The organism is Polynucleobacter sp. P1-05-14 (assembly GCF_018881675.1).
GTDB lineage: Bacteria > Pseudomonadota > Gammaproteobacteria > Burkholderiales > Burkholderiaceae > Polynucleobacter.
The window spans coordinates 111,593-168,003 of the sequence record NZ_JACVPV010000001.1; the positions used below are offsets into that span (position 1 = coordinate 111,593).

The window sequence follows — 56,411 nt, forward strand, 5'->3', positions numbered from 1 at the left end:
GGAGCTGACGGAACTGGTGGCACATTTGGCATAAATAGCGGTCCTCTTACCCCACACCCAACAAGGGATATTAGAAGGCTAAGGCAGAGGGTTCTATTAAGAATCGCTATCATGAATGTCTCTAAAACGAATGATTGAATATAGCATGCAGGACTCCGGTATGAATCCAAACGATCCAGGCGTAGAAACCATCGATGACAAGCAGTTTTACCAGCTGGGAAGCAATTTATTGCATTCCATAGAGGTGGCGTTGGAGACTGCTGATGAAGCATTAGATCTCGACTTGGATATTGAGCGCCAAGGCGGGAACGTTATTAATATTCGTTTTAAGGATAAAAGTGTCATTGTGATTAATACTCAACCACCTTTGCATGAGATTTGGGTCGCTGCCAAATCGGGTGGATATCACTATCGCTGGGCTGGCACTATGGCACAACCTTTGTGGCTTGATACCAAAACAGGAAAAGAGCTGTTAAGCGATTTGACTGAGTTTACGAGCGCTCAGGCTGGTCAAGCAGTTAATATGAGCTTGATTTAAGCTGCGCCAGTAGCACTTAAAGTTTCAATCACTTGGGCATCAGCTACGCTTTTAATCTGGGCTTTACCAATCTTTTCTAAAACAACATAACGGATTTGACCGCCCTCGGTTTTTTTATCAACCTGCATAAGTTCCATATAACGCCCTACACCAAACTTTGGCGGCGTAGTTGGTAAATTCATAGATTGGATGATTTTGGTGAGACGCTGGAAATCTGCGTCGCTAATGTAGTTGAGTCGACGTGACAGATCCGCACCCATCACCATGCCGCATCCAACAGCTTCACCATGTAACCATTCCCCGTAGCCCATGCCCGCTTCAATTGCGTGACCAAAGGTATGACCAAAATTGAGGGTTGCACGGATACCGCCCTCCCTTTCATCTGCAGAAACCACGGCAGATTTAATTTCACAAGAGCGTAAGACAGCGTGGCCCATTGCTCCTGTATCGCAGGCTAGCAGCGGCGTAGCATTGGATTCAATCCAGTCTAAGAATTGGGCATCTGCAATAGCACCATGCTTTACAACTTCAGCAAGACCGGCAGACAATTCTCTTGGGGGTAGAGTCTTTAGGGTATTGAGATCGGCAATCACGGCAACTGGCTGATGAAAGGCGCCAATCATATTTTTACCTAGCGGATGGTTGATGCCAGTTTTACCGCCAACGGAAGAGTCTACCTGTGCAAGCAAGGTAGTGGGTACTTGGATAAAGCGAATGCCGCGCATAAAGCTAGCCGCAGCAAATCCAGTCATATCGCCTATAACGCCACCACCCAGGGCAACCAACATGGTGTGGCGATCAGCGCCAAACTTTAAAAGGTCATCAAAAATCAACTGCAGATTTTTCCAGTCTTTATATGACTCACCATCAGGCAGAACAATTGTTCTAACGGGTTTCCCAAAAGTGCTCAGCGTTTTAGTAAGACGCTCGGCATACAGAGGAGCAACCGTAGTGTTGCTAACGATATAAATAGAGGTAGCTTTTTCACAGGCCTTAAATAAGCTTGCTTGGTCAATGAGATCTTTGCCAATATAAATTGGGTAACTGCGATTGCCAAGATCAACTTCAAGTGTTTTCATCGTAGTGCCAATGTATTTAAGCGGAAAGTTCAAGCTGCATGATTAAGGTGTTGACTAGTTGATTAACGCTGGGCTTGCCAGTCTCAATCACATGGTCAGCCATTTCACGATACAGAGGATCGCGAACGGCATATAAGTTTTCTAAAATCTTTTTGGCATCCCCATTTTTTAATAGAGGGCGACCCTCGCCACCTTTGGTGCGATGCCAAAGTTCAATTGGGTTTGCGTGAAGATAAATCACAGTGCCACCTTCACTTAATGCCTGCCGATTTTCTGTTGAGAGAACAGCGCCACCGCCGGTTGCCAAAATAATATTTTGCTCAGCGGTAATTTCACGAATGGCTTGTGCTTCTCTTTTACGAAATCCTTCTTCGCCTTCCATTTCAAAAATGACGGGGATTTTTACGCCACAGCGCTCTTCAATGACGTGGTCGGCATCTAGAAAGCGACGACCTAATTTTTTTGCCAAGACTTTACCGACGGTCGACTTCCCAGCGCCCATGAGGCCGATTAGAAAGATATTGTTTGTCGAGGAGTTCACCCTCCGATTTTATTAGGGTTTGTCGAGAACGGTCGGAGTTAAAAAGACAAGTAGCTCGGTTTTGTCTTGTAATTTGGATTTATGACGAAAAAAATGACCAATGAGGGGTATATCGCCTAAGAGCGGGATTTTGACTTCGTCTTCCCGTTCGGTAGTTTGGAAAATGCCGCCAATGATGGCTGTCCCGCCGTTTTCAACGGTGACCTCTGAGCTCAGGCTTTTGGTGTCAATGGCATATCCCTGTTCTGTTTTCATGCCTACGGTGTCCTTATTAATGCCCACCAGCATTGATATCTTTCCGTCTGGATGGATTTTTGGCAAAACCTCTAGGCGAAGGTTTGCCTTTCTAAATTGCAACTTGCTACCATTTTGATTCGAGGTTTGATAGGGTAGTTCTGTGCCTTGCTCAATGGTTGCCTTCACTTGGTCGCCAGTCATGATGCGTGGGTTGGAAAGAATCTTGCCCTGACCTTCAGATTCAAGCGCAGAAAGTTCTGCCTGCAAAATGCGGCTTCCATTTCTGGAGACTAAGGTTGCGGCCATGGTTGCTGGATTAAAACCACTCAAACCAGCGCCGCCCAGATCCATACTGCCAATCAATTTTTGATCTGCTTTATCCCCGACACCATTGGCTTGATATCCCAGCTTAACCCCTAGCTCACGGGCAAAGCGCTCATCAGCCTCAACTATTCGGGCTTCTATGAGGATTTGCCTTGGACTATTAATGTGGTCTCCACCAAAGGGGAGGGCGGCGTCTTCACGCCGGAATTTCTGAAAGGCTTGGATTTCTGCGTGAGGCCCAATCCAGTAGATTTCTCCATTGCGCACCAGTCGTAAGCCGCGGCTTGCCAGAATGGAGTGAAGGGCTGTTTGCCAGGGGGTATTTCTAAGGTCTATAGAGATCTTCCCTTTAATGGATTCGCTTAATAAAAAATTGGTATTACCCAATTTCGCCATAGTTTCTAAAAGTTCAGTTAATTCAATATCGGTAAATTGCAGGCTAATAGGGATCAGGAAATGATTTTGTGAGGGCGCATTACCCATTGCTGTATTGCTGGATAAAAGCATCAATACAGCTAACCAAGAGGTGAGCAGTTTGAAGTATTTCTGGGCGTTATTTAGGCTGAGCTTCATTCGCTTTTTGAAGCCTTCAGAAGCAGAGATTTGCCCTGGGAATGGGTCAGGGTCACAAGTCCTTTTTCTATAGAGCTTAGGCGCCATTCCCCTAAAACCTGCGCCCCCTTCTCAAAGGCAAGATGGCTTTTCCCTGTATGAAAATAGGCTTGCTGGGTATTGCCCATTTGGGAGGTGCCAAGGTAGCGCCAGCGGCGTAGCTCCGACTCATGGGTTGGTGCTTGCGGCCTGTTGGGGGATCTTATTTCAGGCTTTCTTTCCTTTAAAGAGTGAATACTCACTTCTATTTCATCAATTGCTAGATATAACTCATCCTGATCTTGATTAATTTGATCGCGTGTTAATAGTATCTCTTTTTTCAATTCCGAAAGCTGTTGTTGGGATGCCTCCAAGGCATCTTGGGATTGCTTATTTAGTGAGGTGTAGGCTACAAAAAATGCAATAGTCACTACCATCAAGATGCCAATCAAGGCGATTGGAAGTGCAATTCCTTGGAGTGAATTTTTGATCTGAACGGGACTTAAAGACTCTGTAAAGGGATTACTTTTACCTTGGTTTGTAGCTCTAGGCGGTGTACTTTGATGGGGAGGGGGCTTGCGTATTCCATGGGGGTCGGGGATGGCTGGGTCATCGCCGAGATCACTCAGAATTTCATCAAAAGATTGGCTGGAAATATGGCGTGCTGGCATACCCATATTCTTCTGTTTTGGGTGCTGAAAATCCATCAGCCTAGATTGAACCCACCGTCAGAAATTAGATCTTGTCTATGGGCCGGACGGGGGTTTTGGAGCTTTTAAGGAATTTGCCTAAGCGCCCTATAATTTGGACATATGGCCTTACCTCCAAAAGACAAGCCGCCGCTGAATCAGCGCCCCATTCGTCCATCCGATAGACGCCCTCGGAATTCACGAGTTGAGCCTGGCTTGCCAAGAAATTCATTAGGAAGTCCTCTAATAAAGGCTTTACTCATTGTTGCCGCTGTAGGCGCGATAGCCCTATCACTGCTCCTTGGTTATGCTTTTTTAATTGCCAAGCCGAATTTGCCAAAAATTTCCGCTTTAACTGATTACAACCCAAAAACACCTCTGCGGATTTACACCGCCGACAAGGTATTGATTGGTGAGTTTGGTGAAGAGCGTCGTAAAGTCATCCCGCTAAATGAAATTCCGATGGCAATGCGAAACGCCGTTATTGCTACAGAGGACGATCGTTTCTATTCCCATGGCGGGGTTGACTACGTTGGTGTTCTTAGAGCGGGGGTTGCCAATCTCCGCGGACATTTAGCTCAGGGCGCCTCGACCATCACAATGCAGGTGGCAAGAAATTTCTTCTTAAGTAACGAGAAGACATTTAGCCGCAAGATTTACGAAATTCTTTTGGCATGGGAGATTGAATCTCAACTGACTAAAGACAAGATTTTAGAAATCTATATGAACCAAATTTTCTTGGGTCAAAGAGCTTTTGGTTTCTCAAGCGCAGCGCAAATTTACTTTGGTATTGAATTGAAGGACATTAGCATTGCTCAAGCCGCAATGCTGGCTGGCCTGCCTAAGGCGCCTTCGGCTTATAACCCAGTGACCAACTACCGCCGTGCCAAGATTCGTCAAGAGTACATTCTTCAGCGCATGCGCGATCTGGGTTACATCACACCAGAGGAATACCAAAAAGCGATGATTGAAGAATTACATATTCGCGGCTTGGGTAATGAGTTTGCGGTTCGTGCTGACTTCCCCGCTGAAATGGTTCGTCAATTACTCTTCACGCAGTATGGAGAGGCAATCTATTCACAAGGGATCGACGTCTACACGACTATCTTAAAAGCCGATCAAGATGCCGCTTATAAAGCAGTCCGACGTGGAATTTTTGAATACGATTTACGGCATGCTTATCGTGGCCCAGAGGGTTTTATCGATCTTCCCGAAGACTCTGTGAAGCGCCAGCGCGCGATTGACGAGGCATTACTTGCTTATCCGCAGTTGGATGATTTGCAGTCTGGGATTGTGCTCGACGTTAAACCGAAAGAAATGCAAGTCATGATTTCGACTGGAGACACCATCACTATTAAAGGTGAGGGTATGAAATTGGCGGCTGCTTCTATTACTGATAGCACTCAGCCCAAAAAACGCTTGCGCCCTGGCGCTATAGTGCGACTTCTTTCAGATGGAGGGGTTTGGAAATTGGCCCAGCTGCCACAAGTTGAGGCTGCCTTTGTGTCCATGAATGCAGAGACCGGCGCAATTCTATCTTTAGTGGGCGGCTTTGATTTCCGTCGTAACCAATTCAATCACGTGACGCAAGCTTTACGTCAGCCTGGTTCCTCATTTAAACCATTTATCTATGCCGCCGCCATTGAAAAAGGCTTTACCCCAAGTACGATGGTGAACGATGCACCTTTATCTATTGGTGGCATGGAGACTGGCAGTCAGGCTTGGGAGCCAAAAAACTACGATGGTAAATACGACGGCATGATGCGCTTGCGCAATGCCTTGGCAAAATCAAAGAACTTAGTGTCGGTTCGCATCATTCGCGCCATCGGCCCCTCTTATGCGCAGGAATATATTCAGCGTTTTGGCTTTGAACCAGAAAAACATCCCCCTTACTTAACAATGGCTTTGGGCGCGGGTTCTGTAACTCCGTTGCAGATGGCCTCTGCTTATAGTGTGTTTGCCAATGGCGGCTATCGTGTGGATCCATTCTTGATTGACAAGATGGTGGACTCTAAAGGCACCGTCATGTTCGAAGCAAAGCCTACGCATGCGGGCGAAGATGCGCCTCGTGTGTTGGATGCGCGCACTGCATTTGTGATGGACAGCATGCTGCAAGAGGTAACCAAGACGGGTACTGCAGCCTCTGCGCGAGGTAAGTTGGGGCGAAGCGACATTGCAGGTAAAACAGGCACAACGAATGATTCGCACGATGCCTGGTTTGCTGGCTATAACCCTAAGGTAGTTGCGATTGCATGGATTGGCTTTGATAAGCCTGCGAGTTTGGGCGATCGAGAGACTGGTGGCGGACTTGCTTTGCCAATGTGGATTTCTTATATGGCGACTGCGTTAAAAGATAGCCCTCAGATCTCCCGCGAAGTGCCAAGCGGCGTAACGCAAGTTGATGGCGACTGGTTTATCCCGGACTTCTCTACTAACGGCGGTGTTCGCGAACTGCAATAGTTCGTTTTCAACATGGCACGGCAAGCGCGTACAGTAATACCAGGCCAAGCAATGCATGTGATGGTCCGCGGCAATAATCGTGAAACCATTTTCTTTGCCGATGAAGATCGTCGCACTTATCTAGAGTGGTTGCGTGAAGCTGCTAGGCAGTTTGGTTGCGCTGTGCATGCGTTTGCTTTAATGCCTAACCATGTGCATTTACTCATGACTCCCCAAAGCGAAGATTCGCTTGCGAAAACAATGCAGTCTCTTGGCCGTCGTTATGCGCAATACTTCAATCAACAGCACCGCCGCTCGGGAACTATTTGGGAGGGGCGCTATCGCTCGTCTTTGATTGACCCGGATTATTTTTTACGCTGCCAGCGTTATATAGAGCTCAATCCGGTGAGATCTGGTTATGAATCCAATCCCCAAAGCTCTACATGGACGAGTTTTGCAACCCACATTGGTGGCAATGCAGAGCCTTGGTTGGTAGACCATCAGCATTTTTGGAAGTTGGGTAACACCCCTTTTGAGAGGCAGATGAGCTGGTCAAACTTTGTAAAAGAGGGTGCGCCTCACTGGGAAGACCGCCAAATCACAGAATCTCTATTGCGATCCAAGCCTTGGGTCAGTGATATTTATGCTAAAAAGCTCTTTAAAGATACTCCGGAGCTTGCATTAATTCGCCATCGTGGGCGCCCTAGAAAAATTCACTCTTTAAATTCAATCACTTAGTTGATTAATGCTTTCCCTATATTTCAAATAGGGTATTGAGTATTTCGACTCTGTCCCCATATATAGAATTCATATTGGTGCGACATCTAAATAAATGGGACAGACTCATTTTATTTCTATTGCATCGGTGTGGGTATTCACCTATATTGGATCCTCCAAAAGTAATTAGGCCTTTGTCGCCCCTCGGAAATACTATGACTACAAAATTAAATACAGATCTTCGCCCTATCGCTCAAGGTTTATATGACCCTAGAAATGAGCATGACGCTTGCGGCGTAGGATTCGTTGCACATATCAAAGGTAAGAAATCTCATGAGATCGTTTCTCAGGGTTTACAGATCCTTGAGAACTTAGATCACCGGGGAGCGGTTGGCGCTGATCCGTTAATGGGCGATGGCGCCGGTATCTTGATTCAGATCCCAGATACTTTGTATCGCGAAGAAATGGCAAAGCAAGGCGTGACTTTGCCACCATTAGGTGAGTATGGCGTTGGCATGATTTTCTTGCCGAAAGAGCATGCTTCCCGTTTGGCCTGCGAACAAGAGCTAGAGCGCACTGTGCGCTTAGAGGGGCAAGTTGTTTTGGGCTGGAGAGATGTTCCGGTAGATGTGAAATTGCCGATGTCTCCAACAGTACAAATGACAGAGCCATTTATTCGTCAAATTTTTATTGGTCGTGGCCGCGACATCATGACAACCGATGCGCTCGAGCGTAAGTTGTATGTGATTCGTAAAACAGCAAGTCATGCAATTCAAGATTTGCATTTGAAGCATGGCAAAGAATATTTCGTTGCATCAATGTCCGCTAGAACCATTGTTTACAAGGGTTTGCTGTTAGCGAATCAAGTCGGTGCTTATTACCAAGACTTGCAAGACAAGCGCACTGTATCCGCGCTTGCTTTAGTGCATCAACGTTTCTCCACTAATACTTTCCCCGCATGGGAATTAGCGCATCCATATCGCATGATTGCGCACAACGGTGAGATCAACACTGTTAAAGGTAACGTCAATTGGGTTAATGCACGTGAGGGCGCTATTAGCTCCCCAGTTCTTGGCGATGATTTGCAAAAACTCTGGCCGTTGATTTATCCAGGTCAATCAGATACTGCGTGCTTTGATAACTGCTTAGAGTTGCTGGTGATGTCTGGCTACCCTTTAGCCCAGGCCATGATGATGATGATTCCTGAAGCATGGGAACAGCATGCATTGATGGATGACAATCGTCGTGCCTTCTACGAATATCACGCAGCAATGATGGAGCCATGGGATGGACCTGCGGCGATGGCATTTACTGATGGTCGTCAAATTGGCGCAACCTTGGACCGAAATGGTTTGCGTCCAGCACGTTATTACGTAACCGACGATGACTTGGTCATCATGGGTTCTGAAGCGGGCGTATTGCCAATTCCTGAAAGTAAGATCGTTCAAAAATGGCGTTTGCAGCCAGGCAAGATGTTCATGATCGACATGGAGCAAGGTCGCATTATTGATGACGTTGAGCTCAAGAATGCCGTTTCTAAAGCCAAGCCATATAAGAGCTGGATCGACGCAGTTCGTGTGAAGTTGGATGAAGTTGATGCCAGCAAAGCAGATTTGATTGACGAGAAAACGACTATTCGTCCGGCAGCTAAATTATTAGACCGTCAACAGGCATTTGGTTATACGCAAGAGGACATCAAATTCTTGATGGCACCAATGGCCATGAATGGTGAAGAGGCTATTGGTTCAATGGGTAATGACAGTCCATTGGCTGTTCTGTCTAATAAGGACAAGCCTCTCTATAACTACTTCAAGCAATTATTTGCGCAGGTGACCAATCCTCCAATCGACTCGATTCGCGAGAATATGGTGATGTCTTTAGTTTCTTTCATTGGGCCAAAGCCTAATTTATTAGATACCAATAACATCAACCCTCCAATGCGTTTAGAAGTTAGTCAGCCCATTTTGGATTTTGATGACATCACCAAGATTCGCCACATTGGTCACTACACCAATGGCAAATTCCGCTCTTACGAATTGGATATTTGCTATCCAGCTTCATGGGGTAAAGCGGGCATTGAAGCTCGCTTGGCATCCTTGTGCGCTGAGGCTGCAGATGCCGTACGTTCTGGCTACAACATTTTGATCGTGAGCGATCGTCAGGTTGATGAGAAGCATGTCGCCATTCCGGCTTTGTTGGCAACATCTGCTATCCATCAGCATTTGGTGCAAAAAGGTTTGCGTACCAGCGTCGGCTTAGTGGTTGAAACTGGCAGCGCCCGTGAGACTCATCACTTTGCGCTCTTGGCTGGCTATGGCGCAGAAGCCATTCATCCATACCTCGCCATGGAAACTTTAGCGGAAATGGCTAAAGGATTGTCTGGAGATTTATCTGCTGAAAAAGCAGTGAAGAACTTTGTAAAAGCTGTAGGTAAGGGTCTGCAAAAGGTCATGTCCAAAATGGGCATCTCTACTTACATGTCCTACACCGGTTCACAGATTTTTGAAGCGATTGGTTTAAATCACGACATCATCGATCAATACTTCAAGGGTACTCCATCAAATGTTGGTGGTATCGGCGTATTTGAAGTGGCTGAAGAAGCTTTACGTATGCACACAGCTGCATTTGGTAACGATCCAGTTTTAACTAATATGCTCGATGCTGGTGGTGAATATGCTTTCCGTATTCGTGGTGAGAATCATATGTGGACTCCAGACACGATTGCGAAGTTGCAGCACTCCACTCGTATTGGTGCTGAGAAGGGCTATCAGACTTATAAAGAGTACGCCAACATCATTAACGATCAAACCAAGCGTCAAATGACTCTGCGTGGTTTGTTTGAATTCAAGCTCGATCCAGCAAAAGCGATTCCATTGGATGAAGTGGAATCTGCAAAAGAAATCGTTAAGCGTTTTGCAACGGGCGCGATGTCTTTGGGCTCGATCTCTACAGAAGCCCATGCTACTTTGGCGATTGCTATGAACCGTATCGGTGGCAAGTCCAATACGGGTGAGGGTGGTGAAGATCCAAATCGTTATGTGAACGAGCTTAAAGGTATCCCAATCAAAAAAGGCGAGACTTTAGCCAGCATCTTGGGTAGCGATGTAGTTGAGGCTAATATTCCATTGTTGGATGGCGACTCATTGCGCTCCAAGATTAAGCAAGTTGCTTCTGGTCGTTTTGGTGTGACTACTGAGTACTTACGTTCTGCCGATCAGATTCAGATCAAGATGGCCCAAGGTGCTAAGCCTGGTGAAGGCGGTCAGTTGCCTGGTGGAAAAGTATCTGATTACATCGGTAAGTTGCGCTTCTCTGTGCCGGGTGTTGGTTTGATTTCTCCTCCTCCGCACCATGATATTTACTCAATTGAAGATATCGCTCAGTTGATCCATGACTTGAAGAACGTTAATCCAAAGGCTGACGTTTCTGTGAAGTTGGTATCTGAAGTGGGTGTTGGAACTATTGCTGCTGGTGTGGCAAAAGCGAAAGCAGACCACGTTGTGATCGCTGGTCATGATGGCGGAACTGGCGCATCTCCGCTGTCTTCAATCAAGCACGCTGGCTCTCCATGGGAACTCGGCTTAGCTGAAACACAACAAACATTGGTTCTCAATGGTTTGCGCAGCCGTATTCGTGTTCAGGCTGATGGTCAGATGAAAACAGGCCGTGACGTAGTGATCGGCGCTTTGTTAGGTGCGGATGAATTTGGTTTCGCGACTGCACCATTGGTAGTTGAAGGTTGCATCATGATGCGTAAGTGCCACTTGAATACCTGCCCAGTAGGCGTCGCGACTCAAGACCCTGAATTGCGTAAAAAATTCTCAGGTAAGCCTGAGCATGTAGTGAACTTCTTCTTCTTTATTGCTGAAGAGGCTCGCGAGATCATGGCGCAACTTGGTATTCGCAAGTTTGATGACTTAATTGGTCGCGTTGATTTATTAGATACTCGTAAAGGTATTGAGAACTGGAAAGTACACGGCCTGGATTTCAGTAAGATTTTTGCTGAGCCACAAGTTGCCGCTGAAGTTCCACGTTACCAAGTATTAACTCAAGACCATGGCTTAGCCAGCGCACTCGACAATATTTTGATTGAGAAGAGTGAGCCTGCATTAGAGCGTGGTGAAAAGGTTTCTTTCATTGTTCCGGTGAAGAACGTCAACCGAACTGTAGGCGCAATGCTCTCAGGCGAAGTTGCCCAACGTTATGGTCATGCAGGTTTGCCTGATGACACTATTCATATTCAATTGAATGGCACGGCAGGTCAAAGCTTTGCGGCTTTCTTGGCGCGCGGCATCACATTAGATTTAGTCGGCGATGGCAATGACTACGTTGGCAAAGGTTTATCTGGTGGCCGAGTCATTGTGCGTGCGCCTCATGAGTTCCGTGGTGATACAGCGAAGAACATCATCGTTGGCAATACTGTGCTTTATGGCGCAATTGCTGGTGAGGCCTTCTTCAATGGCGTTGCTGGTGAGCGTTTTGCAGTTCGTAATTCTGGTGCTACTACTGTTGTAGAAGGTACCGGTGACCACGGTTGTGAGTACATGACCGGTGGAACAGTGGTTGTGTTGGGTGCGACAGGCCGTAACTTTGCTGCAGGCATGAGCGGTGGCATTGCTTATGTCTACGATGAAGATGGTTTGTTTGATAAGCGTTGCAATACCAGCATGGCAACACTAGAAAAAGTATTACCTTCTGCGGACCAGATCGCCAAGATGCCAAAGTCTGAATGGCATGCTCCTGTCGACGTAAAAGATGGTGGTGAACGTTTGACTGACGAGCAAATTTTGAAGGGCTTGATTGAACGTCATTTCCGTCACACAGGCTCTGAGCGCGCTAAAGCACTCTTGGCCGATTGGGAAAATGCGCGCGGTCGCTTCGTCAAGGTTCTCCCAACTGAGTACAAGCGTGCTCTTGGTGAATTGTGGGAAAAGGCTCAAAGCAAAACAGTTGCTGCATAAGCCACTTAATTAATAAAGACATTAAGAAAAGATACTAAGGATTCGATATGGGTAAGGTCACTGGATTTATGGAGTTTGAGCGTGTCGGCGAGACGTACGAAGCGCCGGTTAAACGCCTCCATCATTACAAAGAGTTTGTTGCGGCATTAACTGATGAGGAAGCTAAAGTTCAGGGTGCGCGTTGTATGGATTGCGGTATCCCGTTTTGCAATAACGGCTGCCCAGTTAATAACATCATTCCTGACTTTAATGATTTGGTGTTTCATAACGATTGGAAGAACGCATTAGATGTTTTGCAATCTACCAATAACTTCCCAGAATTTACTGGCCGTATTTGTCCAGCTCCTTGTGAAGCAGCATGTACCTTAGGAATTAATAGTACTGCAGTGGGTATTAAGTCTATTGAACATGCCATTATTGATAAGGGCTGGGAAAATGGTTGGGTTAAACCACAGCCACCTAAAACGAAGACCGGTAAAAAAGTAGCAGTAGTAGGTGGCGGCCCAGCAGGCATGGCAGCTGCGCAGCAATTAGCGCGCGTTGGTCATGATGTAACCGTGTTTGAAAAGAATGATCGTGTTGGTGGCTTATTGCGCTACGGTATTCCTGATTTCAAAATGGAAAAATGGTTGATTGATCGTCGCGTAGAGCAGATGCAGGCTGAAGGCGTCAAATTTGAGACTGGTGTTTTCGTTGGTAAAGAGGTGATTGGTGCCGAAGTAAAAAATTACTCCAATAAAACAGTTTCTCCTGAGCAGTTGATGAAAGACTTTGATGCGGTAGTGATCACCGGTGGTGCAGAGCAGCCACGTGATTTACCGGTTCCAGGTCGTGAGTTGGCTGGCGTGCACTATGCTTTGGAATTCCTGATTCCGCAAAACAAAGAAAATGCTGGCGATTTCAAAAATGAAATTCGTGCAACTGATAAACATGTAGTTGTTATTGGCGGTGGTGACACAGGTTCAGATTGCGTTGGCACTTCAAATCGTCACGGCGCAACCAAGATTACTCAGTTTGAATTGCTCCCGCAGCCTCCAGAGTTAGAGAACAAGCCTTTGGTATGGCCATATTGGCCTACTAAGTTGCGCACCTCCTCTTCTCATGAAGAAGGCTGTGATCGCGACTGGTCTGTTGGAACTAAGCGTTTTGAAGGTAAAAACGGCAAAGTTGAGAAGCTGATTGGTGTTCGTCTGGAGTGGAAAGACGGCAAGATGGCAGAAGTACCAAACTCAGAATTCGAAATTAAGGCAGATTTAGTACTCTTGGCCATGGGTTTTGTATCTCCAGTTCAACAGGTATTGAATGCGTTTGGCGTTGACAAAGATGCCCGTGGAAATGCAAAAGCAACTGTAGATGGTCAAAATGCCTATCAAACGAACGTTCCTAAGGTATTTGCTGCTGGTGACATGCGTCGCGGACAGTCTTTGGTAGTTTGGGCAATTCGTGAGGGTCGTCAATGCGCCCAAGCAGTAGACCAGTATTTAATGGGGTCATCTGTTTTACCCCGATAATATCGGGGATATGAACAGTGACCAGCCAAACTCTTTGGATGTCAGCAAGCAAGCTGCAGGTGAAGTTGTCGTCTCTATTAAAGACGTCAACTTTTCCTATGCCCCAGGTGAACGTCAGATTTTGTCTGGACTCAATATGGAGTTTCGACGCGGCCAGGTAGTGGCTGTAATGGGCGGCTCCGGCTGTGGCAAGACCACCATCCTTCGTTTGATTGGCGGGCAATTTAATGCTCAATCAGGTCAAGTCCTATTTGAAGGTCAAGACATTGGCAAGATGAATGGTGCCGAGTTGATGGCTGCCCGTCGTCGCATGGGAATGCTTTTTCAGTTCGGAGCATTGTTCACTGACCTGAGTGTTTTTGAAAACGTTGCCTTTCCTCTGCGCGAACATACTGATCTCAGTGAAGAACTATTGCACTCCTTAGTGCTTATGAAATTGAATGCAGTTGGTTTGCGCGGCGCAAGAGACTTAATGCCTTCACAAATTTCTGGTGGCATGGCAAGGCGTGTTGCCCTCGCTAGAGCAATTGCTTTAGATCCACCCCTCATCATGTATGACGAACCATTTGCTGGTCTGGATCCTATTTCTCTTGGCATTACAGCACGCTTAATTCGTGATTTGAATAACGCCCTGGGAGCCACGAGTTTATTGGTTACGCACGATGTTGAAGAGACTTTTGCAATCGCCGATTATGTGTATTTTATTGCAAATGGTCGTATTGGCGCAGAAGGAACTCCTGAGGAATTGAGTCGTTCAACTGATCCTTTTGTTAGACAATTTTTAGATGCAGCGCCAGATGGCCCTGTGCCTTTTCATTACCCAGGAAAAAGCTTGGAAGAAGATTTTGGAGTGAGTGCCTCATGACTTCACTTCTGAACCTGCTTGGTGATCTTGGATTCTTTGTGCGTCGTAACTTAAGTAGTCTGGGTTTGGCTGCTCGCATGTTTGCTGCTGTGATAGCACGCTCTGGATTCTTACTCAAAAGACCTCGTTTAGTGATTGATCAAATTTTATTTGTTGGCAATCATTCTTTTGTGATCATTGCAGTCTCGGGATTATTTGTTGGGTTTGTTTTGGGTTTGCAGGGTTACTACACCTTAAACCGTTATGGTTCGGAGCAAGCGCTTGGACTATTGGTTGCCCTCTCTTTAACTCGTGAGTTGGGTCCTGTCATTACCGCTTTATTGTTTGCCGGTAGGGCTGGCACTTCCTTAACTGCGGAGATTGGCCTCATGAAGGCTGGAGAACAATTAACTGCCATGGAAATGATGGCAGTTGATCCCTTGGGCCGCGTGATTGCGCCACGGCTTTGGGCCGGGATAATTTCTATGCCGATCTTGGCAACGATCTTTACTGCAGTGGGTGTTCTGGGTGGTTATCTTGTTGGTGTGCCTTTGATTGGGGTTGACTCAGGGGCCTTCTGGTCACAGATGCAAGGTGGTGTTGACCTGTTCTCTGATATTGGTAATGGCTTAATTAAAAGCATGGTGTTTGGCGTGGCAGTTACTTTTATTGCCCTCTATCAGGGTTATGAATCCAAGCCTACACCTGAAGGCGTTTCGCAAGCAACCACTCGTACGGTAGTGATCTCTTCTTTATCGGTTTTGGCATTAGATTTCTTGCTAACCGCGATGATGTTCTCAAATTAGAAAGAATAAACTGGGGCTCTTATGAGAAAAAGTGCAATTGATGTCTGGGTAGGAATCTTTGTTGCTATTGGTTTGCTGGCTGCTCTATTTCTCGCACTGAAGGTTGGCAATATGAATGCAGTGTCGTTTGCGCCAACATACAAAATTTCTGCACGCTTTGACAATATCGGCGGCCTCAAACCTCGCGCACCAGTGAAAAGTGCAGGCGTGGTGGTTGGCAGAATTGCTAATATTTCCTTCGATGACAAAACTTATCAAGCAACGGTGGTGATGACCATTGAAGACTCCTATAAGTTTCCAAAGGATTCATCCGCTAAGATTTTGACATCCGGCTTATTGGGTGAGCAATACATTGGTCTTGAGGCGGGCGGATCAGATGATATGTTGACCAATGGCGAAAAGATTGCGCAGACACAATCAGCCATTGTTTTAGAAAATTTGATCAGCCAGTTCCTTTACAATAAAGCAGCAGATAGCGGCCAAGAAAAGGGCGCAGCAAAGTGATGTTGCTTTTTATGCGCAAAGTCAAGATGGCAATCTTGCTTGGTTTGATGGCCTCTTTAGTTGGCTGCGCATCCATTCCTGCTGGCGTAGAGCGCTCTCCCCAGGATCCTTGGGAGCCATTCAATCGCTCAGTTTTTGAATTTAACGAAGGCTTAGATGCTTATGTCCTTAAGCCGGTAGTTACAGGCTATCGTTTTGTATTGCCTGAATTTGTGCGCGATGGAATATATAACTTCTTTAGCAACTACAACGATATTTATACTGCTCTGTATAACTTGCTGCAAGGTAAGCCGGACTATGCCTTTAATGACCTCATGCGCGTGGTGGTCAACACAACAATGGGATTGGGTGGATTCTTGGATCTAGCTACTCCTGGAGGTCTTGAGAAGCACAAAGAAGATTGGGGTCAAACCTTAGGTGTTTGGGGTGTGCCCTCAGGCCCTTATGTAGTTCTTCCGTTCTTTGGCCCAAGTAATGTGCGAGATACTTTTGGCACAGTAGCCGATTTAGAGTCGGACTATCTATTTAAGTATGTGAAGGATGTGGGTCTGCGAAATAGTATTACTGGTTTGCGTGTAGTGAACGCACGTAATACCTATTACGAGGCCGGTGATTTATTGGATGGCGCTGCAATTGATAAGTACAGCTTCTTACGAGATGCTTATATCCAAAGACGTGCCTATCAGATTAACGAGGGCAAAGATGAGGAGGAGCCTAGCATGCCTCCTTACGAGAACGGATATCAGTAAGTCTGAGCGGCTTAATCAACTCGCATTGATGTACAGATAATGAAATGGAACCTATGAAAATTCAAAAAATACTTACTCAATATTTAGCGACAAGTTTGTTTTTGGTTTCTGGTGCTCTTTTTGCACAGGCTCCTGATCAAACAACTCCGCCGGATGTCTTAATTAAAATAGTTGTCACTGAGGTGATGACAACAGTGAAGGCTGATCCCGATATTCAAAAAGGCAATATCCCCAAGATTGTGGAGTTGGTCGAGAAGAAAATTGTTCCATATACCGACATGCGTCGCACTACAGAAATGGCGATGGGTCCTAACTGGAAAAAGGCAACGACCGAGCAACAGGCTCAACTGACTTCCGAGTTTAAGAATCTGCTCATTCGCACTTACTCAGGTGCTTTGAGCCAGCTACGTGACCAAACTGTGCAATTTAAGGCTTTGCGTGCCGCGCCTGACGATAGAGAAGTAGTTGTTAAAACTGTAGTGCTTGGTCGTGGCGATCCAGTACCTTTGGATTACCGCCTTGAAAAAACAGCTAATGGTTGGAAGGTCTACGACATGAACATCATGGGCGTTTGGTTGGTTGAGGCTTATCGCAATCAGTTTTCTAATCAGATCAGTCAAAACGGCATTGAAGGCTTGGTGAAGTTTTTGCAAGACCGCAATAAGCAATTAGCCACTGCTAAACCAGCCAATTAATTGATGAGTACAAACATCATGCCCTTTCTTTTGCCTAAAAAAGTGACGCAAGAAAATGCATTGCAGTTACAAAAAGAAGGCTTGTTAAATAGTCCAAATTTACGCTCGATTGATTGCTCCGAATTGAAAGATTTTGATTCGACAGTGTTAACTGTTTTGTTGGCATGGCAGAAAAAGCTCTTGGTCAGTGGCCAATCTATTTCAGTTGAGCATGCGCCTGAAAAGTTAAAAGTCCTCGCTGGTGTTTACGGCGTAAATGTATTGCTAGGTTTGTAATGACGATACATCCTGCAATTTCCATCCAAAATATATCTAAGCAATACGGAGCACTTCAGGCTTTAGATGATGTTTCATTGAGCATTGAGCCAGGGGAATTCTTCGGTTTATTGGGGCCCAATGGTGCTGGCAAAACTACCTTGATTTCTATTTTGGCTGGTCTAGTGAGACCTAGCCATGGTCATGCCGCCATCATGGGCGCAGATGTTCAGAAGGGGTTTCGTGAGGCACGCCGGATGTTAGGTGTGGTTCCTCAAGAGTTAGTCTTTGACCCCTTTTTTACTGTTCGTGAAACTTTACGTTTTCAATCAGGTTATTTTGGGATTAAAAATAACGATGCGTGGATTGATGAGATTATGGCTAATCTTGACCTCACCTCCAAAGCAGATAGCAATATGCGCTCCTTATCTGGTGGAATGAAGCGTCGAGTACTTGTAGCTCAGGCTTTAGTTCATAGACCGCCGGTCATTATTTTGGATGAGCCGACTGCTGGGGTGGATGTTGAGTTACGTCAATCCTTATGGCAATTTATTAGCCGGTTGAATCAAGACGGCCATACGATTGTTCTGACCACCCACTATTTGGAAGAGGCTGAAGCTTTGTGTCAACGCATTGCCATGCTCAAACAAGGCAAGATTGTGGCTCTAGATACCACTGCTAATTTATTAAGTCGTTACGGATCTGTCAAAAAAGATGGTGAAGGTAAAACGGACTTAGAAGAAGTCTTCGTTAACATCATGTCGGGAAGTGCGCAATGAAACATGGCCTCAATCGACCTGCGCTAGAGTACGGCAGCGGTTTTCCCACCCTATTGTTTAAAGAGGTAAAGCGGTTTTATAAAGTGGCCTTCCAGACGGTGGCTGCACCGGTGCTTACAGCGGTCCTCTACCTCATGATCTTTGGTCATGTTCTTGAGGGCAGAGAAGTCTACGGACGTTTAAGTTACACAGCTTTCTTAATTCCTGGGCTTGTGATGATGAGTGTCTTGCAAAATGCTTTTGCAAATACCTCATCTTCTTTGATTCAATCTAAAGTCACCGGCAACTTAGTATTTGTTTTATTGGCCCCCCTGAGTCATTTCGAGTTTTACTCTGCTTATATTTTGGCTGCAGTATTTCGGGGAATTGTTGTAGGGCTGGGCGTTCTGTTAATTACCATCTGGTTTGCAACACCCACCTTGGAATATCCATTGTGGATTTTGGCATTTGCTTTCTTGGGCGCGGCAATTTTGGGAAGTCTTGGCTTAATTGCTGGCATCTGGGCTGATAAATATGACCAGTTAGCTGCTTTTCAGAACTTCATCATCATGCCCGCAACGATGCTGTCAGGTGTCTTTTACTCTATTCACTCTTTACCGCCAGCATGGCAAGTGGTGTCGCACTTCAATCCGTTCTTTTACATGATTGATGGCTTCCGTTACGGCTTTTTTGGGGTTTCAGATAACTCCCCTTGGAGCAGCTTAGTCATTGTGTTCTGCTTTTTTGTAGTGGTGTCAGTCATTGCCCTGCGGCTGCTGCAAAAGGGCTATAAGCTCCGCTATTAATTGTTGATACCCCAAGCTTTATTAGGAGAAGAAATGCTACCCACCCCACAACAGATTGAAGGCTATATCAAGCAAGGCATTCAGTGCACTCATATACAGGTTGAGGGTGATGGCCAGCACTTTTTTGCCACCATCGTGAGCCCCGAGTTTGAAGGTAAGCGTTTGGTACAGCGCCACCAATTGGTATACGGTGCAATGGGTGATCGTATGAAGGCAGAAGTTCATGCTTTATCAATCAAGGCATTTACACCTGAAGAGTTTGCGCAAAACTCAGCAGCATAAAAATTACATCATTACTCATTACAAACTAATAAATATGTTTTTACTGGAATCGTTTCATGGATAAATTACGAATGGTTGGCGGCACCCCTCTCAATGGAGAGGTAGTGATTGCCGGCGCTAAAAATGCCGCATTGCCCATTCTGTGCGCTTGTCTATTAACTGATCAACCAGTTGTATTGCGTAATGTCCCTGATTTGCAAGATGTGCGTACTATGCTCAAGCTTTTACAAGAAATTGGTGTAACAGTCGATTTCCCAAGTGCTGGTGATCGTAGTCACATGGTATTGAATGCGGCGGTCATTAAAAGTTCAGAAGCGACTTATGAGATGGTGAAGACTATGCGCGCTTCTATCTTGGTACTTGGCCCACTTTTGGCCAGAATGCATAGCGCAAAGGTTTCGTTGCCGGGTGGTTGCGCAATTGGCGCACGTCCAGTAGATCAGCATATCAAAGGCTTGAAGGCGATGGGCGCGAGTATCAAGATTAAGAGTGGCTACATTCAGGCTGAAACCAAGTCACAGTCAGATCGTCTAAAGGGCGCCTCCATTCTGACTGACATGATTACCGTAACCGGTACTGAGAATTTATTGATGGCGGCCACTTTGGCGTCGGGTACAACTATCTTAGAAAACGCTGCACGCGAGCCTGAGGTTGGTGACTTGGCTGAATTGTTAGTGAAGATGGGTGCGAAGATTTCTGGAATTGGTAGTGATCGTCTGGTTATCGAGGGAGCAGAAAAACTTCATGGTGCTGAGCATTCGGTTATTCCGGATCGTATTGAAGCGGGCACATTCTTATGTGCGGTTGCTGCCACTGGTGGTGAGATCACCGTTAAGCATTGCCGTCCCGATACTTTGGATGCCGTGATTGTGAAGTTGAAAGAAGCGGGTCTGCAAATGGAGATTGGTCCAGACTGGATTAAGGCTTCGATGCAGGGTCGTCCTAAAGCAGTCAACTTCCGCACTTCTGAATACCCTGCTTTTCCGACAGATATGCAAGCGCAGCTCATGACAGTCAATGCAATCGCATCGGGTAGCTCAACCATTACCGAGACGATTTTTGAAAACCGCTTTATGCATGTTCAAGAACTCAATCGTTTGGGTGCGGACATTGCTATTGAAGGCAATACTGCGATTGCCCAGGGGGTAGAAAAGCTCTCGGGTGCGATTGTGATGGCCACCGATTTGCGGGCCTCTGCTAGTTTGGTGATTGCTGGATTAGCCGCCCAAGGCGAAACCCAAGTAGACCGGATTTACCACTTAGATCGTGGCTATGACCGCATGGAGCAAAAGTTAACCCTCTTGGGCGCCAATATTGAGCGCGTTAAGTAAGGCTGATGGATAATTAGTCCATGAAATTGACTTTAGCCCTCTCCAAAGGGCGCATCTTCGAAGAAACTGCAGAGATCTTGTCCAAGGTTGGCATAGTGCCGCTGGAGGATCCTGAGAAGTCACGCAAACTCATTATTGAGACCTCTAATCTAGATGTTCGCCTGATTATTGTTCGCGCCTCAGACGTGCCTACTTATGTGCAATTTGGCGGCGCTGATTTTGGGGTAGCTGGGTTGGATGTATTGATGGAAAAAGGGAGTGATGGTTTGTACGTCCCTTACGACTTGAATATTGCAAAGTGCCGCATGTCTGTCGCGGTCCGTGAAGGATTTGATTACGCTGCCGCAGTAAAACAAGGTTCTCGTTTAAAAGTTGCTACGAAGTATGTCAATTGCGCGCGTGAACACTTTGCCAATAAAGGTGTGCATATCGATACGATTCAACTGTATGGCTCAATGGAGCTCGCTCCTTTGGTCGGCTTGGCAGATGCGATTGTGGATCTGGTGTCTACTGGTAATACGCTCAAAGCGAACGGCTTAGTGGAAGTTGAGCCAATTGCTGATATCAGCGCTCGCCTAGTGGTCAATCAAGCTTCATACAAACGCAAGCGTGCGCAGCTACAACCTATTTTTGAGCTACTGAAGTAATAGTAGTCAGATCGAGAAGTCTTTTCCCTATGTCTTCAAACATTAACGTAAAACGCCTCAATAGCAAGGATGCAGGCTTCAGAGAAATTCTGTTGTCGAGCTTGTCCTTGCCGTCTGCTGATGATGAGGCGATAGATGCTGCAGTAGTGAAGATTTTGGCAGCAGTTAAAGACAAAGGTGATGAAGCGGTTCTAGGTTTTACAAAACAGTTTGATCGCTTGAATGTGGCAAGTGTTTCAGATTTAGAGATTTCTCGCAAAGATTTAGAGCTGGCTTATCAGTCTTTAACTGCTGAACAAAAAAATGCTCTTGATATTGCTGCGCAAAGAGTGCGTGCTTATCACGAGAGGCAAAAGACTGAAACGGGTTGCCACTCTTGGGAGTACGAAGAGAAAGATGGAACACGTCTCGGTCAAAAAGTAACTCCATTAGATCGTGTTGGCATTTATGTGCCAGGCGGTAAAGCAGCTTATCCCTCGTCCGTATTGATGAATGCTATTCCTGCAAAAGTAGCGGGTGTTGCCGAGGTGATCATGGTGGTACCTACCCCTGATGGTGCGCGCAATCCTTTGGTTTTGGCGGCAGCCTATCTTGCTGGAGTAGATCGCGTCTTTACGATCGGTGGCGCTCAAGCAGTTGGCGCTTTAGCCTACGGCACTAAAACTATTCCGTCGGTTGATAAGATTGTTGGACCTGGCAATGCCTATGTGGCTGCAGCCAAGCGGAGAGTCTTTGGCACTGTTGGCATCGATATGATCGCTGGCCCATCGGAAATTTTGGTTCTTTGTGATGGATCTACTCCTCCGGATTGGGTTGCAATGGACCTGTTTTCTCAGGCTGAGCATGATGAGCAGGCTCAATCGATCCTTCTCTGTCCAGATGCTCAATATATTGAGCAAGTGCAAGCAAGCATCAACCAGCTCCTCCCTGAAATGCCAAGAGCAAAGGTGATTGAAGCTTCACTCACAAATCGCGCTTTGTTAATTCAGGTAAACGATATGTCTGAAGCCTGTGAGATTGCTAATGCGATTGCTGCTGAGCACTTGGAGATTTGCGCTGCCGATCCACGTCAGTGGGCTGACCAAATTCGTCATGCGGGCGCCATCTTCATGGGTAACTACACTAGTGAATCCTTGGGCGATTACTGCGCCGGCCCTAATCACGTTTTACCTACTGCACGCACGGCACGCTTTTCTTCACCATTGGGTGTGTATGACTTTATCAAGCGCTCGAGCATGATCGAAGTAAGTGAAGCTGGCGCCCAAACCTTGGGCGCTGTTGCAAGTACGCTAGCTCACGGTGAGGGCTTACAAGCCCATGCACGTGCAGCTGAGATGCGCTTAAAGAAGTAAGCGTGTAATAAACCTGCGCTGACTTCTTAAAAATTTAATTCAGAATTTCTTTTAAAGCGGCAACAAGTTCATTACTTTGTTCGTCTGTGCCAATCGTAATGCGCAAGAACTCTTCGATGCGTGGTGATTTGAAGTGACGCACGATGATGCCGCGATCCCGTAAGGCTTGATATAGCTTAGCTCCAGCATGCTGGGGATGTCGCGTGAAAATAAAGTTTGCAGTCGAAGGCAGGGTTGCAAATCCCAAAGCATCGAGTTGCTCAATTAACTTTGTACGAGTTTGAATTACCTTGGCTGAAGTTGCTTCTAGGTGCGCTTGGTCTTCAATGGCTGCAACCGCACCAGCTTGAGCAAGGCGTCCCAAGGGGTAGGAATTAAAGCTATTTTTGACTCGTTCCAAGCCCTCAATCAAAGCTGGATGGCCAACGGCAAAGCCGACGCGCAGGCCAGCTAGAGCGCGGGATTTAGAGAGCGTGTGTACTACTAACAAATTTTCTGGACAGTTGGCGCCACGCAATAGTGGAATGCAAGATTCAGTCCCGTAATCTACGTAAGCTTCATCAATAACAAGTACTGAATCTTTGTTGCGCAAGACTAGCGCTTCAATTTCTGAGCGGGGAATCGATCTACCAGTTGGCGCATTGGGGTTAGGGAAAATAATTCCGCCGTTAGGAGATTGGTAGTCAGCAGTTTTAATCTCAAAATTTTCGTCCAAGGGAACTATTTGGGCATTAATTCCAAAAAGTTTGCAGTAGACGGGATAGAAGCTGTAGGTAATATCTGGAAAATGCACGGGTTTACTTTGCTTGAGTAAACCAGCAAAGACGTGCGCCAACACTTCATCAGAGCCATTGCCTACAAAGACTTGATTTGCATCTAAGCCATGTAATTTAGCGATAGCTTGTTTTAGGGCTGCGCCTTCCGGATCGGGATAGAGGCGTAAATCGGCAGTATTTTGACCTTCAATAGCAGCAAGCGCTTTGGGCGATGGGCCATAGGGACTCTCGTTGGTATTGAGTTTTACCAGCCGCTGCATTTGCGGTTGTTCCCCTGGAACATAGGGGGTTAGGGTTTGAACAACGGGGCTCCAAAAACGGCTCATGAGGGTTCTCAGGTCAAAAATCGGGATAAAAGTGCAACAATATCGATATTTAAATCTCTTCTAGGAATGATATTATGAGGCTTCAATCAACACTTCGCCTCGCGGCGCAATGAAGCATGCGGCAAGCCGACGTCACCCGAAACACTTCGGAAACCAAAATTCAGATTTCCATCAATTTAGATGGAACCGGTAAGGCTGAGCTAGCCTCCGGAGTCCCTTTTCTAGACCACATGCTCGATCAGATTGCGCGTCACGGCATGATTGACCTCAAAGTGGTTGCAAATGGCGACACCCATATTGACGATCACCACACAGTTGAAGATGTGGGAATTACGCTAGGCCAGGCTTTTGCCAAAGCAGTGGGTGATAAGGCGGGTATTACGCGCTATGGCCATTCTTATGTGCCTCTAGATGAGACCCTTTCTCGTGTTGTGATTGATTTCTCTGGTCGCCCAGGTTTGGAATTTAATGTTCCATTTACCCGTGCACGTGTAGGCGACTTTGATGTGGATCTCAGCATTGAGTTCTTCCGTGGTTTTGTTAATCATGCTGGAGTCACTTTGCACATCGATAATTTGCGCGGTATTAATGCCCACCACCAAATTGAAACTGTGTTCAAGGCTTTTGGTCGTGCTTTGCGTATGGCCTTGGCGGTTGATCCGCGTGCTTCAGGCGCCATTCCTTCAACTAAAGGAAGTCTTTAATCTAGACTCCCCACGGTTGCTAAGAAGACAACAGTAGATAACAGGTAAATTTTGGCGCAAACCATTGCGATCGTCGACTATGGAATGGGTAATCTTCGTTCCGTATATCAAGCATTTCATCATGTTGCGCCTGATGACAATGTATTGATTGCTCATCAGCCAGAAGAGATTCATTCTGCAGATCGCGTTGTTTTACCTGGTCAAGGCGCTATGCCAGATTGCATGAAGCATCTAGAGGAATCTGGATTGTTAGACGCCTTACTGGATGCCTCTAAAAGCAAGCCACTTTTGGGGGTTTGTGTAGGCGAGCAGATGCTATTTGATAGAAGTGCAGAGGTACGCGCTACCGAGCAATGGACACCTTGTTTGGGTTTGATTCCCGGGGAAGTACGTCGTTTTGAGCTGCTTGGTCAAAAGCAGCCAGACGGCTCCTGCTATAAAGTCCCTCATATGGGCTGGAACCAAGTGCGCCAAGACCGAAAACACCCGCTTTGGGATGGCATACCTGATTTAACGAGCTTTTATTTTGTGCATAGCTACTATGTTGTGCCGCAGCGTAATGAAGATACAGCTGGTTCTACTGAATATGGCGATTGGTTTACTTCTGCGGTGGCGCGAGATAATATTTTTGCAACTCAATTTCATCCAGAAAAAAGTGCAGAATACGGTTTAAAGCTTTATAAAAATTTTGTTTCTTGGCAACCTTAATATTCCTAACCATTTGCTATGCTGCTGATTCCCGCAATTGATCTTAAAGACGGCCACTGTGTTCGACTCGAACAGGGTGATATGGATAAAGCTACAGTGTTTTCAGAAGACCCTGGCGCAATGGCGGCGCATTGGATTAGCAAGGGTGCTCGACGCTTACATTTAGTAGATCTCAATGGCGCATTTGCTGGCAAGCTCAAAAATGAGGCTGCGATTAAATCGATTCTCAAAGCGGTTGGTAATGAAATCCCTGTGCAACTCGGTGGCGGTATTCGTGATCTTGAAACCATTGAGCGTTTATTAGATGACGGTATTAGCACTGTCATCATTGGCACCGCAGCCGTAAAGAATCCCGGCTTTGTGCAAGATGCCTGCACAGCATTTCCAGGTCATGTCATGGTTGGTTTAGATGCGCGTGATGGCAAAGTAGCGACTGATGGCTGGAGCAAGATTACTGGTCATGAAGTGATTGATCTTGCCAAGAAGTTTGAAGATTGGGGCGTAGAAGCCATTATCTATACCGATATTGGTCGGGATGGCATGCTCAAGGGTGTGAACATTGAAGCCACAATCAAGCTGGCTCAAGCCATTCGCATCCCGATAATTGCCAGTGGTGGACTCTCTAATAATCAAGATATTGATGCACTTTGCAAGGCGGAAGAAGAAGGCGTCATGGGCGTGATTGCTGGTCGCTCTATTTATGCGGGTGATCTTGATCTTGCAGCTGCTCAAAAATATGCTGATGAGTTAACCCTCAAGTACGCAAAGAAAATCATCTAGTGTTAACGAAGCGAATTATTCCTTGTTTGGATGTCACTGCAGGGCGCGTTGTTAAAGGTGTGAACTTTGTAGGCTTACGTGATGCAGGCGATCCAGTCGAAATCGCTAAACGTTATGACACACAAGGCGCTGATGAGCTGACGTTTTTAGATATCACCGCTACTTCTGATGGACGCGATCTGATTTTGCACATCATTGAGGATGTGGCATCACAAGTTTTTATTCCGCTTACTGTTGGCGGCGGTGTGCGTGCAGTGGCTGATGTGCGTCGCTTACTGAATGCCGGCGCAGATAAAGTGAGCATGAATTCTTCTGCGGTAGCCAACCCCGATTTAGTTTCCGATGCAGCCGCTTATTACGGTTCTCAGTGTATTGTGGTGGCGATTGATGCCAAGCAAACTGAAGCTGGCAATTGGGAAGTGTTTACCCATGGCGGTAGAACTACGACTGGAATGGATGTAGTCACATGGGCTACTGAAGTGGCTAAACGTGGTGCAGGCGAGATTCTCTTAACAAGCATGAACCGCGATGGCAGTAAGGATGGCTTTGACTTGGCTTTAACTGCTGCAGTAAGCGATGCCGTTCCTGTTCCCGTGATTGCCTCTGGCGGCGTTGGTAATTTGCAGCATTTAGTCGATGGTATTACTAAGGGCCATGCAGATGCAGTATTGGCGGCTAGTATTTTTCACTATGGTGATTACACCGTTGGGCAGGCAAAAGAATATATGGCAGCCCAAGGAATTCCGGTTCGGATTTAATCGGTGTTCTTAAGCGCTAATCGCCATATGCGCGATAAAGGCGGAGCGGTTTTCACCAGCAGATTTGGCCTTAGCATCTAATCTTGCTAGAACCCTTTTTGGTAAAGAAATATTTACTCTTTCGATATCGTCCGACAGTAATGCCGGGTCAATCTCAGCAATTGCCCAAATATATCCTTTGAACTCTTTCTTCTTTTGCAGCTCGGTAATAGAACTGGGCTTTGGGATATCTTCGCCCGCGTCTAATGCGGCCTCAATCCAAAGCTCAATCGCTTCTTTGGCATTCTCAATAGCCTCATCAATTCCACTGTCAGCGGCAGAAAAGCAGCCTGGCATGTCAGGAACAATCACACCCCACACCAACTTATGCCCACCTGGTTCAATAGCAATTGGATATTTCATTGTTCATCCTTCTATTTAATTCCTGCTTGTTTCAGTAGTTTTTGAACCAATCCAATTCCTAGATCTTTTTTGGGATGAGGAACCGTAATGTGCCCAGCTTTGCGGGGGTGGTTAAAAACATGATGAGACCCTTTTGAGCCCCGCAAAACCCAGCCATCTTTTTCTAATACCTTGATGAGTTCTTTGCTATTCATCCTCGAATTATAAATTCTATACACATCATACACACAAACAGGGTTATTGTCCAGAAGGTGGGTTGGGCTGTTGCAGTAAGCCGAAGGCGATTCTTATTTGGGTGACTCTTAATAATTCTGTCAAAATCGGATAAATGTCAGATACAAATAAAAACTCACTAGACCAGGGGCTATTAGCAGCGGTGACTTGGAATGATCAAGGATTGGTTCCAGTAATCGCCCAAGAAGTTGGCAGCAAGGATATCTTGATGATGGCCTGGATGAATCGCGACGCCTTATTGGAAACCTTACGCTTAGGCGAGGCAGTCTACTGGACTCGTTCCAGACAAAAACTGTGGCACAAGGGCGAAGAGTCTGGCCATACCCAGAAAGTAAAAGAAATTCGTCTGGATTGTGATGGGGATACGATTTTGCTGATGGTTGAGCAAAAAGACGGGATTGCTTGCCATACGGGTGAGCATAGCTGCTTCTTTAGGGAGTGGGATTCTGTAAGCTCAAATTGGCAAAAGATCAGTAAAAACTGACCCAAATAAATATTTATGGTCTGTATTTCCACTTTATAGTCGTTTAGAATGGTATATACTTTGATATATACCAAGGGGCTAGGATGATGGGTCTAACAGCAAAAATCTTTATGAATGGGCGTAGTCAAGCAATAAGATTGCCTGCAGCCTTTCGTTTTGAGGAAAAAGAAGTATTTATTCGGCGTGATCCCAGTACTGGCGACTTAATTCTGTCCAGAAGGCCCGAAAACTGGGATAGCTTTTTCGTGGCGCTTGCAAGCGCGGATGTTCCTTTGGATTTCTTAAGTCCCGAAGATCGAAATCAAGACTCGCAAGATCGAGATCCTTTTGCTGGAGTCAATGACTGATGAGATATATGCTCGATACCAATACCATCAGCAGCCTCATTAAGAAAAACCCAGTAGTAAGTAGAAAAATCGCTAGTGTTCCCATGGAAAGACTATGCTTGTCAGTTATATCTGAAGGTGAAATTCTCTATGGTTTGGCAAAAAAGCCAAATGCAAGGAACTTACATTTGGTTGTGCAAGAGTTTTTAAAGCGAGTGGATGTTTTAGTTTGGGATACCGATGTAGCCGAGCATTATGGTGTTTTAAGGGCCCAGTTAGAGGGCAATGGAAATGTGTTGGGCTCTCTTGACATGCAAATTGCAGCACATGCTTCTCAGCTTGGAGCAATTCTAGTGACAAATGACCAGGCTTTTAAAAGGATAAAGCAGTTAAAGGTAGAGGATTGGACTGTATAGTCTGCAAAATATATTAATGAAAAAAATACTGAACTCAGACAAAAAAATTGAATCTGCTCTCACCCATTTAGCCGATGTAGTTGATCAACGTCGTGATGCATTTAAGGCAGGCCAAGCAGATCCCAAAACTTCATATACCGCTTTGCTCTTTTCAAAGGGTGATGACGGGATCTTGAAAAAGATTGGCGAAGAAGCGACTGAGGCTGTGATGGCGGCAAAAGATGCGCGCAATTCTAATTTGGCGGCCGATCAACAAAAGCTCTTAGTCGGCGAAATGGCTGATTTGTGGTTTCACTGCTTGATTGCTTTGTCTCAATTTAACCTACGACCGGAAGATGTCATTGCCGAGCTTGATCGTCGCTTGGGTACTTCTGGCATTGAAGAGAAGGCCGCGAGAAAAGCGGCTGGTAAAGAGTAAGTACGGATAAATACGAGAAAAAGTATGTCACACGATCCTAATTGCCTGTTTTGTAAGATTTCTCAAGGTTTGATTCCCTCCCAGAAGGTCTATGAGGATGAAGAAATCTATGCTTTTAAAGATATCAACCCGGCAGCGCCAGTCCATTTTTTGATGATTCCTAAAAAGCATATCCCCATGCTGGAGTCAGCAGAAAGCGTGGATGCTCCTTTGCTGGGTAAAATGATGGAATTAGCACCGCGTCTTGCCAAAGAGCAAGGCTGTCGTCCTAGTAAGGATGGTGGCTTTAGGTTGATGGTGAACAATGGTGCGGATGGTGGGCAGGAGGTTTATCACTTGCACTTACATGTGATGGGCGGTCCCCGCCCCTGGAAAAAATAATCCAAGGAGATTAAAAATGGGTTCATTTAGCATTTGGCATTGGTTAATTGTTTTGGTGATCGTGATGTTGGTGTTCGGTACCAAAAAATTGCGCAATATCGGCCAAGATTTGGGCGGCGCTGTAAAAGGCTTTAAAGATGGCATGAAATCTGCTGAAGAGCCTAAAGAGCAAATTCAACAAAGTACTGCAACAGCAGACAAGACCGTTGATGTGCAAGCTAAAGACGTAAACAAATAACTAACTAATAGCTGAAGCGCACTTGAAACTCATGCTGCATTTAAATTACTGCGTTACATGATTGATCTCGGAGTTTCAAAACTTGCACTGATTGCTGTAGTTGCTCTGGTGGTGGTTGGACCAGAGCGCCTGCCTAAAGTAGCTCGCATGGCTGGTAATTTGTTTGGCCGTGCACAGCGCTATATGGCGGACGTCAAGTCTGAAGTGAGTCGTCAGATGGAGGTGGAGGAATTTAAAAAGTTTCGAGAAGAAACTGTTGCCACTCTCAAAGAGGTTGAAAACAGTATCGGCTCTACGGTTCAAGAGGCTAGCGCTAACTTAAGCGATCAGGCGGATATTTTTGAAACGAGCTTTGATAAGCCGCCTTTAGATGAAAAAGAAGTACTTCGCAAAACCAAGCGCCAAGGCCGCAACAGCTGGGGTGTGCGTCGAGCTGCAAGGCCGCTTTGGTTTAAGCGTTCCGCTGGCATTCGTACTCGAGTGCAATCTGGCGCTGCTAGGATGAAGCGCTTTCATCACAGTGCTGGCAAATAAAAATAATAGTAAAAAGTAAAATAATAAAAACACTTACGCATGACTGAAAACAATTCAACTGAAGATTCGGGATTACAAGAAACCTTTCTTTCCCACTTATTTGAATTACGTGATCGCGTAATTAAAGCAGCGCTCGCAATTATTGTTGTCTTCGTATGCCTAGTCTACTGGGCGCCGGATATTTTCCATTTGTTTGCACAGCCTTTATTAAAGGCTTTGCCTGCCGGTGGCAAGATGATTGTGACAGACGTCACAGGTTCATTCTTTGTACCAATGAAGGTCACTATGCTGGTCGCATTCATCATCGCTCTACCAGTGGTGATGTATCAACTTTGGGCATTTATTGCGCCTGGTTTGTATATGCATGAAAGAAAACTCATTCTGCCTTTGGTCGTGAGTAGCTATACCTTGTTCATTGCTGGTATGGCGTTTGCTTACTTTTTAGTATTTCCAACGGTATTTAAGTTCATGGCAAGTTACAACGCACCTTTGGGTGCGGAGATGTCGACCGACATTGATAACTATTTAAGTTTTGCCATGACAACCTTCTTGGCATTTGGTATTACTTTTGAAGTGCCTGTTGTAGTGGTTGTCTTGGTGCGCATGGGTATGGTGCCCCTGGCTAAACTGAAAGAAATTCGCCCTTACGTGATTGTGGGAGCTTTCGTGATTTCAGCTGTAGTGACACCACCCGATGTACTTTCTCAATTATTACTAGCCGTACCCATGACCTTGCTCTATGAAATAGGGCTATTGGTTGCGCGCTTTTACGTGCCAAAACCCTCCGATGAGGATGCCGAAACTGATCAATCGACTTCTGCGTCGACCTGATTCTTGGAGAAAGTCGTTGTAAGCCAGTTGGTAACGCGATCAAAGCGATAGCGTCTTTGGCGTAAATTGCCCTCCAAATCCATCTCTGTTCCAGCGAAGGCCTTGCCAGCCGCCAAGAGAGCGCGACGTTGTTGAATCGTTTCAATCTGAATCAATCTAGGCAAGATCTTTGGTAATTCCCAGCGAATATCCACCACTACACAATGCTCGTGCTGTAGCTGTCCTACCTCGCTCAATAATAATTCTGCTTTACTAAAATTAAATTGGTTTGCAATGATGATGCGATGGCAGAGCAATAACCAATCTTCATCCACCTTATGTTCGGCATGGTGATTAATCGCCTCTTCGGCGCACTGAGCTAATTCATACCATTCATTGGATTTGGGATTAGAGCAACTTTCCAAAATCTTGCTGAGCAATTCTTTAGCTTCTGGCACACCTTGTTGGTAGGCTTGCCATACCCAATAGGAAGCCTGTAGACCGCGTACCTTCTCTTCGCTCTTTTCACGCTTGCGCCACAGATTAGCGCCTTTACGCAGTTGTGCTTGTGGATGACCAAGATCGGCAGCTCGATCAATACAGCGATCACTTTCTGCGGCGTTGTAACCAGAAAACTGCGGACGACGATAAATTTCACCGAGCGCGAACCAGGCATCGCGATCACCATCTTTGGCAGCGAGCTCTAACCAATAGGCGGCTTTCTTCAGTGAGGCATTGGATTTTGTTTCGGCCACCTCAACCCGTTCGTCGAGTTGTGCGAGGCGCAGGCCTAGCGTAAGTTTTGCAACAGTTAAACCAAGCTCGGCTGCTTGAATTAATGCATCTTCATTTTGATCATCAAGCCATACCTTCCAGAGGGAGGAGAGAGCTTCATTCTTAGGCTGCAATTTAATCAGCAACTCTTTTGCGTTGTTTGCGAAAAGAGATTCTCCATCTGCAAGATCCTGTAAATATTGTTTAGCAATCTTTTGAATGCCGACAAAATCCAAAGAAGACAATTTTTCTAGAGTGGATGATGAATTCTTTTTGAGCCAATCCGCTAGTTGCGATTGGACACTCTGATTGGCAGGATTAATTAATAGGTTAACAAGCTGCCATTTAGCAGCAAGATTGGCATCAGAGGCCTTTTCAGCTTCAGCTAACTTCCAAAAAGAGTCCCAGCCAAACCCAAAGGCAGGTGAGCTAAAGGTTTCAGCAAGCGGAATGTTGGCAATCTGGCTTAAAAGATCAAGAATTTCAGCATCACCTGAGTTTTTATTTTCAAGTGATTGATTTGTAATGGAAAAATAGGATTTTTCCAACCAAATGAGGGCGTTGGCAGGCTGAATAGGCGTCTTAAAAGTGCCCGTTAAGTATGCGGAAGCCAGTTTTTGTTGCGCAGAAACGTCACCCAATCGTGCTGAACTGAGGATTTTTAAGAATTCGCGGCTTGCCATATGACAATTTTGTCATCTAAGGCCCATAAAAGACAGAAAACAAAGGTCTTGTTGCCGAGATACAACGAAGAAAGCCAAAAAACTACCTTTTGACAAGCAAAAAGATCTCCTAAATACCCTGACCTCCAGTCTGGTGAGGCAAAAGAAGCAAAATTCGTAAGTCCCAGTTTTATTTGGGCATTACTTTTAATTTTTGGAGATTTAAAGAATGAAAAAATCGCTATTAGCAGTTGCAGCTATCGGTGCTTTCGCATCTGCTGCTCAAGCTCAGTCCAGCGTAACCGTTTACGGTATCTTGGACGTTGGTTACATCGGTGGCAACACTAGTGTTCAAAACTCTGCTGGTACAGCTGGTTACAACCAAGGTACAGCTAAATCAACAGTTAGTCAGTTTGGCCAAGGCGCAGAACAAACTAACCGCTTGGGCTTCAAGGGCGTTGAAGATTTAGGTGGCGGCACATCAGCGTTCTTCACTGCTGAGTTCTACCTCTACCCACAGGACCAAACTTTGTCTGGTAACACAGCTGGTGGTTTGAACAACCGTCAAACATTTGTTGGTTTGAAAAAGAATGGCATTGGTCAAACAGCTATTGGTTTGCAATACACACCAATCTTTAATGCTGCTGCTGCGACTGACGTTGGCCAGTTGAACAACATGACTGGTAACGTAATTTACGCTGGTTCTACAGGTATTACTTCTGGCCAAGCTGGAACAAATAACTTAGGCTTTACTAACCGCACAGCTAACACATTGAGCGTTAAGTCTGACACGTTTGCTGGTTTCTCTGCAAGCGCAATCTACACATTAAACAACAAGAACCAAACTGAAACTGGTGTTGGAACAGGTACTACTACCGGCGGCAATACAAACGCTAGTGGTTGGGGTATCGGCGCTGATTACACACACAACAAGTTCTACATCACTGCTGCCTACCAAGCTTTGAAGCAGTTAACTACATCTAATGATGTGACAGCAATCTGGGCTAACCAACAGGCTAGCGGTGCTACTGCAGCCCCTGTGGCCGCTACTGCTGGTTCAATTTCTGGCACAGCTTCTAACGTGCAAGATAACCAGTTCTACGCTGGTACAACTTATGACTTCGGTATCTTGAAGGCATATGCTCAGTACGTATCACGTAAAGCAACTGATACTCTTAACACTAACTACTACGGTAAGCGTTCTGCTGAGCAGATCGGTGTTCGTGCCTACATCACTCCAACAATCGAAGCTTGGGGATCTGCTGGTTTGGGTCGTTACACAACGTTTGGCACAACTCAGCCAACAGCTAACTTTAGCGGCTGGCAGTTGGGTTCTAACTACTACTTGAGCAAGCGTACGAACTTGTACGCTATCTACGGTTCAACAGTAACATCTACCGCTAACACAGCTAATGGTGCAACTGTTGGTGGTAGCATGAACAACTACGCAGTTGGCGTACGTCACACTTTCTAATTGGATGCTAGCTTAGGCTAGTTAGTAATTAGTTTGGTATTAAATTAACCCACTGTGGAAACACGGTGGGTTTTTTCTTTTGTTGTCACGAAGATTTAATTTAAAAGACGGCTCCCAAACTAAGCAATATTGCATCATTGCTTGAAAACTCTAAGTAGATGCACTTAGATTGAGCATTTTCTATAGATTAAAGGCGAAAAGTCTGCTAAAAAGTGGATAGATCAATAGCGCGTTCACCCTCAGTTGGAAATGTGCGAATAGATTAAATTCATCAGTAATGAAAAATAAAGGTTAAAAATGTTGAAAAGAACACAGAGCAGTTCACTTTTCTCTAAGTCAGCACCATTTGTACTGCTTGCTTCGCTAGTTTTTGCATCTAGTGCATATGCTGCTAGCGCAACCATGGATAAAATGAAATCCTCTGGTGCGGTCACCATGGGGGTTCGTGAATCCTCAATACCAATGTCCTATACCACTGGCGATAGCCGTTTTGACGGCTATCACGTCGAAATTTGCCGGATGATTTTGGCTGACATTAAAGATAAGCTTGGAATGAGTACGCTGCGTATCAATTATCAGCCTGTTACCTCCCAAAATCGTGTGCCCTTGGTTCAAAATGGCACCGTAGATATTGAGTGCGGCACAACAACCAATAACGTAAACCGTGCAAAAGATGTTGGCTTTGCAAATACGCTTTATGTGGAAGAGGTTCGTATTGCCGTAAAGGCAAATTCAGGAATTAAATCGATTGCTGACTTAAACGGTAAAAAAGTAGCAACTACTACAGGTACTACCTCTGTGCAGCTCTTGCGCAAAAATGAAAAAGCGACTGGCGTTAATTTTGATGAAGTATTTGGAAAAGACCATGCCGATAGTTTCTTATTGCTGGAGTCTGGACGCGCCGACGCATTTGTCATGGATGGATCTATTTTGGCTGGAAATATTGCCAACTCTAAGAATCCAAAAGATTACAAAATTGTTGGTGAAGTTTTAAGTACAGAGCCAATTGCCATCATGGTTCCTAAAAATGACCCTGAGTTTAAGGCTGCTGTAAATGCGGCAATTGCGAAGATTGTTGCGAATGGCAAAATGCCTGGACTGTGGAATAAGTGGTTCTTGTCACCAATTCCACCAAAAAATATCGTAGTTGGCCTTGAGTTATCTCCAGCAACTAAAAATGCTTGGGCCAATTTGAATGACAAGCCTGCAGAAGACTACAACAAGAAGTAATCAATAAAAAATAAGTTTCTACTATGTCATTAGATTTAGGTGTCTTTTGTAAGAGCACCTTAGATGGAGAAGCGGTTGATCACTGCTTCTCCTCATTATTTGGGCTTGGGAAAAATGCTGACCCAAGTTACTTGGATTGGCTTTTCAAGGCCTGGGGTTGGACCTTAGCGGTCGCTATCTTAGGCCTGGCTATTGCCTTGGTCTTGGGTGCGGTGATGGGAACATTTCGCACGCTGCCACAGACCGGCACTTTAAACAAATGGTTGGTGCGATTTTCAACAGCGTGGGTTGAGCTCTTTAGAAACATTCCCATTCTCGTGCAGGTATTTCTTTGGTATCACGTGATTCCTGCTTTTATCTTACCTTTAAAGGCTTTGCCTTCTTATTGGTTGGTCAGTATTGCGCTAGGCTTTTTTACCTCTGCGCGTATTGCTGAGCAAGTGAGGGCGGGGATTCAGGCGCTACCAAGTGGTCAGCGCATGGCAGCAACTGCTTTAGGCCTGACGACCGCTCAAAGTTATCGATATGTCATTTTGCCGATGGCATTGCGTATTGTTATTCCTCCGCTCACCTCCGAAAGCATGAATCTGATTAAGAATTCATCCGTGGCGTTTGCAGTATCAGTTCCTGAGCTCACCTTATTTGCAATGCAAGCTCAAGAAGAAACATCGCATGGTGTGGAGATCTATTTAGCAGTGACATTCTTATATGCTTTATCTGCATTTGCCGTAAATCGTGTGATGGCACTGATTGAAAAAAGAACTCGTATACCCGGCTTCATTGTGGCTTCTAGCGATGCGGGGGCTCACTAAATGTTTAGTCTGGATCTAAGTTTCTATAACTGGGAACTGTTTACTAATTACATCCTTAAGGGCTTGCTCTTCAGTGTGCAGCTAACGGTGCTTGCCACTATTGGCGGAATAATATTTGGTACGTTCTTGGCGCTGATGCGTTTATCTGGGAAGCCATCATTGGCATATCCAGCCACTTTTTACGTCAACACCATGCGTTCAATTCCATTGGTGATGGTTATCCTCTGGTTCTTCCTTTTAATACCAATGCTGATTGGTAAACCCATTGGTGCTGACTTATCCGCCACCATTACCTTCATTGCATTTGAGGCTGCCTTTTTTTCGGAGATTGTGAGGGCTGGAATTCAGTCAGTTCCAAAGGGGCAGGCATATGCAGCGGAAGCCTTAGGAATGACTTACGGGCAAAACATGCGCTTTATTATTCTTCCACAAGCCTTTAGAAACATGATTCCCGTCTTTATGACGCAAACCATTGTTTTATTTCAAGATACATCCTTGGTTTATGCAATTGGTGCTTATGATTTACTCAAGGGCTTTGAGATTGCAGGTAAAAATTATGGCCGTCCAATAGAGACTTACCTCTTGGCTGCTTTTACGTATTTCCTCATTTGTTTCTCGCTGTCTAAGGTGGTACGCAAGATTCATGCCAAAGTCGCCATCATTCGTTAATTATTTTTTAAGTTACTAATACATCATGATTGAACTTCGTAACGTATCAAAGTGGTACGGCTCCTTTCAAGTGCTGACTGATTGCAGTGCAACGATCCAGAAGGGAGAGGTGGTAGTTATCTGTGGACCATCAGGCTCAGGTAAATCGACTTTAATTAAGACAATTAATGCATTAGAGCCATTTCAAAAAGGTGAAATATCGGTTGATGGAGTCCAGTTACATGACCCAAAAACTAACCTACCCAAGCTACGCGCTAGAGTGGGTATGGTATTTCAGCACTTCGAGCTTTTTCCACATTTAAGCGTTTCAGAAAATTTAACGCTTGCGCAAATGAAGGTGTTAGGAAGAGCCACCGATGAAGCAAACAAGCATGGGCTTAAGTATTTAGAGCGTGTGGGGTTGCTAGCACAGAAAGATAAATTTCCAGGCCAGTTATCCGGCGGTCAGCAACAGCGCGTTGCCATTGCCAGGGCTTTAAGTATGGACCCGATAGTGATGTTATTTGATGAACCTACTTCTGCCCTGGATCCCGAAATGGTCGGTGAAGTTTTGGATGTGATGGTTAAGCTTGCTAACGAAGGCATGACAATGTGCTGCGTTACACACGAGATGGGTTTTGCTAGAAAGGTGAGTCATCGTGTGATCTTCATGGATCAAGGGCGCATCGTTGAAGACTGCAGCAAAGCAGAATTTTTTGATAATCCTGAGGCTCGCTCACCAAGAGCAAAAGAGTTCCTATCAAAAATACTGGCCCATTAGCCTTTAGCAAAGCCACCCATTAGTTAGTAAGCTGTTTTGGTTTTGGGCGCTTTCCAGTTTGAGCTATTAGCTCCATTTCTTTGCCTTTGCGCAGAATCGTGAGCTTGGCGTCATTGCCTGGACTAATTTGAGCAATTTGATTCAGTAGGCTCCGCACATCCTTAATTGGATTGCCGTTTACCGTAATCAGCACATCTCCTGGCTTTATCCCTCCACGTGCTGCAGGGCCATTCTCAAGCACGCCGGATATGAGAACGCCTTCAGTATTGGCAGGCAGTCCTAGGGACTCTGAGAGCTCTTTGGAGAGGTTCTGAGGCTCGACTCCTATCCACCCCCTAGTAACGCTGCCATTGGCTAGGATGGACTCCATGACTTGCTTAGCAAGATTGACGGGGATCGCAAAGCCAATGCCCATAGACCCGCCATTATTTGAGTAGATCGCGGTGTTTATGCCAATCAGATTCCCGCGAGTATCAATCAGTGCGCCACCAGAATTTCCGGGGTTAATTGCTGCGTCGGTTTGAATAAAGTTTTCAAAGGTATTGATGCCCACGTGGTCGCGACCTAATGCAGAAACAATCCCGGAAGTGACTGTTTGGCCGACGCCAAATGGATTGCCAATAGCTAGAACCACATCACCTACATGCACAGACTCAACTTTGCCCAGAGTGATTGGGGCGGGTAGTTTTTTGGCTTCAATTTTTAATACAGCAATGTCGGTTTCTGGATCGCTACCAATCACTTGCGCCTTTACTTTTCGACCATCTGATAAAGCCACATCAATATCATCCGCATCGCTAATGACATGATGGTTAGTCAGGATGTAGCCTTCGGGGCTAACTAAGACTCCTGACCCTAGGCTTGAACTGGGCTCTTCCTCTGGCGGCTGATCCCCAAAAAAGAATTTAAATAAAGGATCTGCAGAATTTGGGCTTCCACCCTTTCGAGTCTTTGGCTTAGCGGAGGCTTTGCTTGTAAAAATGTTGACGACCGCTGGCATTGAGCGCTTCACAGCCTCGTGATACGAACCAGGGCTCAGTTGCCCGTCATAGTTGCTTTCTTTTAGCGAGACCGTATCAACCAAAGAACCTACCCTAGACTCTGAAAGCCACTCGGGTTTTAAGGTGGCAACAATAAACAAGGCTGCCAACATCACAGTAACGGCTTGCGCAAATAAGAGCCAATATTTTTGGAGGGAAGAATACATCTGGATCGTTTTATTGGCGAATTTGTTGAATGAGGAAATCTTCCAAAGCCCTGATAGGCTCTAAGTCATCAAATAAGATTGTTTTAGATTCCGCAATCTTTTCTTTATAGGAATTTAGTAAATGTTGGTTTTGAATTAACTCTACTACCAAATCAACATAAGCACTATTCGATTGACACACAAGGTCTTCAAGCCCAATGCGATTGAGGATTGCACTAGCAAGCCGACCCCGCATTCTGCTGCCCTCAATGGTGACTATGGGCAAGTCGCATATTAAAGCTTGCATCGCTGTATTGAATCCTGAAAATCCTATAGTGTCTAAATATAAGGCTGCTTTTTGCATAAGCCCGTAAAACTCTTCCTTTCGAAGAAAGGGAATGAAGCGCAGAAATTGGCTGGCATCGAGTTTTGCATTAGCAAAGGCAGTCTGAAGCCGCTCTTTCAAAAGTGCGGTGAGATTTTCATCAAAGTCAAAGAAGATAAATTGACATTGGCCTAGTCTCTTGGCAATTTCTACAAAAATAGAATCATGATTTGGGTCGTACTTAGAGGGCGAGCCCGCGCATAAGAGTATTGGGAGAGTCGGATCGATCCCAAGGCTGGCTAGATCAGGAGCCATCGCCACCACTTTTTCTTGTTGAATATAGGTTCCCAAGTTTGGCAACCGAACTAATGCCTCGCTATAAAGACTTTGTGCATTCTGGGGCTCTAGAAGTTTGGCTGATAGGTAGAAGTCTATTGTGGGGATACCTGTAGTTTCAGGATGACCCCAGCTAGCAATTTGAACAGGGGCTAAACGAAGGCAGGCGAGGGCCTTGCTAGTCATGTCCATGCCGATTTCTGGATAAAGCAGTACATCTAGATTCTGCTTCGCGATCACTTGAGCTGCCCTTTGAACAGAGTTACCGCAGTTGATATAGTTTGCAGTCTTCTCTTTGGCGAATTCTGTCTCGCCATCTTCTACGCCGTTGGTATTGAAGATTTGTATCTCAAATTGATCTGGGTTTAAGGACATTACCCAGCCCTTGGTGATGGCATCCCATACTGGATGTTTGCAAAAATACTGACTCACGATCCCTACCTTGATTTTTTGAGAATCTTCCGCTGTTACGGCAGACTGAATAAGGCTATTTTGAATAATCTTTGCGTGCTCTACGCAAATTTTTCCATACTGGCTCAATAGGGAAACGTTATTTTCATCTTGGTAGGCCAAATAGAAAGGATGCTTACCAAGAAGGCCCTCTATTTTTCCTGCCGCCCCTCTTTTAGAAGTCGTCCCCTCCAATATATCCAGCTGCCTTGTAAAAGTTTTCCTTGATTCTTGCAATTCTTCTTTGCTTTTGTAGACCTTAGGTAATTGGGCAATAGCTAATGCAAATTGTGCTTCGATATTTTGAGGATTGAGCTCTAGTGATTTGGCCAAATACGTTTTTGCAAGATCAGCATCGCCAGTGTCGTAATAGATTTCACCTAATAAATAGTAGGTTTGCGGATGATGTGAATTGATCTTCAATGCATGCTGATAACAATCGATAGCTGTGTTGAACTGTTTTGCTTTTTTAAGACTGTTGCCAAAATTTAAACACGCATCTAAATAGCTACTATTAATTTGCAGAGCGCGCTCAAAACATTGAAATGCATCTTGATACAGATCTAATTGAGTAAGCGCATTTCCTAGGTTATTCCATGCAGCTGATAGATTGGTATTGAGTGCCAAGGCTTTTTCAAAAAGAGGTATCGCCTTTTGGGGGCTTCCCTCTTCCAGGATGATGACACCTTGATTGCTAAAGGCTTCGGCATAGTCGGGGCGCAGTAAAAGAGCTTGTTGATAAGCGCCAATGGCTTCCAGATTTCTATCTAAACCCTTTAAAGCATTGCCGCGATTATTGTGCGTCTCCGGAATGTTGGGATTGCTGGTAATAGCTAAATCAAAACACTCTAGTGCCGATTGAAAATCTAATAATGCGTTATGTGTAAGCCCAAGATTGCTTAATGTTTGTGCTGAGTGAGGTGCCAGTTCATTTGCGCTGTTGAGAAAGCGTAATGCATTTTGGTATTCATTTTTTTGATATGCGCGGATGCCTAAAATATTTAGGACATCAACGTTCTTTACATCAAGTAAGTGCGCTTCTAAAAAAAAGCTATCTGCCTCTTCAGACTTTCCTTGTTGTAGCAATCGCAAACCATTTTGAAAAATGAGTTGCGATTGCTCCCGCGCTTCTTGATGAGAATAATTGGACAAATTATTTTTTTAGACTGTCACGAATTTCGCGGAGCAGCACTACATCCTCTGGCACAGGTGGGGGAGGGGGAGCATCCATCAAACGAATCTTATTAACTACTTTGACCATTTGGAAGATGACAAAGGCTAAAAGGATGAAATTGATGGAGATGGTGATGAAGTTTCCGTAGGCAAAAATCGGTACTCCTGCCTTTTTGAGGGCATCAAATGTTCTAGGTACCCCCTCTGGGACATGTCCTAGGACGATAAATAGGTTGGTAAAGTCGATATGACCTCCCAAAAGGGTTGAAATAACAGGCATAACGATGTCATTTACCAGGGAATCTACGATTTTCCCAAAGGCGCCGCCAATAATGACACCCACCGCCAAATCGATCACATTGCCCTTGACGGCAAAGTCCCGAAACTCCTTTAAAACGCTCATAAATGCCTTCCTTTTAATTTAGATCCCGTTTAACCCGAGATTAACCCCATAACTTTCTTGCTTACCCCACTTTTTACTTTAAAATCCTACCTTTAAGCAATTTCCACCCATAAATACCCTTTTTAGGAATTTTGTAAATGAGTGACAAGCCCTGTATGGACAAGGATCGCCGTAACTGGTTGATCGCCACATCGGCGGTTGGTGGCGTAGGTGCAGCCGCAGCCCTTTACCCTTTTGTAGACAGTTTTGAGCCTTCTGAGCGCGCAAAAGCCGCTGGAGCTGCTGTTGAAATCGATATCTCTGGTATGCAGCCAGATGAAATGAGAATGGTGGAGTGGCGCGGTAAGCCTGTTTGGGTAGTTCGTCGTACGCCTGAGCAAGTTGCTGAGTTGTCCAAAATTGATAGCGAATTGGCTGATCCGAATTCATTGCGTGACCCATCCCAATTCACGCCTCCTTATGCCCAGAATCAGTGGCGCTCTATCAAGCCTGAGTACCTGGTAGTGGTTGGTATTTGCACCCACTTGGGATGCTCTCCTAATGCTAAGTTTGAGGCTGGTCCTCAGCCATCCCTGCCAAACACTTGGCCAGGCGGCTTCCTTTGCCCATGCCATGGTTCTACATTCGATATGGCAGGCCGTGTATTTAAGAACAAACCAGCCCCAGATAACCTTGAAGTGCCGCCACATATGTATTTGAGCGACACCAAGATTCTGGTTGGCGAAGACAAGAAGGCCTAAGGAGAGATAAATGGCATTCCAAGAAAAACAAGTCCCAGCAGACGCCTCCGCAGCCCAAAAGTTAATGGCTTGGGTTGACTCACGTCTACCCGTAACAGAAGCATTTAAGCGTCACATGAGCGAGTATTACGCGCCAAAGAATTTAAATTTCTTCTACATTTTTGGCGCATTAGCTATCGTAGTTTTAGTAAATCAGATACTGACCGGTATTTTCTTGACCATGAACTACAAGCCTGATGCTGCGAAGGCTTTTGAATCAGTTGAATACATCATGCGTGAAGTTCCATGGGGCTGGGTGATTCGCTATATGCACTCCACTGGCGCCTCTATGTTCTTTGTGGTGGTTTATATGCATATGTTCCGTGGTTTGATCTACGGTTCTTATCGCAAACCACGTGAGCTCATTTGGATCTTCGGTTGCGCAATTTTCTTGTGTTTGATGGGTGAAGCATTCTTCGGTTACTTGCTCCCATGGGGTCAAATGTCCTATTGGGGCGCTCAAGTGATCGTGAACTTATTCTCTGCAATTCCATTCATTGGCCCAGATCTATCTTTATGGCTTCGTGGCGACTATGTTGTGGGCGATGCAACCCTCAATCGCTTCTTTGCATTCCATGTGATTGCAATTCCATTGGTATTGGTTGGCTTGGTTGCAGCCCATATTTTGGCTCTGCATGAAGTGGGTTCAAACAATCCAGATGGCGTTGAAATTAAAGAGAACTTAGATACGAATGGCCATCCTGTTGATGGCATCCCATTCCATCCTTATTACAGCGTGCATGATGTAATGTATTTGGGTGGATTCTTGATGGTGTTTGCATGTATCGTGTTCTTTGCACCAGAGATGGGCGGTTACTTCCTCGAGGCAAATAACTTCGTTCCGGCGAACCCATTCCAAACACCTCCGCACATTGCTCCTGTTTGGTATTTCACGCCTTTCTACTCAATGTTGCGTGCAACTACAACGAACTTCTTGCTGCCTTTATGGATCTTCTTGGCAGTCATTCTCGGAATGTTTGCTCTGAAGAGTAAAAATCTCAAGGTGAAGGGCGCATGCGCTGCAATCGCTCTCGTCTTGGCAGCTGGCTTCTACTTATTTGATGCTAAGTTCTGGGGTGTTGTGATCATGGGCGGTTCTGTTGTGATCATGTTCTTCTTGCCTTGGCTTGATCACTCACCTGTGAAATCTATCCGCTATCGCCCAGATTTCCATAAGTATATTTATGGTGTATTTGTGGTGAGTTTTGTGATCTTGGGTTACTTAGGTATTCAGCCACCATCACCAGTGTTTGAAAAGATTTCTCAGGTATGCACTATTTATTATCTGGGCTTCTTCTTAGGAATGCCGTTCTGGAGCACGCTTGGTAAATTTAAGCCAGTTCCAACACGCGTTACTTTTAAGTCCCATTAATTCACGCCTGAGATACTGGCAAAGAGAACTTAGGAATTAGTATGAAACAAATTCTGCAAACTTTGATGGGCGTCTGCCAAGCAACAGTATTGGTTGCGGCCCTGAGCTTTGGCGTGAATGCCAATGCAAATGAGGGTGGCTTTCCTTTGGATCAAGCCCCCAACCGCGTTAGTAACAATGCCTCATTGCAAAACGGTGCAAAATTATTTGTGAACTACTGCTTGAACTGCCATGCAGCCGCAAGCATGCGTTACAACCGGTTGCGCGATATTGGTTTGACCGATCAACAAATCAAAGATAACCTCATTTTGACTGATGCCAAAGTGGGTGACTTGATGACCATCTCGATGACACCAAAAGAAGCTAAAGCTTGGTTTGGTAAGACACCACCTGACTTATCAGTTGAGGCGCGTGCTCGTGGAGCGGACTGGCTTTACACCTACTTCCGCACTTTCTACAAAGACGACACGACACAAACTGGTTGGAATAATTTGGTCTATCCTAAAGTCGGTATGCCACACGTTCTCTGGCAGTTGCAAGGCGAGCGTGCTGCCAAGTTTGAAGAGCACAAAGACCCACATGACCCAAGCAGAACAGAAGAAGTCTTTGTTGGCTTTGAGCAGTTAACTCCCGGCAAAATGAGCACACAAGAGTATGACGACAATATCGCCGACTTAGTCGCTTTCATGTCATGGATGGCTGAGCCAGTTCAGTTGGAGCGTAAGCGTCTTGGTGTAGTAGTGCTCTTGTTCTTGGCAATCTTTACCCTGTTGGCTTGGCGTTTGAATAAAGCCTATTGGAAAGATATTCACTAATTGAATTTGATGGGTCCTAAAGCTAGGGTCTATTGGTGAAAAGATTTAACGCTGTTGTGCGTTTGTTGTATTGAAGTAGAAATTTAAGGAAATAAATTTATGATGGTGTTGTACTCGGGTACTAACTGCCCATTCTCGCAACGCTGCCGTTTGGTGCTTTTTGAAAAAGGCATGGATTTTGAAATCCGCGATGTCGACTTGTTTAATAAGCCTGAAGATATTTCGGTAATGAACCCTTACGGCCAAGTACCTATCTTGGTTGAGCGTGATTTAATTTTGTACGAGTCAAACATCATCAATGAATATATTGATGAGCGTTTTCCTCACCCACAATTAATGCCGCCTGATCCAGTTGCACGTGCACGTGCACGCCTCTTCCTCTTCAATTTTGAGAAAGAATTGTTTGTGCACGTAGCTGCTCTGGAAAATGAAAAAGGTAAAGCAGCTGAAAAGACTCACGAAAAAGCGCGTTTAGCGATTCGTGATCGTTTGACTCAGTTGGCACCAATTTTTGTTAAAAACAAATACATGTTGGGTGATGAGTTCTCTATGCTGGACGTAGCGATTGCGCCATTGTTGTGGCGTCTTGAGCACTACGGCATTGATCTTTCTCGCAATGCAGCAGCTTTGCTGAAATACGCTGAGCGTATTTTTAGCAGACCTGCGTACATCGAGGCTTTGACTCCTTCTGAGAAGGTAATGCGCCGCTAAGTATTTTTAGCGGTACATGACTCGTCGGCATGTCTGACATTCCAAGTAATAAACCATATCTAATCCGTGCCCTACATCAGTGGTGCACGGATTTTGGTTTTACGCCCTTCATAGCGGTTTTTGTGGACGCTAGGGTAGAGGTACCCATGGAGTTTGTGAAGAACGATGAGATCGTTCTGAATCTTTCCCTTGAGGCATGCCATCAACTGGCGATAGAAAACGATTGGATAAGCTTCCAGGCAAGATTTGGCGGTATTCCAAGAAAGATCATGGTCCCGGTCAGCCATGTTCTAGCAATCTATGCCAGGGAAAATGGTCAGGGTATGTCTTTTCCGTTTGATCCAGCTCAGGCCCAAGATCTTCATATTGCTGACGCAGCAGATCATGCCCCTGAAAAGCCGAAAACCTCAAGACCGTCCTTGAAGATTGTGAAATAGGTTAAAATATCTTCCGTGCCCCTTTAGCTCATCTGGTAGAGCAACTGATTTGTAATCAGTAGGTGGTCTGTTCGAGTCGGACAAGGGGCACCATCTTTCTAAGCAAACACCTTAAGTTGGCTTCAATAATTTCCCAATTCATTCTCTTTATATTTCCTCGTTAGGAACAAGTGAATCAGGCCGTTCAAATTCTGCTAAAAAATGCGACTGCTCATATCCAGGCAAAAGAATTTAGTCTGGCAAAAGAATTGCTGCTAAAGGCAAATGGTATGGATCCTCAAGATCCCAGCCCATTGAGATTCATGGCAATCATCGCCGCAATGGAATTTCAATTTCATGATGCACTCAGACTTATTGATCAGGCAATTGATCTTGATCCCGGCAATGGAGTTGCTTATAGCAATCGTGGAAATATCCTAAAAGAGCTTGGTCGTCATGAAGAGGCGCTGGATGCCTTAGATATAGCTATCAAATATCTACCCACTTATGCCGAGGCGTTCAACAATAAGGGCAATGTTCTGCAAGAGCGTGGGGATTATGAAGATGCCCTCAGTTGGTTTGATAAGGCAATATCCTTGCAGCCAAATTATGCCCAGGCATATAGCAATAAAGGGAATTGTTTTGTTAAGTTGCAAAGGTATGAAGATGCAATGGGATGCTATAACATAGCTACATCTATTAATCCTCAATATGCGGATTGTTATTGGGCTAAGGCTGCACTCCAGCTATCTTTGGGAGATTTTGATAATGGCTGGCAAAACTATGAGTCTCGTTGGTTTATAGATAGCCCAGCTGCTTTTTTGCATCACAAAATACCAAGACTCGAAAGTCTCGATAATATTGCGGGTAAAAAAGTTCTTATTTGGGCCGAACAGGGTCTGGGCGATGCCTTACAGTTTTGTCGCTATATAAAACCTCTATTTGATCTTGGTGCGCGGATTACATTTAGAGTGCCTGCTCAGCTTCTCAATCTATTGGGAGTGCTAACAAAATTCTGCAATCTGGTTGCAATTGATGATTTTAGGAATGATGGGTTTGATTTTCAGTCACCCTTGTTGAGCCTGCCTTTGTTGTTTAAAACAGATCTAGACTCAATTCCTAATCAGATTCCTTATTTAGATGTTAATCAAGCGCAGAGGAGCGCTTATGAACAAGGGATCGTAAACAAGCAAAACCTTCGAGTAGGGTTAATTTGGAATGGCGGCTTTAGGGCTGAGCATCCTGAGCTGTGGGCGATTAATAAACGGCGAAATATTGAGCTCGATCAAATTGCAAAATTACAGGGCATTCCGGGAGTGGATTTTTATAGTCTGCAAAAAGGTGATCCAGCTGAATCAGAACTAGCCGCCAGAAAAGATCAAGTTTGGCCTGAGCTTATTAATTGTGTTCATTTACTCAATGACTTCTCAGATACTGCTGCGCTGATGGATTGCTTGGATCTGATTATTTCTGTAGATACCTCTTCAGCACATTTAGCTGGGGCGCTTGGTAAGCCGGTATGGATTCTCAATCGCTACGATTCTTGTTGGCGATGGTTAAGAGGTAGAGAGGATAGTCCTTGGTATCCAACAGCAAAAATCTATCAGCAAAAACAGCCGGGCAATTGGGATGAGGTCATTGCGCGTGTAAGGCTTGATTTGAATGACCTGGCACAAAAGAAGCGCGCAGCACTTTAAGTGTTGAGGTCAACTTTTTTGGTTTCTGGTAAATAAAAGAGCGCTGTTATGCCTGCGCTTGCCAAAAAAATAGTCGGATACCAAAGGCCGGCCGTAGCCGTTCCCCATTGTTGATTTAACCAAGTGACAATCAGGGGGAGTAGACCACCAATCCATCCGGCCGCTAAATTATGAGGAAGTGTTGCAGCGCTATTGCGTGATTTTGCTGGAAACAATTCTGCTAAAAACGCCGTTTGTGGGCCGACTACTAATGCCAAAGCAAGAGATAGGCACGCAAGAATTGCACTAATGAGCAGAAGATTTTCATTATTGCTTAGTTGTTGATATGAACTGCCTAAATACTGAAGTGCATTAAATGCTGGAATCGTAATTACCGCACCCAAAATGAGGCCGCTGACAACGATAGTCTTGCGTCCCACCTTATCAGAGAGCCAACCCGCAAACACTGTCAGCGGCAATAGGCAGAGTGTTGAATACAGGCTGAGTTGGTCGACGATTTCAGGCGGTAACTTGACGGATGTTTTTAAAAAGATTGCTGTGTAAATCTGTACACAGAAAAAAAGAACCGCACCACCAGATGAAATGCAAAAGAACAGTAAAAACATTCTTTTGCGCGTCTGAGGATCACGGAAATTACTTATTAAAGGATTCTCGAGCTTGTTGCTATTTTTGGAGAGTTCTAAAAATACCGGCGTTTCTTCTAAAGCCATTCGTGCTTTAAATGCGATTAACAACAGCACAATGGAAATCCAAAAAGGCACACGCCAACCCCAGGATTGAAATTCTTCTGGTGATAGGTAATTTCTGAGTAAGGCAATTTGCAGGGTCGAGAACAGAATGCCAAGCGGACCCATGAGTTGTAAGAAGCTCGTTTTAAATCCCCTATGCTCATTACCCGCATGCTCAGTGAGATAAACGGCGCTCCCACCGATCTCCCCACCAGCAGATAGCCCCTGAAGAAGGCGTAAAGCTACCAAGAGGATTGGCGCCCAAATTCCTGCTTGGGCATAGGTGGGTAAAAAGCCAACGCTAACAGTCGCAATCCCCATCAGGATAATGGTGATCATGAAGACTGGCTTACGGCCAATCCGATCGCCCATAGAGCCAAAAAGAGCGGCTCCAATAGGCCTAACCACCATCCCAACACCAAAGGTTGCCAAACTCGCTAAAAGGGCTGTATTGGGGTCGGTTGAGGGAAAGAATAGGGGGGCGAAAACTACTGCCAGGGTCGCAAAGGTCAAAAAGTCGTACCACTCTAAAAAGGTACCAAAGCAGGATGCAATGGCCACTTTTCGGTAGGAGTGATTATTCTGGTTCGACATTAAGTGATTGATTATATTAAGTTAATTCTATTTAAGGGATATATTTGTTGCAAAGCAGCAAAAACTTCTTGATTTGCCCTATTGCTTCAGTTACAGTTTCATGGTGCAGTGCAATATTTAAGGTATCTACAGTTTTCCATCTCTTAAATCGCGCGCTTAATTGACTAGTTGTACCACTTAATTTCTGGAGAAATACATGAACCAAGATCAAATCACCGCTAAATTGTCCCAAATTAACAGCAAAGGCCTCGAGGCTTCATTTTCTTTGAGCGAAGCTGCTTTGGAAAATGCTCAAAAATTGGCTGAGTTGAATTACGCAGCTTCTAAAGATGCATTGGTAAACGCTCAAGATGGTATTCAGCAAGTTTTGACAGCTAAAGATCCAAAGCAAGTTACTGAAATCTTTACTGCTGATTCTTTGCAAGCCGCTGGTAACCAAGCTGTTGCTTATCAAAAGAAAGTAAGCAAAGTATTGCGTGATGGCAATAAAGAGTTTTCAAACGTAGTTGATGCAAGCATCGACCAGTTGCAAGATGGCTTCCAGGATTGGCTCAATACCGTTACTGCTAATGCGCCTGCAGGTTCTGATGCTTTCTTGTCATCATTCAAAACTGTATACGGTAGCGCATTGCAAGGTTTCGAACAGTTTCGCGCTGCTAGTAAGGAAGCTTTTGTGAATGCAGAAAAAACTGCTGATCAAGCAATCGAAACTGTACAAGGTCAAATTGCCCAAGTTAAAAAAGCTGCTACACCTGCATCACGTAGCCGTAAATCTGCTTAAGCTAGAAGACTTAGATTCAGTAGTTAGAATAAAAAACCCCGCTTAGTGCAAACTAGGCGGGGTTTTTGTTTGTCTAAATTTTTTCAATATTTATTTAGGCTACTGGCTGCAATTATTCGAAGTCAGAAGACGATTCAATCAAGGGTGTAGCCAGATTTTTACTGGGTTTAACGCCTAACTCGCGCACTTTTTCAGCGGAACGAATGAGATTACCCTTGCCAGTTTTTAGCTTGTTGAATGCATCGTGATAGCTCGTTTGCGCTTGATCGAGACGTTGTCCAAGTTTCTCAAGATCATCTACAAAGCCAACAAACTTATCGTAAAGGTTGCCACATTGTTTTGCGATCTCTAGAGCATTTCTATTTTGATGATCTTGTCTCCACAGATGCGCTACTGTTCGCAGCGTCGCCATGAGAGTGCTTGGACATACCAACACAATATTTTTTGCCAGAGCTTCTTGATATAGATTGGGCGCAGTCTTTAATGCAAGCAAGAACGCTGGCTCAATGGGTACAAACATCAAAACAAAGTCAACTGAACCCACTCCATAAAGCGAGCTATAGTTCTTTCCAGATAGGCCTTGGATGTGTTGACGTAAAGACTGAATATGGGCAGCCAACTCTTGCTCAGCAACTACAGGATCCGTAGTTTCAGCATGACGGGCGTAAGCCGTTATAGATACTTTGCTATCAACAACCAGACTTCTACCTTCAGGTAGCTTAATTACTACGTCGGGCTGCAGACGGGATCCATCAGCTTGGGTGTGGCTATCTTGAACAAGGTATTCCTCTCCCTTGCGCAGGCCTGAGGATTCTAAAATGGATTCCAACACTAGCTCGCCCCAATTACCTTGAACCTTGGAGTCCCCCTTTAATGCTTGGGTTAAGGAGCGTGTTTCATCTGACATGCGCAGATTGAGATTAGCCAAGCGCTCGATTTCACTTTTGAGAGCATGACGCTCACGAGCTTCATTGCCATAAGAGGTGCTAACTTGCTCTTTAAATTCCGTAAGTTTAGTTTGCAGAGGTTTTAATAGAGCGTCTAGGCTTGCTGCATTTTGTTCGGTAAAGCGCTTAGACTTATCTTCCAGGATCTCGTTGGCTAAATTTTTGAACTGATTTGTTAAAGCCTCTTTAGCTTCATTAAGTGATTCAATTCTGCCTAGACCTTGTTTGCGTTCAGAGTCCAGCTCTGCTTCAAGGCGAATCGCGTTTTGTAATGCTTGGTCACGTTCGGTACGCAAGCTGAGCGCTAGAGCAAGATCTGTTTGGGCTTGTAGCTCAACGCGAGCAAGGGTAGAGCGCAGGTTTAACGCATAAACTAAAAGGCCTGCACAAACTCCAAATGGCAGGCCAAATAGTAGAAGAGAGCTTAAATCAAAGGTCACAGCTTCAAAGTCTCAGCGAAAAACTTGATTAAGCTTTGACGAGTTTTTGAAGTTCACCAGACTGGAACATTTCAGTCATGATGTCAGAGCCACCAATAAATTCACCATTGATATAGAGCTGGGGAATTGTTGGCCAATTTGCGAACTCTTTAATGCCTTGACGAATACCAGCATCTTCCAACACGTTCACGGTATGGAGATTTTCAACACCGCTAGCGCGCAAGATATTGATGGCGTTTCCAGAAAAGCCACATTGTGGAAACTGCGCAGTTCCCTTCATAAATAGTACAACTGGGTGGCTAGTGACGATTTCTTTAATTTGAGCTTGTGAGTCCATATATATTCTTTCTACTAAGTATCTACTGCGGCAGTCTTATTGCAAAGACGGTTTGAAAATAAGGTTTTATTGATTTTAAGACTTAATGTGAAAAAAGGTTATTTCAACCTATTTTCTGCCCGAGGCAACCCGGTAATGGCCGCCTAAATCCAGATGTGCTTGTACATCCTGAAAACCCGCTTGCTGCATGAGGGCTACAACTGCTTCTGACTGGTCAAAGCCATGCTCAACCGCTAGCAGGCCATTGGGATTTAGATGGTGTTTGGCGCCTGAAATAATGTTTTCTAAGCAGGTGAGTCCGTTGCCATGATCAGTTAGGGCGGAAATTGGCTCAAAGCGCAAGTCACCCTGGCTTAGGTGTGAATCTTGGGATGTTATGTAGGGTGGATTACTCAAAATGACATCATAAGAAGCGCTGGCTTCTATCGCCTCATACCAGCTTCCCTGAAAAAACTGTACTCGAGACTCCATATTTAAAAGCTTGGCATTTATTTTGGCAATATCTAGGGCTTCTATGGCTTGATCGGTCGCAGTAAGTTGCGCGTCTGGAGCTTCATGTGCAATGGCTAAAGCTATGGCACCCGAGCCCGTCCCTAAATCCAAAATATTGGTCGGAGCATTCAAACGTGTGATTTCACGCAAACCAATTTCTACTAAGAGCTCAGTTTCGGGGCGCGGTATCAGCACCCCAGGAGCAACATAAAGCTCAATATTGTGAAAGCCTCTTTTGCCAATCAGATAGGCGATCGGCTCGCCCTGTATTCTCTTGGATTCAAGCATTTTCCACTCTTCAAGCGCCTTAGCGTTGAGCACCAAATCATCGCGTGATAGCAGAGCAGAGCGTGGAAGTTGGTAATACTTTTCAAGGACATAAGCCATCAGAATTTTTGCCTCAGCAGGGGCAAGTACTGAATTACTCAATAGTGAGCGTAGGCTCAAATCCTGATTCACAGATTTCGTGATCGCTTAACTATCACCAAGGGCAGCAAGTAACTCTGCCTGATGTTCAGATGCTAGAGCATTGCAAAGATCGTCGATGTCACCATCCATCATGGCATCAATTTTATAAAGTGTGAGATTGATGCGGTGGTCGGTAATACGACCTTGCGGAAAGTTATAGGTACGAATGCGGTCGCTGCGATCGCCCGACCCAACCAGCGACTTCCTGGTTTGCGCCTCAAGTTGATGTTTCTCACGCTCTCTAGCATCCATGATGCGGGAAACCAATACCTTCATGGCTTGTTCGCGATTACGGTGCTGACTACGATCATCTTGGCATTCAACTACAGTGCCGGTAGGTAAGTGAGTAATACGCACGGCAGAATCCGTTTTATTAATATGCTGACCGCCGGCACCTGAAGCGCGGAAGGTATCGATACGCAACTCTGCGGGATTAATTTTGACCGCCTCAAGTTCATCTGCTTCTGGCATGACTGCCACAGTGCAGGCTGATGTATGAATACGACCCTGCGTTTCTGTTTGCGGTACGCGCTGCACACGATGGCCACCAGATTCAAACTTAAGACGTGAGTAAACAGACTGACCGACAAGGCGAAGAACAACTTCTTTGTAACCACCTAAATCAGATTCAGCAGCACTCACCATTTCTACTTTCCAGCCTTGGCGTTCAGCAAAGCGGCTGTACATGCGAAGTAGATCACCAGCAAAGAGTGCGCTCTCGTCACCACCAGTGCCCGCACGAATCTCCAAGAAAACGTTACGATCATCATTTTCATCTTTAGGAAGTAAGAGCTTTTGTAATTTGCCTGCAAGCTCTTCCATCGTAGCTAAAGCCTGCTTCTGCTCATCATCAGCAAAGTCCTTCATTTCAGGATCTTTGCGCATTTCCTCTGCCGCTTGGGCGTCTGCCTCAGCTTGCTTGTAGAGGCCAAACTGCTCTACTACGGTAGCAATATCTGAATGTTCACGTGTGAGCTTCCGATAAGCATCCATATCTTTGGTTGCATCTTCGGAGGTTAATAAGGAGTTAAGTTCGGCTAAGCGCGTGTCTAGGTGGTCTAGCTTAGCCCGCATACTGGGCTTCATCTAATGGTCTTCTGGCTTGGAATGCGAGGCGAATAGTTTGGGTAACAACTTAATCAAGGCGTCACGCTCAGCGCCATTAGAGTGTTGCAGTGCATGGAGTGAGCCATGCAGAAATTTATTAGTTAGACCTTGTGCCATGGCATTGAGAACTTCTTGTGGATCATCGCCACGCATCAAGCGCTTCATCGCCCGCTCGAGTTCAAGTTGACGCAAACGTTCACCTTGCTGCTGAATATCCTGAATCAGTGGAACTGCATTACGACCTTGCATCCAATGCATAAAGTTACCAACACGATCTTCGATGATCGCTTCAGCTTGGCCAACTGCTGCTTGACGTAAGCTGGCGCCAGTCTGAATCATTAATCCTAAATCATCAACGGTGTAAAGATAGATGTCATCTAGTCTGGAGATTTCAGGTTCAAAATCTCGCGGCACTGCTAAATCAATCATGACCATCGGCTTGTGGCGACGCTGTTTTAGAGCGCTCTCCACCATGCCCAGGCCAATGATGGGTAATGATGAGGCAGTGCTAGAAACAATAATGTCGAACTCATGTAGGCGCCCTGGGAGCTCCGAGAGCTTAAGGGATTCAGCTTCAACGTCTTGCGAGGAAATGGAGTCTGCGAGCTCTTGACCGCGCTCTATCGTGCGGTTAGCAATCGCCACATTCTTCGGTTTGCGCGCAACAAAATGCGTTGCGCATAAAGTAATCATCTCACCGGCACCAATGAACAAAATCTTTTGATCTGCAATTTTTTCAAAGATGCGCTCTGAGAGACGAACAGATGCTGCAGCCATCGAAATAGAGTGCGCGCCAATTTCAGTAGAGCCGCGTACTTCTTTGGCGACTGCAAATGTTTTCTGAAATAGTTGATTGAGATAGGTTCCCAATACGCCAGCATCATTTGCGGTGCGAACCGCATCTTTCATTTGGCCTAAGATTTGTGTCTCACCAATCACCATGGAGTCTAAACCGCACGCAACTCTGAAGGCGTGTCGCACTGCATCTGATTGCGGTAATGAGTAAATGTGAGGCTCAAGACTGCTTGGGGCAAGCTGTTGAGTTTTGGCCAACCAATCGAAAGTAGCTTCATGCAAAAGACCTGCGGCACTGGCATCATTTGCGGCACAGTAGACCTCAGTGCGGTTGCAGGTTGACAAAATTGTGGCTTCGGGAAGCCCGGCCTGATTCGCGCCAACTAAATGTTGGCGAAGGTCGTGCAACGCTTCTTGAAGAAATTCAGGGTCAAAGGCGACCTTTTCCCGAATGGCGACCGGCGCTGTGTGATGATTGATGCCGAGTGTCAACAACTTCATAATGGCAATTATAGATTTGATGGCAGCATTAATGGGGGTATCAATGGGGTTTTTGGCTTTTCTGGTGATTGGGGGTGTTTCTGGGGTGTCAGCCGGGATTTTTTACCCCGGAGCTTCTGGTGAAGTCAATCCCGACAGGATTCTGACGGCCTTCTTACTAGGATCTATTGCGGCGGCGGCTAGCTCGTATGCAGGGCAATACTGGGATCTTTTCCAATCTGGACAAATCCTCGAGTGGGCCAGCACTATTTTTGCTGCCTGCGCAGTGGGGTGTGTTTTTGCTGCTTTAGCTAAATAAGTCAGCGCGATTGTTCGTCACCCACTGAATAGGCGCACTTTTTTGTTCAATCAGCCATTGATTGGCTTTAATGAAGTGATTGCAACTGGCCTTGCCTCCAGGCTCCAAAAAAGGCTTATTCGTCTTGTATACGCCAAGTCCAGATGGATGGGAGGATTGCAATATCAAAGGATTCTGACCACCTTCAATGAGTGGCAGCTTAGATTGGGCATGACCACCCCATAGCATCCAGACAACATGTGGTCTTGTTTTGGATAAAGCGCTGATCAAATGATCAATTAAGCTTTTCCATCCTAGACCCGTATGACTGCCGGCCTCGCCCAGCTTGACACTCAAAGCAGTATTGAGAAGTAGCACTCCTTGCTCGGCCCAATTGTGAAGATCACCATTTGGTAAAGACCCAAAACCTTCTAATGCCAATGCTTTACTGATATTGCGTAGTGAGCTGGGAAATTCTCGTGAATTGACTGCAATTTCAGCGGGTATCGAAAAGGCTAGTCCTTGAGCCAGCCCTGGTGAGTGATAAGGGTCTTGGCCCAGGATCACCACCTTTACTGAATCAACGGGGCAAAGTTTGAGAGCTTTAAAAAAGTTCTGAGGCTCGGGTCGAACAATTTCAGCATCAAGAGCGGCCTGTAAATTTTTTTCTAGTGAGCGCCAATCTGCTGACTCGAAATAATTTCCTAGTAATTCTTGCCAATCCTTTGGGATATCGTCTTTTGAAAATAGTGCTTTCAATTTCGATCAGACATCTTTCTTAGGTGTCAGTTCATATTGCACAGGTAGCTGGGCAGATTGCATTGAAACCATGCGCTCATGCTCTAGATCATCGCGATAGAAAGTAATGCGGGCATGGGAGTTTTCAGAAAGACTGCCTAAGATTCTGTCCCAGCGGACGCCAGTGACACGCTGACCATCAATACTGGCTAGTAAATCACCAGCTGATAGGCCTGCTGCTTGAGCAATCCCGCTATCAAACACATGGGTAACCTTAAGCCAGCCATTGGCATCTGTATGGCGTATCCCAAACTGTAGCTTGAGTTTTTCCAGCGTAGATTGAGATTTTGTTTTTACAGAAATGAGATTTGAGCCAATCCATTTTTGCAGAGGAATATCTTCTGTACCAAAAATATAGCGGGCCTTCATTTCATTCCAGGTCTTGCTAAAGCCATTTCCTAGCAATTCAAAAATCAAATCATCTAGTCCGTCTTCTGTAATGCCATCCAAGGTGACGCCATGCTTATTCCAAAGTAGGCGCATGAGGTCGTCTAGAGACTGTTTATTTTTAGTGAATGCCCGAATCTGTAAATCAAGACCAAGTGCAACTAAGGCACCTTTGCCGTAGTAGCTGACAACTGAATTTGGCGTGTTCTCATCCGCTTGGTAATACTTGGTCCAGGCATCAAAAGAGCTGTCAGCTAAGCTTTGCTTGTGGCGCCCGGGACCGCGCAAGATCCCGTTCCAGTTATCCGCAACGAGTTTGAGATAAGTCTTAAGATCAATTCGCTTGCTACGCAGTAGTTGAAGATCATCGTAGTAACTGGTGAAGCCCTCAAACACCCATAGTAAGCGAGTGTGATTACGTTTAGCCAGATCATATGGTTGAAAGGCTTTTGGCTGAATACGCTTAACCAGCCATGCATGAAAATACTCGTGACTACAGAGGCCTAAGAATTCTCTATATGCAGATTCTTCAAAGAGAATATTTTCTTGGGGGATTTGATCGCGCCTACAGATTAGTGCAGTGCTATTGCGATGCTCAAGGCCGCCATAGCCATTTAATGCCGCGTTAACTAAGAAAAGGTATTCATTAAAAGGGGCGCGTTTAGATTTTGGCTCAAAGAGGTCAATGGTGCTGGCACAGATTGCTTGTAAATCTTGTGCAAGACGTTTGGCATCAACAATATGATTGCAGCCCTGTACTGCCA

Annotated in this window: 61 protein-coding genes, 1 tRNA gene and 1 pseudogene (2 of these 63 running past the window's edge); 43 read left to right on the plus strand and 20 right to left on the minus strand. The window is 45.4% G+C overall.

The window, feature by feature from the left end; genetic code table 11:
• Positions 1-113, minus strand: partial view of a lipoprotein gene (locus ICN37_RS11645; RefSeq protein WP_223146583.1) — the 5' portion only. 79 nt of this gene lie to the left of the window's left edge; only the first 113 of its 192 coding nucleotides appear in the window; it begins with the start codon at positions 111-113; its stop codon lies beyond the left edge, outside the window.
• Positions 114-130: 17 nt separating this feature from the next.
• Here ICN37_RS11645 and cyaY point away from each other — a divergent pair, with 17 nt between their 5' ends.
• Complete coding sequence (cyaY, locus tag ICN37_RS00645) at positions 131-538, plus strand: iron donor protein CyaY (RefSeq protein WP_255538425.1); 408 nt, start codon at positions 131-133, stop codon at positions 536-538.
• Here the strand turns inward: cyaY and aroB are convergent.
• The 4 genes from aroB to ICN37_RS00665 are packed head-to-tail and all read right to left on the minus strand — an operon-like array spanning position 535 to position 4,017.
• Entirely contained in the window at positions 535-1,617 is a 1,083-nt protein-coding gene (aroB, locus tag ICN37_RS00650; RefSeq protein ID WP_216154309.1) for a 3-dehydroquinate synthase, read from the minus strand. The two genes, cyaY and aroB, sit on opposite strands and share 4 nt — an antisense overlap.
• 16 nt (positions 1,618-1,633) lie before the next feature.
• The gene (locus tag ICN37_RS00655; protein WP_216154310.1) at positions 1,634-2,158 is read right to left on the minus strand and encodes a shikimate kinase; all 525 of its coding nucleotides are present in this window, start codon (positions 2,156-2,158) and stop codon (positions 1,634-1,636) included.
• A gap of 12 nt (positions 2,159-2,170) precedes the next feature.
• On the minus strand, positions 2,171-3,292 hold the full coding sequence (locus ICN37_RS00660; RefSeq protein WP_255538426.1) for a secretin and TonB N-terminal domain-containing protein: 1,122 nt from the start codon (positions 3,290-3,292) through the stop codon (positions 2,171-2,173).
• A complete protein-coding gene (locus ICN37_RS00665; RefSeq protein WP_216154311.1) occupies positions 3,289-4,017 on the minus strand; it encodes a superinfection exclusion B family protein in 729 nt (242 codons plus the stop codon). The genes ICN37_RS00660 and ICN37_RS00665 overlap by 4 nt, the downstream gene beginning before the upstream one ends.
• 105 nt (positions 4,018-4,122) lie before the next feature.
• On the opposite strand from ICN37_RS00665, the gene ICN37_RS00670 reads away from it, so the two are divergent.
• The 16 genes and pseudogenes from ICN37_RS00670 (at position 4,123) to hisD (ending at position 22,656) form a co-directional block, all read left to right on the plus strand.
• A complete protein-coding gene (locus ICN37_RS00670; RefSeq protein WP_216154312.1) occupies positions 4,123-6,459 on the plus strand; it encodes a penicillin-binding protein 1A in 2,337 nt (778 codons plus the stop codon).
• A 12-nt stretch (positions 6,460-6,471) separates the two neighbouring features.
• Complete coding sequence (locus tag ICN37_RS00675; RefSeq protein ID WP_216154313.1) at positions 6,472-7,176, plus strand: transposase; 705 nt, start codon at positions 6,472-6,474, stop codon at positions 7,174-7,176.
• A gap of 194 nt (positions 7,177-7,370) precedes the next feature.
• Positions 7,371-12,116 (plus strand): glutamate synthase-related protein, encoded by a 4,746-nt coding sequence (locus ICN37_RS00680; RefSeq protein ID WP_216154314.1) that lies wholly within the window; start codon positions 7,371-7,373, stop codon positions 12,114-12,116.
• Between the two features lie 47 nt (positions 12,117-12,163).
• On the plus strand, positions 12,164-13,627 hold the full coding sequence (locus ICN37_RS00685; RefSeq protein WP_216154315.1) for a glutamate synthase subunit beta: 1,464 nt from the start codon (positions 12,164-12,166) through the stop codon (positions 13,625-13,627).
• Positions 13,628-13,637: 10 nt separating this feature from the next.
• On the plus strand, positions 13,638-14,492 hold the full coding sequence (locus ICN37_RS00690; RefSeq protein ID WP_216154316.1) for an ABC transporter ATP-binding protein: 855 nt from the start codon (positions 13,638-13,640) through the stop codon (positions 14,490-14,492).
• The gene (gene mlaE, locus ICN37_RS00695) at positions 14,489-15,277 is read left to right on the plus strand and encodes a lipid asymmetry maintenance ABC transporter permease subunit MlaE (RefSeq protein ID WP_216154317.1); all 789 of its coding nucleotides are present in this window, start codon (positions 14,489-14,491) and stop codon (positions 15,275-15,277) included. The genes ICN37_RS00690 and mlaE overlap by 4 nt, the downstream gene beginning before the upstream one ends.
• 21 nt (positions 15,278-15,298) lie before the next feature.
• Positions 15,299-15,781 (plus strand): outer membrane lipid asymmetry maintenance protein MlaD, encoded by a 483-nt coding sequence (gene mlaD, locus ICN37_RS00700; protein WP_215321296.1) that lies wholly within the window; start codon positions 15,299-15,301, stop codon positions 15,779-15,781.
• The gene (locus ICN37_RS00705; RefSeq protein ID WP_216154474.1) at positions 15,781-16,530 is read left to right on the plus strand and encodes a VacJ family lipoprotein; all 750 of its coding nucleotides are present in this window, start codon (positions 15,781-15,783) and stop codon (positions 16,528-16,530) included. Before mlaD ends, ICN37_RS00705 begins: the two co-directional genes overlap by 1 nt.
• 53 nt (positions 16,531-16,583) lie before the next feature.
• A complete protein-coding gene (locus tag ICN37_RS00710; RefSeq protein WP_215321297.1) occupies positions 16,584-17,225 on the plus strand; it encodes a phospholipid-binding protein MlaC in 642 nt (213 codons plus the stop codon).
• Between the two features lie 3 nt (positions 17,226-17,228).
• On the plus strand, positions 17,229-17,501 hold the full coding sequence (locus ICN37_RS00715; RefSeq protein ID WP_255533266.1) for a lipid asymmetry maintenance protein MlaB: 273 nt from the start codon (positions 17,229-17,231) through the stop codon (positions 17,499-17,501).
• Positions 17,501-18,190 (plus strand): annotated as a pseudogene (locus ICN37_RS00720) (ABC transporter ATP-binding protein); the annotation flags it as partial. The gene ICN37_RS00715 and the pseudogene ICN37_RS00720, both read left to right, overlap by 1 nt.
• 65 nt (positions 18,191-18,255) lie before the next feature.
• Positions 18,256-19,044: an ABC transporter permease gene (locus ICN37_RS00725; protein ID WP_216154318.1), complete on the plus strand. Its 789-nt coding sequence runs from the start codon at positions 18,256-18,258 to the stop codon at positions 19,042-19,044.
• 33 nt (positions 19,045-19,077) lie between these two features.
• The gene (locus ICN37_RS00730) at positions 19,078-19,326 is read left to right on the plus strand and encodes a BolA family protein (RefSeq protein WP_215321300.1); all 249 of its coding nucleotides are present in this window, start codon (positions 19,078-19,080) and stop codon (positions 19,324-19,326) included.
• Positions 19,327-19,382: 56 nt separating this feature from the next.
• Positions 19,383-20,657: a UDP-N-acetylglucosamine 1-carboxyvinyltransferase gene (gene murA, locus ICN37_RS00735; RefSeq protein WP_216154319.1), complete on the plus strand. Its 1,275-nt coding sequence runs from the start codon at positions 19,383-19,385 to the stop codon at positions 20,655-20,657.
• A 20-nt stretch (positions 20,658-20,677) separates the two neighbouring features.
• Entirely contained in the window at positions 20,678-21,304 is a 627-nt protein-coding gene (gene hisG, locus ICN37_RS00740; protein ID WP_215321302.1) for an ATP phosphoribosyltransferase, read from the plus strand.
• Between the two features lie 29 nt (positions 21,305-21,333).
• Complete coding sequence (hisD, locus tag ICN37_RS00745) at positions 21,334-22,656, plus strand: histidinol dehydrogenase (protein ID WP_216154320.1); 1,323 nt, start codon at positions 21,334-21,336, stop codon at positions 22,654-22,656.
• A gap of 34 nt (positions 22,657-22,690) precedes the next feature.
• On the opposite strand, the gene hisC is transcribed toward hisD, so the two are convergent.
• Positions 22,691-23,758, minus strand: coding sequence for a histidinol-phosphate transaminase (gene hisC / locus ICN37_RS00750; protein ID WP_216154321.1), 1,068 nt, complete (start codon positions 23,756-23,758; stop codon positions 22,691-22,693).
• A gap of 116 nt (positions 23,759-23,874) precedes the next feature.
• Here hisC and hisB point away from each other — a divergent pair, with 116 nt between their 5' ends.
• The 4 genes from hisB to hisF are packed head-to-tail and all read left to right on the plus strand — an operon-like array spanning position 23,875 to position 26,708.
• A complete protein-coding gene (hisB, locus tag ICN37_RS00755) occupies positions 23,875-24,462 on the plus strand; it encodes an imidazoleglycerol-phosphate dehydratase HisB (protein ID WP_215321305.1) in 588 nt (195 codons plus the stop codon).
• Between the two features lie 51 nt (positions 24,463-24,513).
• Positions 24,514-25,170, plus strand: a complete 657-nt coding sequence (gene hisH, locus ICN37_RS00760; RefSeq protein WP_216154322.1) for an imidazole glycerol phosphate synthase subunit HisH — start codon at positions 24,514-24,516, stop codon at positions 25,168-25,170.
• A gap of 18 nt (positions 25,171-25,188) precedes the next feature.
• Positions 25,189-25,950 carry a 1-(5-phosphoribosyl)-5-[(5-phosphoribosylamino)methylideneamino]imidazole-4-carboxamide isomerase gene (gene hisA, locus ICN37_RS00765; protein ID WP_215321307.1) on the plus strand — a complete coding sequence of 254 codons (762 nt, stop codon included), beginning with the start codon at positions 25,189-25,191 and terminating at the stop codon, positions 25,948-25,950.
• Entirely contained in the window at positions 25,950-26,708 is a 759-nt protein-coding gene (gene hisF, locus ICN37_RS00770) for an imidazole glycerol phosphate synthase subunit HisF (protein ID WP_216154323.1), read from the plus strand. The genes hisA and hisF overlap by 1 nt, the downstream gene beginning before the upstream one ends.
• Positions 26,709-26,717: 9 nt before the next feature.
• On the opposite strand, the gene ICN37_RS00775 is transcribed toward hisF, so the two are convergent.
• Positions 26,718-27,110, minus strand: coding sequence for a type II toxin-antitoxin system HicB family antitoxin (locus ICN37_RS00775; protein WP_215321309.1), 393 nt, complete (start codon positions 27,108-27,110; stop codon positions 26,718-26,720).
• 11 nt (positions 27,111-27,121) lie between these two features.
• On the minus strand, positions 27,122-27,304 hold the full coding sequence (locus ICN37_RS00780) for a type II toxin-antitoxin system HicA family toxin (RefSeq protein WP_216154324.1): 183 nt from the start codon (positions 27,302-27,304) through the stop codon (positions 27,122-27,124).
• Positions 27,305-27,438: 134 nt separating this feature from the next.
• On the opposite strand from ICN37_RS00780, the gene hisI reads away from it, so the two are divergent.
• From hisI to tatC, 8 genes are all read left to right on the plus strand, one after another.
• The gene (gene hisI / locus ICN37_RS00785; protein WP_215321311.1) at positions 27,439-27,828 is read left to right on the plus strand and encodes a phosphoribosyl-AMP cyclohydrolase; all 390 of its coding nucleotides are present in this window, start codon (positions 27,439-27,441) and stop codon (positions 27,826-27,828) included.
• An 83-nt stretch (positions 27,829-27,911) separates the two neighbouring features.
• The gene (locus ICN37_RS00790) at positions 27,912-28,175 is read left to right on the plus strand and encodes an antitoxin (RefSeq protein WP_370623801.1); all 264 of its coding nucleotides are present in this window, start codon (positions 27,912-27,914) and stop codon (positions 28,173-28,175) included.
• On the plus strand, positions 28,175-28,570 hold the full coding sequence (locus ICN37_RS00795) for a type II toxin-antitoxin system VapC family toxin (protein ID WP_255538427.1): 396 nt from the start codon (positions 28,175-28,177) through the stop codon (positions 28,568-28,570). The genes ICN37_RS00790 and ICN37_RS00795 overlap by 1 nt, the downstream gene beginning before the upstream one ends.
• Before the next feature lie 16 nt (positions 28,571-28,586).
• Complete coding sequence (locus tag ICN37_RS00800; protein WP_215321312.1) at positions 28,587-28,988, plus strand: phosphoribosyl-ATP diphosphatase; 402 nt, start codon at positions 28,587-28,589, stop codon at positions 28,986-28,988.
• A gap of 24 nt (positions 28,989-29,012) precedes the next feature.
• A complete protein-coding gene (locus ICN37_RS00805; RefSeq protein WP_216154325.1) occupies positions 29,013-29,369 on the plus strand; it encodes a histidine triad nucleotide-binding protein in 357 nt (118 codons plus the stop codon).
• 16 nt (positions 29,370-29,385) lie between these two features.
• On the plus strand, positions 29,386-29,607 hold the full coding sequence (gene tatA / locus ICN37_RS00810; RefSeq protein ID WP_215321314.1) for a Sec-independent protein translocase subunit TatA: 222 nt from the start codon (positions 29,386-29,388) through the stop codon (positions 29,605-29,607).
• A 57-nt stretch (positions 29,608-29,664) separates the two neighbouring features.
• On the plus strand, positions 29,665-30,141 hold the full coding sequence (tatB, locus tag ICN37_RS00815) for a Sec-independent protein translocase protein TatB (RefSeq protein WP_216154326.1): 477 nt from the start codon (positions 29,665-29,667) through the stop codon (positions 30,139-30,141).
• 39 nt (positions 30,142-30,180) lie between these two features.
• A complete protein-coding gene (gene tatC / locus ICN37_RS00820) occupies positions 30,181-30,972 on the plus strand; it encodes a twin-arginine translocase subunit TatC (RefSeq protein WP_216154327.1) in 792 nt (263 codons plus the stop codon).
• Here the strand turns inward: tatC and ICN37_RS00825 are convergent.
• A complete protein-coding gene (locus ICN37_RS00825) occupies positions 30,948-32,408 on the minus strand; it encodes a tetratricopeptide repeat protein (RefSeq protein ID WP_216154328.1) in 1,461 nt (486 codons plus the stop codon). The two genes, tatC and ICN37_RS00825, sit on opposite strands and share 25 nt — an antisense overlap.
• A gap of 208 nt (positions 32,409-32,616) precedes the next feature.
• Between ICN37_RS00825 and ICN37_RS00830 the strand changes: the two genes are divergently transcribed.
• The 5 genes from ICN37_RS00830 (at position 32,617) to ICN37_RS00850 (ending at position 37,332) form a co-directional block, all read left to right on the plus strand.
• Positions 32,617-33,861 carry a porin gene (locus ICN37_RS00830; RefSeq protein ID WP_216154329.1) on the plus strand — a complete coding sequence of 415 codons (1,245 nt, stop codon included), beginning with the start codon at positions 32,617-32,619 and terminating at the stop codon, positions 33,859-33,861.
• A gap of 297 nt (positions 33,862-34,158) precedes the next feature.
• On the plus strand, positions 34,159-35,091 hold the full coding sequence (locus ICN37_RS00835; protein WP_255533268.1) for an amino acid ABC transporter substrate-binding protein: 933 nt from the start codon (positions 34,159-34,161) through the stop codon (positions 35,089-35,091).
• Positions 35,092-35,114: 23 nt separating this feature from the next.
• Entirely contained in the window at positions 35,115-35,903 is a 789-nt protein-coding gene (locus ICN37_RS00840; protein ID WP_216154330.1) for an amino acid ABC transporter permease, read from the plus strand.
• Positions 35,904-36,572: an amino acid ABC transporter permease gene (locus ICN37_RS00845; RefSeq protein WP_216154331.1), complete on the plus strand. Its 669-nt coding sequence runs from the start codon at positions 35,904-35,906 to the stop codon at positions 36,570-36,572.
• Positions 36,573-36,597: 25 nt separating this feature from the next.
• Positions 36,598-37,332, plus strand: a complete 735-nt coding sequence (locus tag ICN37_RS00850) for an amino acid ABC transporter ATP-binding protein (RefSeq protein WP_216154332.1) — start codon at positions 36,598-36,600, stop codon at positions 37,330-37,332.
• Between the two features lie 19 nt (positions 37,333-37,351).
• On the opposite strand, the gene ICN37_RS00855 is transcribed toward ICN37_RS00850, so the two are convergent.
• Genes ICN37_RS00855 through mscL form a run of 3 tightly spaced genes read right to left on the minus strand, consistent with a single transcriptional unit; the run spans position 37,352 to position 41,205 of the window.
• A complete protein-coding gene (locus tag ICN37_RS00855) occupies positions 37,352-38,539 on the minus strand; it encodes a Do family serine endopeptidase (RefSeq protein WP_216154333.1) in 1,188 nt (395 codons plus the stop codon).
• A 10-nt stretch (positions 38,540-38,549) separates the two neighbouring features.
• Complete coding sequence (locus ICN37_RS00860; RefSeq protein WP_216154334.1) at positions 38,550-40,781, minus strand: glycosyltransferase family 41 protein; 2,232 nt, start codon at positions 40,779-40,781, stop codon at positions 38,550-38,552.
• A 1-nt stretch (position 40,782) separates the two neighbouring features.
• On the minus strand, positions 40,783-41,205 hold the full coding sequence (mscL, locus tag ICN37_RS00865; protein WP_215321324.1) for a large conductance mechanosensitive channel protein MscL: 423 nt from the start codon (positions 41,203-41,205) through the stop codon (positions 40,783-40,785).
• 137 nt (positions 41,206-41,342) lie between these two features.
• Between mscL and petA the strand changes: the two genes are divergently transcribed.
• The 7 genes from petA to ICN37_RS00900 all read left to right on the plus strand — a co-directional run bounded on the left by petA (position 41,343) and on the right by ICN37_RS00900 (position 46,995).
• On the plus strand, positions 41,343-41,945 hold the full coding sequence (gene petA / locus ICN37_RS00870; protein ID WP_072584012.1) for a ubiquinol-cytochrome c reductase iron-sulfur subunit: 603 nt from the start codon (positions 41,343-41,345) through the stop codon (positions 41,943-41,945).
• Between the two features lie 10 nt (positions 41,946-41,955).
• Positions 41,956-43,356, plus strand: coding sequence for a cytochrome bc complex cytochrome b subunit (locus ICN37_RS00875; RefSeq protein WP_216154335.1), 1,401 nt, complete (start codon positions 41,956-41,958; stop codon positions 43,354-43,356).
• Between the two features lie 41 nt (positions 43,357-43,397).
• Positions 43,398-44,171: a cytochrome c1 gene (locus tag ICN37_RS00880; RefSeq protein WP_072584014.1), complete on the plus strand. Its 774-nt coding sequence runs from the start codon at positions 43,398-43,400 to the stop codon at positions 44,169-44,171.
• A 99-nt stretch (positions 44,172-44,270) separates the two neighbouring features.
• The gene (locus ICN37_RS00885; RefSeq protein ID WP_028819209.1) at positions 44,271-44,882 is read left to right on the plus strand and encodes a glutathione S-transferase N-terminal domain-containing protein; all 612 of its coding nucleotides are present in this window, start codon (positions 44,271-44,273) and stop codon (positions 44,880-44,882) included.
• 29 nt (positions 44,883-44,911) lie between these two features.
• On the plus strand, positions 44,912-45,319 hold the full coding sequence (locus tag ICN37_RS00890) for a ClpXP protease specificity-enhancing factor (protein ID WP_216154336.1): 408 nt from the start codon (positions 44,912-44,914) through the stop codon (positions 45,317-45,319).
• Between the two features lie 17 nt (positions 45,320-45,336).
• Positions 45,337-45,412: transfer RNA gene (locus ICN37_RS00895), tRNA-Thr, on the plus strand.
• 77 nt (positions 45,413-45,489) lie between these two features.
• A complete protein-coding gene (locus tag ICN37_RS00900) occupies positions 45,490-46,995 on the plus strand; it encodes a tetratricopeptide repeat protein (RefSeq protein WP_216154337.1) in 1,506 nt (501 codons plus the stop codon).
• Here ICN37_RS00900 and ICN37_RS00905 read toward each other — a convergent pair.
• On the minus strand, positions 46,992-48,317 hold the full coding sequence (locus ICN37_RS00905; RefSeq protein ID WP_216154338.1) for an MFS transporter: 1,326 nt from the start codon (positions 48,315-48,317) through the stop codon (positions 46,992-46,994). The genes ICN37_RS00900 and ICN37_RS00905 overlap by 4 nt on opposite strands.
• A 196-nt stretch (positions 48,318-48,513) precedes the next feature.
• Between ICN37_RS00905 and ICN37_RS00910 the strand changes: the two genes are divergently transcribed.
• Complete coding sequence (locus ICN37_RS00910; protein ID WP_216154339.1) at positions 48,514-49,098, plus strand: phasin family protein; 585 nt, start codon at positions 48,514-48,516, stop codon at positions 49,096-49,098.
• Positions 49,099-49,210: 112 nt separating this feature from the next.
• On the opposite strand, the gene rmuC is transcribed toward ICN37_RS00910, so the two are convergent.
• From rmuC to hemA, 5 genes are all read right to left on the minus strand, one after another.
• Positions 49,211-50,485, minus strand: a complete 1,275-nt coding sequence (gene rmuC / locus ICN37_RS00915) for a DNA recombination protein RmuC (protein ID WP_216154340.1) — start codon at positions 50,483-50,485, stop codon at positions 49,211-49,213.
• A gap of 28 nt (positions 50,486-50,513) precedes the next feature.
• The gene (grxD, locus tag ICN37_RS00920; RefSeq protein WP_072583421.1) at positions 50,514-50,822 is read right to left on the minus strand and encodes a Grx4 family monothiol glutaredoxin; all 309 of its coding nucleotides are present in this window, start codon (positions 50,820-50,822) and stop codon (positions 50,514-50,516) included.
• 108 nt (positions 50,823-50,930) lie between these two features.
• Positions 50,931-51,761: a peptide chain release factor N(5)-glutamine methyltransferase gene (gene prmC / locus ICN37_RS00925; RefSeq protein WP_255538428.1), complete on the minus strand. Its 831-nt coding sequence runs from the start codon at positions 51,759-51,761 to the stop codon at positions 50,931-50,933.
• Positions 51,762-51,788: 27 nt separating this feature from the next.
• On the minus strand, positions 51,789-52,868 hold the full coding sequence (prfA, locus tag ICN37_RS00930) for a peptide chain release factor 1 (RefSeq protein ID WP_215321333.1): 1,080 nt from the start codon (positions 52,866-52,868) through the stop codon (positions 51,789-51,791).
• Complete coding sequence (hemA, locus tag ICN37_RS00935; RefSeq protein WP_216154342.1) at positions 52,869-54,185, minus strand: glutamyl-tRNA reductase; 1,317 nt, start codon at positions 54,183-54,185, stop codon at positions 52,869-52,871. It lies immediately after the preceding gene.
• 1 nt (position 54,186) lies between these two features.
• Between hemA and ICN37_RS00940 the strand changes: the two genes are divergently transcribed.
• Positions 54,187-54,483, plus strand: a complete 297-nt coding sequence (locus ICN37_RS00940) for a hypothetical protein (protein WP_255538429.1) — start codon at positions 54,187-54,189, stop codon at positions 54,481-54,483.
• Here ICN37_RS00940 and ICN37_RS00945 read toward each other — a convergent pair.
• Positions 54,472-55,221, minus strand: coding sequence for a uracil-DNA glycosylase (locus ICN37_RS00945; RefSeq protein WP_216154343.1), 750 nt, complete (start codon positions 55,219-55,221; stop codon positions 54,472-54,474). The two genes, ICN37_RS00940 and ICN37_RS00945, sit on opposite strands and share 12 nt — an antisense overlap.
• Before the next feature lie 6 nt (positions 55,222-55,227).
• A protein-coding gene (locus ICN37_RS00950) for a M61 family metallopeptidase (protein WP_216154344.1) crosses the window boundary here: on the minus strand, positions 55,228-56,411 show its 3' portion. Its footprint extends 598 nt past the window's final position; the window shows 1,184 of its 1,782 coding nt (coding positions 599-1,782); its start codon lies off the right edge, out of view — the gene reads right to left on this strand; it ends in the stop codon at positions 55,228-55,230.

Bases quoted from the DNA above. Each gene is read 5' to 3' on its own strand.
- cyaY (WP_255538425.1), top strand. From the start codon at position 131: ATGATTGAATATAGCATGCAGGACTCCGGTATGAATCCAAACGATCCA.
- aroB (WP_216154309.1), bottom strand. From the start codon at position 1,617: ATGAAAACACTTGAAGTTGATCTTGGCAATCGCAGTTACCCAATTTAT.
- ICN37_RS00660 (WP_255538426.1), bottom strand. From the start codon at position 3,292: ATGAAGCTCAGCCTAAATAACGCCCAGAAATACTTCAAACTGCTCACC.
- ICN37_RS00665 (WP_216154311.1), bottom strand. From the start codon at position 4,017: ATGGATTTTCAGCACCCAAAACAGAAGAATATGGGTATGCCAGCACGC.
- ICN37_RS00670 (WP_216154312.1), top strand. From the start codon at position 4,123: ATGGCCTTACCTCCAAAAGACAAGCCGCCGCTGAATCAGCGCCCCATT.
- ICN37_RS00675 (WP_216154313.1), top strand. From the start codon at position 6,472: ATGGCACGGCAAGCGCGTACAGTAATACCAGGCCAAGCAATGCATGTG.
- ICN37_RS00680 (WP_216154314.1), top strand. From the start codon at position 7,371: ATGACTACAAAATTAAATACAGATCTTCGCCCTATCGCTCAAGGTTTA.
- ICN37_RS00685 (WP_216154315.1), top strand. From the start codon at position 12,164: ATGGGTAAGGTCACTGGATTTATGGAGTTTGAGCGTGTCGGCGAGACG.
- ICN37_RS00690 (WP_216154316.1), top strand. From the start codon at position 13,638: ATGAACAGTGACCAGCCAAACTCTTTGGATGTCAGCAAGCAAGCTGCA.
- mlaE (WP_216154317.1), top strand. From the start codon at position 14,489: ATGACTTCACTTCTGAACCTGCTTGGTGATCTTGGATTCTTTGTGCGT.
- mlaD (WP_215321296.1), top strand. From the start codon at position 15,299: ATGAGAAAAAGTGCAATTGATGTCTGGGTAGGAATCTTTGTTGCTATT.
- ICN37_RS00705 (WP_216154474.1), top strand. From the start codon at position 15,781: ATGTTGCTTTTTATGCGCAAAGTCAAGATGGCAATCTTGCTTGGTTTG.
- ICN37_RS00710 (WP_215321297.1), top strand. From the start codon at position 16,584: ATGAAAATTCAAAAAATACTTACTCAATATTTAGCGACAAGTTTGTTT.
- ICN37_RS00715 (WP_255533266.1), top strand. From the start codon at position 17,229: ATGAGTACAAACATCATGCCCTTTCTTTTGCCTAAAAAAGTGACGCAA.
- ICN37_RS00725 (WP_216154318.1), top strand. From the start codon at position 18,256: ATGAAACATGGCCTCAATCGACCTGCGCTAGAGTACGGCAGCGGTTTT.
- ICN37_RS00730 (WP_215321300.1), top strand. From the start codon at position 19,078: ATGCTACCCACCCCACAACAGATTGAAGGCTATATCAAGCAAGGCATT.
- murA (WP_216154319.1), top strand. From the start codon at position 19,383: ATGGATAAATTACGAATGGTTGGCGGCACCCCTCTCAATGGAGAGGTA.
- hisG (WP_215321302.1), top strand. From the start codon at position 20,678: ATGAAATTGACTTTAGCCCTCTCCAAAGGGCGCATCTTCGAAGAAACT.
- hisD (WP_216154320.1), top strand. From the start codon at position 21,334: ATGTCTTCAAACATTAACGTAAAACGCCTCAATAGCAAGGATGCAGGC.
- hisC (WP_216154321.1), bottom strand. From the start codon at position 23,758: ATGAGCCGTTTTTGGAGCCCCGTTGTTCAAACCCTAACCCCCTATGTT.
- hisB (WP_215321305.1), top strand. From the start codon at position 23,875: ATGCGGCAAGCCGACGTCACCCGAAACACTTCGGAAACCAAAATTCAG.
- hisA (WP_215321307.1), top strand. From the start codon at position 25,189: ATGCTGCTGATTCCCGCAATTGATCTTAAAGACGGCCACTGTGTTCGA.
- ICN37_RS00775 (WP_215321309.1), bottom strand. From the start codon at position 27,110: ATGAAATATCCAATTGCTATTGAACCAGGTGGGCATAAGTTGGTGTGG.
- ICN37_RS00780 (WP_216154324.1), bottom strand. From the start codon at position 27,304: ATGAATAGCAAAGAACTCATCAAGGTATTAGAAAAAGATGGCTGGGTT.
- hisI (WP_215321311.1), top strand. From the start codon at position 27,439: ATGTCAGATACAAATAAAAACTCACTAGACCAGGGGCTATTAGCAGCG.
- ICN37_RS00790 (WP_370623801.1), top strand. From the start codon at position 27,912: ATGATGGGTCTAACAGCAAAAATCTTTATGAATGGGCGTAGTCAAGCA.
- ICN37_RS00795 (WP_255538427.1), top strand. From the start codon at position 28,175: ATGAGATATATGCTCGATACCAATACCATCAGCAGCCTCATTAAGAAA.
- ICN37_RS00800 (WP_215321312.1), top strand. From the start codon at position 28,587: ATGAAAAAAATACTGAACTCAGACAAAAAAATTGAATCTGCTCTCACC.
- ICN37_RS00805 (WP_216154325.1), top strand. From the start codon at position 29,013: ATGTCACACGATCCTAATTGCCTGTTTTGTAAGATTTCTCAAGGTTTG.
- tatA (WP_215321314.1), top strand. From the start codon at position 29,386: ATGGGTTCATTTAGCATTTGGCATTGGTTAATTGTTTTGGTGATCGTG.
- tatB (WP_216154326.1), top strand. From the start codon at position 29,665: ATGATTGATCTCGGAGTTTCAAAACTTGCACTGATTGCTGTAGTTGCT.
- tatC (WP_216154327.1), top strand. From the start codon at position 30,181: ATGACTGAAAACAATTCAACTGAAGATTCGGGATTACAAGAAACCTTT.
- ICN37_RS00825 (WP_216154328.1), bottom strand. From the start codon at position 32,408: ATGGCAAGCCGCGAATTCTTAAAAATCCTCAGTTCAGCACGATTGGGT.
- ICN37_RS00830 (WP_216154329.1), top strand. From the start codon at position 32,617: ATGAAAAAATCGCTATTAGCAGTTGCAGCTATCGGTGCTTTCGCATCT.
- ICN37_RS00835 (WP_255533268.1), top strand. From the start codon at position 34,159: ATGTTGAAAAGAACACAGAGCAGTTCACTTTTCTCTAAGTCAGCACCA.
- ICN37_RS00840 (WP_216154330.1), top strand. From the start codon at position 35,115: ATGTCATTAGATTTAGGTGTCTTTTGTAAGAGCACCTTAGATGGAGAA.
- ICN37_RS00845 (WP_216154331.1), top strand. From the start codon at position 35,904: ATGTTTAGTCTGGATCTAAGTTTCTATAACTGGGAACTGTTTACTAAT.
- ICN37_RS00850 (WP_216154332.1), top strand. From the start codon at position 36,598: ATGATTGAACTTCGTAACGTATCAAAGTGGTACGGCTCCTTTCAAGTG.
- ICN37_RS00855 (WP_216154333.1), bottom strand. From the start codon at position 38,539: ATGTATTCTTCCCTCCAAAAATATTGGCTCTTATTTGCGCAAGCCGTT.
- mscL (WP_215321324.1), bottom strand. From the start codon at position 41,205: ATGAGCGTTTTAAAGGAGTTTCGGGACTTTGCCGTCAAGGGCAATGTG.
- petA (WP_072584012.1), top strand. From the start codon at position 41,343: ATGAGTGACAAGCCCTGTATGGACAAGGATCGCCGTAACTGGTTGATC.
- ICN37_RS00875 (WP_216154335.1), top strand. From the start codon at position 41,956: ATGGCATTCCAAGAAAAACAAGTCCCAGCAGACGCCTCCGCAGCCCAA.
- ICN37_RS00880 (WP_072584014.1), top strand. From the start codon at position 43,398: ATGAAACAAATTCTGCAAACTTTGATGGGCGTCTGCCAAGCAACAGTA.
- ICN37_RS00885 (WP_028819209.1), top strand. From the start codon at position 44,271: ATGATGGTGTTGTACTCGGGTACTAACTGCCCATTCTCGCAACGCTGC.
- ICN37_RS00890 (WP_216154336.1), top strand. From the start codon at position 44,912: ATGTCTGACATTCCAAGTAATAAACCATATCTAATCCGTGCCCTACAT.
- ICN37_RS00905 (WP_216154338.1), bottom strand. From the start codon at position 48,317: ATGTCGAACCAGAATAATCACTCCTACCGAAAAGTGGCCATTGCATCC.
- ICN37_RS00910 (WP_216154339.1), top strand. From the start codon at position 48,514: ATGAACCAAGATCAAATCACCGCTAAATTGTCCCAAATTAACAGCAAA.
- grxD (WP_072583421.1), bottom strand. From the start codon at position 50,822: ATGGACTCACAAGCTCAAATTAAAGAAATCGTCACTAGCCACCCAGTT.
- prfA (WP_215321333.1), bottom strand. From the start codon at position 52,868: ATGAAGCCCAGTATGCGGGCTAAGCTAGACCACCTAGACACGCGCTTA.
- hemA (WP_216154342.1), bottom strand. From the start codon at position 54,185: ATGAAGTTGTTGACACTCGGCATCAATCATCACACAGCGCCGGTCGCC.
- ICN37_RS00940 (WP_255538429.1), top strand. From the start codon at position 54,187: ATGGCAATTATAGATTTGATGGCAGCATTAATGGGGGTATCAATGGGG.